The sequence below is a fragment of the Paenibacillus sp. HGF5 genome (assembly GCF_000204455.1).
GTDB lineage: Bacteria > Bacillota > Bacilli > Paenibacillales > Paenibacillaceae > Paenibacillus_AQ > Paenibacillus_AQ lautus_A.
This window is the reverse complement of record NZ_AEXS01000083.1, coordinates 1-57671: the sequence shown is the minus strand read 5'-3', so window position 1 is coordinate 57671 and position 57671 is coordinate 1. Positions and strand designations below refer to the sequence as shown.

Genomic DNA, 57671 nt, shown 5'->3' with positions numbered 1-57671 from the left:
GCTATGCAGGCAACAACATCAAGCGGTATTTGGCCGAGAACTTTAAGGTCGGCGACATGATCAAGCTGCGCAAGAACGGGGAAGTGGTTCAGGTACGCGACATCATGAGCGGCAACGGCCTCATTGCACGGCTCACGCTGGATAACCAGACGATGTACACCGTAACGGAAGGCAGCACCGCCATCACGGGGCGCATCGACAACATAGACGATGTTGCGGCGATCAAGCTGCTGGTGAACGGGAACGAGATTCCGTTTGAAGCGGATGGCACCTTCACTCATAATTATACGTTAACGAACGGCACCAACTATATCGAAGTGAAAGTGATGAAGAATGACATCGAGCAGGATGTGCGTCATTTGGCCGTGTTTGCCAGACCTGGTTTTTCTCCGGAAAAAGAAGTCATTCTCTGGGTGGACCAGGCATCCAATGCGAGAAAGTTCAAAACCAGCGAGGATGTTTTGGCATTTCTGCAAAAAGCCAAGGAAACGGGCGTGACGTCGGTCGCGTTTGACGTGAAGGGCGTTGAAGGCTATGTTTCGTACAAAAAGAACGATTTGACGGGCAGACCTTACGTCAGCGAGATCAAGGCACCCGAAAAGGCGGGGGCAAGTCCGGATCTGGACCTGCTGCAGGAGTTCATTGACCATGGCCATGCCCTGGGATTAGAGATCCATGCGGCGATCAACGTGTTTGCCGAAGGATCGATCGCCCATAACGAGTATGCGGTACTGAACGACCACCTCGACTGGGAAGAACGCGTGTATTTCCCTGAAAACAACGGCGAGATCAAGCGTCTGCGCGAAAGCAAAAAGCAGGGCCTGGTAGCTTTCGTCAACCCGTCCAATGACGAGGTCCGCGATTACCAGCTTAGAACGTTCGAGGAAATCATCAAGAATTACGACGTGGACGGGGTTGTACATGACCGCAGCCGGTATGACAACGAAGGGGCCGATTTCAGCGACGAAACCCGCGTGAAGTTCGAGCAGTTTTTGCAGGCCCGGGGCAAGCAGCTTGTCAATTGGCCAAACGATATCTTCTCCTATGAAAACAATGTAAGGGTATACGGCCCGCTGATTCAGGACTGGTGGGAATTCCGCTCGGGCACGATTCAGAGCTTCTTCGGCGAAGTGAAGGCGCTGGTGGATTCCTATGAAGTCTCAGAAGGCAGAAAGATCGAGGTATCCTCTTATGTAGGATCCTGGTATGAGACGTATTATCTAAACGGCGTCAACTGGGGCAGCAAGAACTTCCGGTTCAATCCCGCACTCGGCATGCCGGACGAGTCGGTGTATACGGAGGAATATTACCAAACCGGATACATCGAGTATTTGGATTTTCTGATGATCGGGGCTTATCAAACGACCAGTCAGGAAATCCAGAAATACATTACGCTTGGGAATATCGTAACGAACGGGGAAATTCCGCTTTATGCAGGCATTGCCATGAACAACGTGCAGGCGCCGGCCGTCCAGCGCGAAGTATTCCAGGCGGGGCTGAAGTCCACGAACGGCCTGATGCTGTTTGATGCATCCCAGGTCAACTGGCCGATCGCGGCTGCCGCTCTCCAAGATAAGGAGTGGGTGAAGGACTACCAGCTCGGCATGAGCTTGCCGGGAAGCCCGGATTCGTTCCTTGAAGGCAATTTCTATAACATCAACCGGATCGAGGGCAACGTTAACGTGATGACGGAAGCCTTCGGATACTCTACGGGCACGAACCGCTTCGGGGTTGAAGTGGTGGTGGATAACACGGGTCACGTGACGCGCGTAGTCAACCGGAACCAAGCGATCAACTGGAGCTGGGGAGCCCCGGAAGAGAATAACAGCGTCATACCTGCGGGAGGTTTTGTCATAACCGCTCTGGATCCGTCAGGCACAAGAACGCTCCGCCAGCTCGTGGCCAATGCTTACAATACGGGCGAGCAGGTTCGTTCGGCCGTATTAAGCGGGCTGATGGACGATGAAGGCAAGGAAACGCGCGCCAGCCAGCTTGCGTTGACAGGGCTGGTCGAAGTTCTCGGACCCGGCCAAGCGGCCGTGAAGGTGAACGGTGCCGATGCGACCCTGTCGGCCAAAGGTGAATTTACAGCGAACGTGCCGCTGCAAACGGGCGCCAATTCGATCACCGTGGACGTATTCGTTGACAACTTCAAAACAAACAGCAAGACGTTTGAGGTCATCAGGACTTCTACGGGAGACGGCGGATCCGATCCGGGAACTCCGGGCGGAGGATCCGGTTCACCGGGTGGAGGAACGCCGCCGCCACCTCCAAAACCGACCGAACCCGAGCGCTTGAACATCAAGAAAGAGACGGCACCGGACGGCAGGACGGTCATCATAGCGGATGCAAACGAGAAGTCTTTGCTCGATGATGTGGCACGGCTTAGCAAGCTGCCGGCGGCTTCACGCTTGCTTACGTATAAGGTAACTGACGCTTCGGATTCCGTCGTTCTTCACTTGCCGGTTCAAGGGCTGAGCGCTGCCGTGAAAGACCTGCCGGGGGGCTCCATCGTGATGGAATCCTCCCAAGGCCGATTGGAAATTCCGCTCCAGTCGCTGACGGAAGCCATGCAGCAGCGAGGGACGGCGGAAAGCTTGCAGATCCGCGTAGGGTTTGCTTCGAAAGAAGAAGAAGACCGGATGAAGGCAGCACTGGAGGATGGAGCCTCCATGCTGGATGCACCGCTTGCCATAACCTTGGCGTGGAAGCAAGGTGACAAGTTGTCGACACTTTCGGCACTGAAAGGACCTTACGCTAAGTTTACGAAGGTTCTATCCCGTGTCGCCAGTCCATCCCAAACGACGGTGCTGCGGATGGATCCGGCATCCGGCAAGCTGGTCTTCGTACCGGCGCTCATTCGCACATCGAACGGTACCTCCCAAGCGGAGTTCAAATGGAGGGAGAGCGGGGTTTATTCCGTTGTCTCCCACGCGAAGACATTTGAGGATTTAAGCAGTCATTGGGCCCGCGAGGACGTATCGCTGCTGGCCTCGAAAAAATTGATTGAAGGACTGAGCGATACGCGTTTTGGTCCGAACGAGCCGATCACGAGAGCGCAGTTCACGGCGATGCTCGTCCGTGCGCTCGGGTTGAAGGATCAGGGAGCCGACACGGGCTTCCAGGACGTGAAGGCAAACGATTGGTTTGCGTCCGCTGTCGCTACGGCTGTGGAGAATGGGCTGATCGAAGGCTTCAGCAATGGCACATTCCGTCCGGACGAGGAGATTACCCGTGAGCAGATGAGTGTCTTGCTGCTTCGGGCGCTGATGCTTGCCGGCAAGGATCTTGAGACAGGAGACTCCGGCTCCATATTGGAAGGGTTCAAGGATCGTGACCGCATCGGATCCTGGTCCGAAGAGGCCGTGTCGGCCATCGTCCATTCAGGTCTGATGGAGGGGCGTTCTTCTGACAAGTTCGTTCCAAAGGCACATTCCACCCGTGCTGAAGGAGCGGTCGTATTAACCAGAATGCTGCAAATGGCAGAATTCATTAATCGTTAAAGCCAAAGACCCGTTCGATCCTATCGAACGGGTCTTTGTTATGTACCAGGGAGTCGCCCATAAAGTAACGACCTATTAAATACGGATAGATTATTATCGATCCGTATCGTTAGTGATTATTTTTTATTCTTAAGTAAACCCATCTAACAATCAACAGTATCAGTAAGGAGGTTGTTACATACCAAGGAGTTGCGTTACCGACGAATCTCCCGAGCAAGAAAACCCCGATAAATAGAAGGATGAAAATAACAACGGTCAGAAACTTAACCAATATGATCGTTAATTTATCCATAAGAAACTCTCCAAATTATAAGTCGTTCAGTATAAGTGAGTTAGAAGAACCAATTCAATCTAATTCCAACAGCCATAAATAATATGATCCAACCCCACAGAATCAATAAACGAAAAGGACGCGGGATAATTAAATACTCCGAATACAGTTTGAGTATAAGCTTCAACCGTTTCCCCCCTGTTTGAGCGTAGACTATAATAGACTTTCTAAATCTAAGTGGGGTATTAGTGCATCGCTGCGGCTATTGACCCAGCCATCAGTTGAATAGCTTCATCATCAGTCGCGGGATATATAACACGGTATCAGATATGAGGGTAACGATGCTTGCCCAGTTTTCTATACGGGATCTTCCAAACCTGAATTTTTTCATATTAAGCACCTCGCTTCAGAATGAGATCAGCATCTTAAAGTAAATAATACGCAGGAATCTGTACAAGGTTCCAATAAATAGGAGGTAAGCGGATGTACGGAATCCTGTTTCGTGCGTTCAGAAGGCATGGCATGCCATGGATATTGGACTAATGCACATTCTGATCATCATTGCCGAAATGCCCTGTCTAAGGGCATCCGTTTACATAAACTGTACCATACCATCACACAAGGAGGTTTATATCGATGAGCTACGACAAATGCTGCTACGGCGGCGGATACGGATCTTCGGTAGGCATTGTTCTGGTATTGTTTATCCTGTTGGTGATTGTATTAAGCACCTTTTGGATTTAAGTCATGGTGAGCATCCTCGTCAATCATAATGCCTTTCGGATTCGCTCCAGCATGTCGCCGGCAAACGCGACGAGTCCATCCGGCGCGGATTCCGTGGGTTTCCCGGCTCCGCCGCTATATTGATGCAAGGCATGCTCGATCATCGGGTGATACTGCGAGGGAAGTGCGCGAAGCCCCCATTCGCCTCCTTCTTTTTTGGAGGACACCACGCCTTCCCTCAGATAGTACAGCACCCGGCAAAGGTTCAGCGTGTAATACACAGGAGAGGCGGTAATATCCTGTACCGCACTCTCTACATCCTCGAGGACGGCTTGGACGTAATAGGAACGGTCCACGGGCGGGAAGACCTCGCGAACGGGTTTGCCGTACAGTGCAATGCCCCGATGATAGATCACGGTATAATGGGCGGCCAGGTCCGCGTCTTGGAATCCGCCGCATAGGTAATCGTCATCGGCCAGATACCTCTCGCGATGGAAGGCGGAGTAGTGGAATTCGAATGGTGGCGGATAAACGAGCTCCCGGAGACTGGACTCCAGGACCAGGCTCAGTTCCAATCCCTGCTGATTGGCCATTCCATCGTGGAGGGCTATGAGTTTGTTGGCAAGCCGCCTCAATTGTTCCCGGGACGGCTGCCTTGCTGCCACGACCAGCAGATCCACGTCGCTTGCTTCCGGGTTGAAACAGCCCATAGCCAAGGAACCATGCAAGTAAACGCCGACCAAATGGCTGCCAAGCTCCTCCGTAAACAAGTCCACCGCTTGATCCAAAACTGATTGCGTGTCCAATCGTACCCCCACCTTCATTTAAACGATATTTTTATCCATTATGGTAGGGTGGTCTTTCCGTTGTCAATGATCATTCCTTCCCCCGTATATGAGGAAAAGGCAGCAGGATGGCGGAAAGAAGCAGGGGAACGGAACGTACATATCGAAGTGAACACGGGACTATGTTTAGAGAAAGGGCGGAGTTATGGGCACTTTTAATGAGAATCAGCCTAGCGCTGTGGAGGTCTACGCGATCCGGAATTCGGATCATATCCGCGACGAAACGTTTCGGGCCTTATTCCAGACGCTGTCCCCTGACCGACAGGAGTATGTGTCCAAGTTCAGAAGGGCGAGCGATTACCAGCGTTCGGTGCTTGGCGATGCCTTGGTCCATCGCATGCTTCGGGATAAGCTGGGACGGGAACGGATGAATATGGAAATCATCAGAAACGCTTACGGCAAACCATTCTTGAAGGATCATGATAACCTGCATTTTAACGTCTCCCATTCCGGGCAGTGGGTCGTGTGCGCCGTCGGCTATGAGCCGCTCGGGATCGACGTCGAGAAAATGGAGAACATCGATATGGATATCGCCAAACGCTATTTCCATAAAACCGAGTTTAACGCGCTGCTCAACTGCCCTCCATCCGAACGGCTTTTCCGCTTCTTTGATTTATGGACGCTAAAAGAAAGCTACATCAAGGCCGTTGGCAAAGGCCTGCATTTGCCGTTGGATTCTTTTGTAATGGAGCGGCAAGGCGGTGAATGGGAGTGGGCACCCGTGGTTGGAGAGAACGGAGGAACCTACTATTTTAAGCAGTATGCGCTGGAAGAAGGGTACAAGCTGTCGGTGTGCAGCATGGACCGCCATTTCCCCGAGCAGATTCAATACGTAACGGCTGATGAGTTATGAACGGGAAGGAAATACCAAAACCAGCTCAGGACGTTGTCCTTGAGCTGGTTTTTGCAGCGGTTCTATAGCGGCGGCGAATCAGACGGGCCGGAGTGCCGGCCATGCCAGCTCGATGCCTTCGCTTACGAGCTTTTGCTGGAAGCTGGCGAGTCTATCTTCGTCGTTCCGAACATCCGTCGGCAGAATGTCATGATCCAGGCAGTGGCTGATGCAGTATCCGGCGGCCTCGCCGATGTTCCATTCTACGGGATGCAGCCGGTAGCAGCCGTTCGTAATGTGGGTGACCCCGATGTTCTTGCTGGCAGCCAGCACATTCTTCATCCGCTTCGGTATTAAGCTGCCCAGCGGAATTTGGAATGGCAGGGAAGAGATATCAATGTAAGGACGCTCACCCGTGCTCGGGTGCAAATCGATCCGGTAACAGCCGATGCCGACGGAATCGTGGAACGTTTCGGCAACGCCGTCAGGGCGCGATTCGGTTGCCACATGCTGCTCCAGGACCGTGAACTCGGCCTGAATTCTTCTGGACTCACGGATGTAAGGGTACATGGCCATTCCGTCTTCCGTTCCAACCACATCGGGACGCAGACGCAGTCCGGGATAACCCTGTCCGCCATCCGGCCGGGGCACCTCGGTTTGAAGCCAGTACAGCAGGGACAAGCTGAGCTGTTTGGCTTGATCAATATGATGGTCGGCCTCTTCCTTCGGCACATCGATAATGGAACCCAGCCAGTAGTCGTTCTGCGGCCAGTTCACAAGCGACACCGAACTGTCGAACGTACCTTCGGCAAAATGCTTCGGGTCCAGGATTTGACGGTATTGATAAAGCGGGAACTTGCCGTTTCCCGGGAAAATCTCATACTCGACCGGCTCATTCGTCGACGGCTTGACGGCGCTCAGTCTTAACAGCTTATCCGGCCAGAAATCGGGTTTATACTCCCGCCAAAAATCATAAAGCGCGGGCTTCTCAATCGTATGGTCTTCACCCTCCAGATAGTCGACGGCAAAACAATACGTAAAGCCCTGCATGTCCTGCGGCAGCGGATCGCCGTCGACGGCATGCGGCTCCCCTGTCTGGGATTTGGACTCCGCACCGGTGACATATTCGATGCCTGCCAGCGGAAGCAGATCCCCTAGCTCGGTGGCATCCACGAAGAACGGGGCGCGGAGGACGATTTGATCCTCGGTTTCAAGATGACGCACGGTTACGCTGTCCACGCGATCCCCTGAAACGTCGGCAGACTCCGCCGCATATTGATACAGGATCGTCAGCCGCCCGCTGTGAATGTACGGGGCCAGCATTTGGTGCAGCACGGCGAGAGCCGTGCGGGGCTCATGGCATAGCCGGCTGACGATGCCGCTGCCGGGATTCAGCTGCACGTTGGATCTGGCCTTTGGCGTCATGGGAAAATTATCGCGATAGTACTGGCGGACGCCTTCGCGGAACTGCCGGTAGCTGCGCGTGCAGCCAAAGGATTCAATCCACGGATGCTCGTCGGGCGGAACCGCCTGGCTGGTCAGCTGTCCCCCGATCCAAGTCGTTTCCTCGGTCATGATGACGGATTTTCCTGATTTGGCGGCGGCAAGCGCAGCGGCTGTTCCTCCTGTCCCGCCGCCGAGAATGACGATATCGGCCTGCATTTCTCGTATCATGGCACAGATTCTCCTTTTGGGATGGTTTCGTAAATGATCAACAATCAGCACAAAAAGTGACTATTCTAATTGTAGATGCTCATCCTCAAGAAAAGTACGGGACACAGGTGACCTTTTTTGGTAATCTGATGCCGTTTTACAAGGCTTATGATCCGGTTTTGTATTTGCTGCGATATTGCCCGGGCGTCATCCCCTCCAGCTTGCGGAAGGACCGGATAAAGTTCTGCGAATTGTTGTAACTCAGCTTCTCTGCAATATCCTTAATGGGCATATCGGTTTCGACAAGCCACTTCTTGGACATCTTGAAGCGGTATTGGGACAGGTATTCGCTGAAGGACATGTTGGTTTCTTTCTTGAACACGCTGCTTAGATAAAAATTGTTGTAATGGAGGCGCGAAGCACATTCCTCAAGCGTAATGTTGCGGTCGAATTCCTTGCGGATCATCTCGATCATCTGCTCGGAGAGATTCTGGTATTGAGAGTCCTGGCGATCCCGGAAAACACTCACCATCGGCCGGATGATCCGCGATTTGAACCAGCTCTCGATATCGGGATTGGTGTAGAGCCGAAGAAGCTCCTCCACGAGGGAGCTGTCCCGGATGTCGAGCTGCTCCAGCATGATCCCGTTCTCCTGCATCACAATCATCAGATCATTCAACAGTCGGATGAGCGAGATTTGATACTCATGCGGCGTCCGGTCCTTGCGAAACACCTCGTCCAGCCACTGCCTCAGAAGCTCCACGGCCCGTTCCTCGTCAGCCAGCTTGATGGCATCGATCAGCTCGTTCTCCACCTGCATCGGGTAGAAATAGACCCGGGTATGCTTGCCGGAGTTCAGGCTGAAATAAGGGACGATGACGCCGGTTCCCAGCTTGATGCGGTGTTTCAGGGCTTCAAGCCCTTCCTGGTAGGCGCGCGACGTTTTGGACAGGTTGTCGTAAGGCAGGCTGATGCCGATGCTGACCTCCAGGTCCAGGAAATTTCGCGTCGTCTTCTGGATTTCCTCCGATAGGGTATACACATAATCGTTGAATGCCTCAGGCGTAATGCCGCCTCGTCCGATGAGCGTAACCTGCGTAAGATCGATAATGACGGAGGGGAGCCGGTGGGAGGAGGGGATCATCTCCTCAATAATATTGTTGACGGCAAACAGCAGCAAATCCCGGTCTTTGCGTTCATAGCGGGTTTCGTCCAGCATGTCGATCTGGAGGGTGAAGACCGCCAGCTGTTCCCATGCGGATACTTGCTCCTTGAAGCCGAACATCTCGATCTGTTCCATCACTTCGGGCGGATTGATCTTGCCCAGGAACAGTTTATGGAGGAAAAAGGTGCGCACCTGCTGGCTCGTCTGCCGAAGCTCGCTGCGGAGCTTGGTATTCGAATTGAACATATCCCGGATATGTTCGTCGATCACTTGCAGCTCGCTCTTTTTGTTCGCTTGGATTTCCGGGAGACGCTCCACGATATTTTCGAAAATGTGACGGATGGGCGTATACATCTTCCGCGTTCCAAGCCATACAATCAGGACGCTGAAACCGATCATCAGCAGGCAGATATACAGCGTGAACCAGCCGATGGAACGGGACTCCTTCGTGATGGCGGACATTTCGGTGAAGGAGGCATACAGCCAGCCGTTAAAATCGGAACGGACGTACGTCACCGACACTTGCCTGTTGTCGATCTTCGTCTCGAACTGCCCCGATTTGCTGTCAAAATGGTCCAGCTCCGCCTCCGCATACCCGGTATCGGTCAGATATAGTCCCAGTTTCCTTTGCTCCGGATGCACAACGATCCGGTAATTGTGGTCCAGCACCATGACCTCCCGGGATTCGGAAGGGCTGTCCATCATGGCGGCAAGACTGCAGCTGGGAATGGTGGCAAGCGCGACGCCCCGGGCGCTGGAAGAGGAGAGCGGCATTTTCTTCACAAGGGCGATCGTATAAGGGCAGGCATAACTGAGCGTATCGCTGGAGCCGAGGGATTCGGTCTCCAGCATCATCCAATTGGAGTTTCCTTGCAGCTCGAGAAGCTTCAGGAGCGTCCCTTTGGAAGCGTATTCATTAAATTCGTACATGCCCCGGTTATTGATCAGCCAGTTGCTTGTCGCATTCGCAAGAATGACGTCCGTTACTTTGGTTTCGGGAGACTGCAGCAGACTCATCTCTTCTCTCAGTTTGTTATACAACTGGAAGTCATAATAGGACAGGGGACGATACAAGGCGCTTTGCAGCATGTTGGAATTGATGACGTAATTCAGTGTATAGTCTACGGTCCTCAGCACCTGTTCAAGATTGCTGTTCGTTTGATTCATGATCTGGATGTTGCTGCTGTTGACATGGTTTTGCACGGAGGTGGATGATTTCATGAACGAGAAGAAGCCGAGGGCCGCAAGAGGAATGATGCTGATGAAGCAGCCGAACAGGACCATTTTAGAATAAAAGCTACTTTTTGGATGCAATAGGTACACCTTCCTGTTTAACAAAGTGTATAATCATTGTATGGGCAACCCCCGTTACATTCAATAATCATTTCAAAATGAATAATCACTGGATTTGATCATCCTGGTTTGTCATGAAAAAAGATGTACATATGATATGATCGTCTCAGTCACTTGGGATCTGCAAGAAACATGGGGGAACGGAGGTAGAACGGATTGATGACCCGTCTGTCAAACTATGTTATGCTTACGCTCGCTATCCTATTGGTATCGGCTGCTTGCATCACCATGGCCCGCTCGTGGGGGGCGGATGGCGGAAATGCGTCTTTTGATCGCAGTACCCGCATTTCGATGATGGCCAACCTGCACACCACCGAGATTCCATCCGATCGGATCGAGAAAGAGATCGAGGAAAAAACGGGCGTTCAGCTGGACATCCAGTGGGTGCCGGACGGCAGTTATGATGAAAAAGTGTTTGCAGCGCTTGCGACAGGAACCTTGCCGCAAGTCCTGTATCTCAAGAATGCCGCATCCCTGTCCTACTTCAGGGATGAGATACGGAGCGGGCTGTTCTGGGAAATCGGCCCGTATCTTGACGGTTATCCGAATTTAAAGCGATTGAAGCCCGAGGTTTTAAGGAATACCGCTATTGACGGGAAGCTATACAGCCTGTATCAGGAGCGTGCCTTGGCCCGCTCGGGCATCATTTACCGGAAGGATTGGGCGGATCGGCTGGGGCTTCCGGCGCCGGAAACGCTTGACGATTTATACGAAATGCTGAAAGGGTTTACATATAACGATCCGGACAACAACGGCATCGATGATACCATCGGCTTGACGGACCGCAACGACTTGATTTACGGGGCTTTCAAGACGATCAGCTCGTATTACGGAACGCCGAATCATTGGGGATGGTACAACGATTCGTTGCAGCCGGAATTCGTCTTTCCGCAGTATATGGAAACGATGAGATTTTTCAAGAAGCTGCATAGCGAAGGACTGGTGAATGAAGATTTTCCGATTACCAGCAAGACGGACCAGCAGGAGCTGTTCATTACGGGGAAAGCCGGGGTCTATATCGGCGCGATGGGGGACGTCCTGTCTCTGCAGTCACGGCTGCTGGCGAATGACCCTGAGGCCGTACTCGATGTTCAGAATCGGGTACGCGGGCCGGAAGGGTTCGGGATATGGGCATCCCAGGGATACGGAACGGTCATCTTGTTTCCGAAGTCCGCGATCGCCACGGAAGAGGAATTGAAGAATGTGCTCTCCTTCTACGATGCGCTAATGAGTCCCGAGCTTGCGAACCTGATGTATTGGGGAATCGAGGGCACCCACTATACCGTACAGGATGGCAAAGCGGTGGCGGTGGATGCTTTTGAGCTGAGGGAGAAGGACGTAAAGCCTTACCAGGCTTTGATGGCCGGAAGCTTCAGCACCATACCGGGCATGCTGGAGCCGGTTAACACGAATAAGGTCAAGGATAAAGCCGAGCGGCTGATTTATGATAATGAAAGCTTCCTCATCTATGATCCTACCGCACCGCTGGAATCTCCGCTGTATAACGAGATCGGCGTCCGATTGAATGAACGCATGCGTGACGCCACCTATCAATTCATGCTGGGAATGATCGATGAGAAGGGGTTCCAGGCGGAGATCGACCGTTGGCTTGAAGAAGGGGGAAGCCAGATTATCGAGGAATATGATGCTTCGTATCGAAGCACGGTGGGACCGTATCTGCATGAGGAATACCGCTAGGGGATGGATTTCCCCGGCGGTTTTTTTGTTGTTACCTTGCCTGGTGATCCCATTGCCTATGTAATCATTAGATTTGATTCCCCCGGCTCCTTATGCCGGGCACGGCCGAACTCCCCATATCCAATCGAAGGATTATATACGCACCGAGCTTCCGTCATCTAAGCTGTTTCTTGTCAGTCCCTAACCCAATTATAACGGAGGTCAGATGATGAAGAAGAAAAAAGCCAGTACCATCCTGGCAATTGTAACCGCTTTATCCGTATTGGCGGGCTGTGGCGGCGGCTCCGCCCCTGCAGCAACCGGCAGCAGCACAAATGGAGGTCAGGCGCAAGGCGAGAAACCAAGCGAACCGGTTGCCATCTCGATCATGGCCAACCTCCACACCCCTGAAGTTCCTTCCGACATGATTGAGAAGCTGCTGGAAGAGAAAACGGGCACCAAGCTTGACATTCAGTGGGTGCCGGACGGCACTTACGACGAAAAGGTCAATGCATCCTTCGCAACCGGAACGCTGCCGCAGGTGACATATCTGAAGAATGCCGCTTCGCTAGTGAATATGCGGGACGCGATCCGCAACGGGCAATTCTGGGAAATCGGGCCGCTGCTGGATCAATACCCGAACCTCAGCAAGCTGAAACCCGATGTGTTAAAAAACACGGCGGTGGACGGCAAAATCTATGCGTTATACCGTGAAGTGCCTTTGTCGCGCCAAGGCATCATTTATCGCAAGGATTGGGCCGACAAGCTTGGGCTCAGCGCTCCGACCAATATTGACGAGTTCTATAATATGCTGAAGCAGTTCAAGGAAAAGGATCCTGACGGCAACGGCCAAGACGACACCATTCCGTTGACGGACCGGAACGATCTGATCTATGGGGCATTCAAAACGATAAGCTCATGGCTCGGGACACCGAATAACTGGGGCGAGAAGGACGGCAAGCTGGCTCCCGAGTTCATGTTCCCCGAATATATGGAGACGATGAAATTCTTCAAGAAACTTCATCAGGAAGGGTTGATCAATCAGGATTTCCCGGTTACCAGCAAAACCGATCAGCAAAATTTGTTTATTACCGGCAAATCGGGCGTTTATATCGGAGCGATGGGGGACGTATCCAGCCTGCATCCCAAGGTCGTCGAAGTGAATCCGGATGCGGAGCTCGATGTTCAGAATAAAATCGAGGGAGGACCGAACGGCTTTGGAATCTGGTCGGTTCCCGGCTACGGCTCGGTGATACTCTTTCCGAAAACAGCCATCAAATCGGAGGAAGAACTGAAAGGAGTGCTTGCCTTCATGGATCAGCTGATGAGCCCTGAGCTCGGCAACCTGATCTATTGGGGAGTGGAAGGACAGCACCACCAGCTGGAGGAAGGCAAGGTCGTTCCTTCGGAGGACACCAAGCTGACCGATCGTGAAGTGAAGCCTTATCAAGCGATGCAGGTGGGCGGGCCGTTAACGATCGAAGGATTCTATGAGCCGAAGCATATGCTTCCTGTTAAAGCGAAGGCCGAGGAAATGATCGTGGAGAACAATGATTATCTCATAGAGGATCCTTCGGCTTCCCTGGACTCCAAGACGTTTAACGAAAAGGGCGTGCAGCTGCAGGAGATGATCAAGGACGGCACGTATCGGTTCATGCTCGGCGATCTCGACGAAGCAGGATTCCAGGCCGTCGTGGACAACTGGCTTAAGAGCGGCGGTCAGCAAATCATCGATGAGTTCAACGTTTCCTACGAATCTTCCAAATAACGAACATGCCAGCATCCCGAACGGCCTGAGACTGCAATGCTGCAGTCTCAGGCAGGCTTCGGGGCAGAAAGGAAGTCTGAGATCATGAGCGAAACCGCAGTGAAGACCGGGATGCGCAAGGACGCCCCCACAATACCGGAGTCCGGTCGAATGAGAAGAATCGTTAAAAACCGGGCGATCTATCTCATGATACTTCCGGGATTTTTATACTTCCTGATCTTTAAATACATCCCGATGTCGGGACTGATCATAGCCTTCCAGGATTATCAGGCTTATCTCGGCGTAACGGGCAGCCCCTGGGTGGGGCTCAAGCATTTTGAGCGGCTGTTTACCGAGCCGATGTTCTTCACGATATTAGGCAACACGCTGCTGCTGTTTTTCTTGAACCTGGCATTTTATTTCCCCGTGCCGATCATTCTTGCCTTAATGCTCAACGAGGTCCGGCGCGAAGTCTTTAAACGCTTTATCCAGACGCTGGTGTACATTCCCCATTTCATGTCGTGGGTCATCATCGTATCCATTTCGTTTGTCATGCTCTCGATGGATCGCGGCATTATCAATGAGCTGCTGGTTATGGCCGGATTCGAAAAAATCAATTTCCTGATGAGCAGCGATTGGTTCAGGCCGATGTATGTCCTGCAGATCATCTGGCGTGAGGCCGGCTGGGGGACCATCATTTATTTGGCCGCCATGGCCGCGATCGATCCGGGTTTATACGAAGCGTCCCGAATTGACGGGGCCAGCCGCTTTCGGCAAATGTGGCATATCACGCTCCCTTCGATTCGAAGCGTGATCGTCGTTTTATTGATTTTGAAAATCGGCGACGTGCTGGAGCTTGGGTTCGAACATATCTATCTCCTCTTAAACTCGATGAATCGGGATGTTGCGGAGATTTTCGATACGTATGTGTACACCGCGGGTCTGAAGCAAGGACAGTTCAGCTTCAGCACGGCGGTCGGGTTCTTTAAATCGCTGATCGGTCTCATTCTGGTGATGCTGGCCAATTGGCTGGCCAAAAAGGCCGGAGAAGAAGGCATCTATTAATTATGAGAAAGGTGGACCGTTATGGTACAAGATAAAACGATATCGAGCCGAATCTTCGATATCGTGAACTACACGCTGCTGTCGATCATCGGCCTCGTTACCATTCTGCCTTTCCTTCACGTCATCGCCGGATCGTTCACGACGGTGACGGAGCTGGCGCAGAAGCAGTTCGTCCTGTTTCCGACCGTATGGTCCCTTGACGCTTACAAGTACGTGTTTTCGACCAATACGGTTTTTCGTTCGCTAGGCGTTTCAGTTGGAGTAACCTTCCTGGGCACTTTGTTCAGCATGCTGTTAACCTGCCTGATGGCCTACGGGCTGTCGCGCAGGGATCTGGATGGCCGAAATTTCATCATGTTCATGGTCTTGTTCACGATGCTCTTCAGCGGGGGGATGATACCGACGTTCCTCGTGGTGAAGGAGATGGGGCTCATCGATACGTATGCGGCCTTGATTGTCCCGACGGCGATCAATGCCTTCAACCTCATCATCATGCGAAACTTTTTTCAGAACCTGCCCGAGGGGCTGGAGGAATCCGCAAAAATCGACGGGGCCGGCGATTGGGGCATCCTGTTCCGAATCGTGATTCCGCTGTCGATGCCTGCCATTGCAACGATATCGCTCTTTTATGCGGTAACCTACTGGAATACGTATATGTCGGCGATTCTGTACCTGAATGACGCGGCCAAGTGGCCTGTGCAGGTCATCCTGCGGCAGATCGTCATTCTTGCCAGCGGCTTGACGGCCGATACGTCCGGCATGGACGAATTCGTCCGGCCGCCGGAGCAGACGGTGAAAATGGCGGTCATCGTCATTGCCACGCTGCCGATACTGTGCGTGTATCCGTTCCTGCAGAAGCATTTTGCGAAGGGCGCGCTGCTGGGATCCATCAAGGGATAGAGGGGGGCGAAGGAGCGTGTTGGAAAAGAAACGGCATGCACCGATCATGGCCGGCAATTATGCGGACCCGTCTGTCATCCGGGTCGGCGAGGATTATTACATGACGCATTCATCCTACAAGTTGACGCCCGGGCTCGTCATCTGGCATTCGCGTGATTTGCTGAATTGGAGCCGGGTCGGGGCCGCACTGCCCCATTACGAGGGGGATGTGTGGGCGCCGGATTTCGTCGCGCATAACGGGAGGTATTATATCTATTATCCGGCAGGGCGGACGAATTGGGTCGTTACGGCATCCAGTCCGGCGGGACCTTGGAGCAAGCCGATCAATCTGGGGATCAAGGGAATTGATCCGGGGCATACGGCAGGACCGGACGGAAAGCGTTATTTGCATATGTCGGGCGGTGATTTTGTAGAGCTTACGGCAGACGGGCTCGCGGTCGCCGGCGAAGTAAGGCATGTGTATAACGGCTGGCGGTATCCGGAGGATTGGGTCGTAGAGGCATACAGCCTGGAAGGGCCGAAGATGACCGTTCGCGACGGATATTATTATCTGACGGTAGCTGTCGGAGGGACGGCAGGACCGCCTACAAGCCATATGGCCGTATCGTCGAGATCCCGAACGCCATGGGGGCCGTGGGAGCATTCGCCTTACAACCCGGTCGTTCATACGGAATCCAGGGAGGAGCCCTGGTGGTCCAAGGGACATGCCTCGCTGATCGACAGTCCTGACGGCCAGTGGTGGATGGTCTACCATGCATATGCGGGCGGATTTCATTCGCTCGGTCGGCAGACGTTGCTCGAACCCATCGAATGGACCTCGGACGGGTGGTTTCATGCTGCGGAAGACCCTGAGAGGCTTGACCGGCATGATAGGCCGCATGACAAAGAAGAAATCAATGTGGTGAATCAAAGCGTTTCATTCAGGGATACCTTTGCCGGATCTGAACTGGGCCTTCATTGGCAGTGCGAAGGCGTGGAGCCTTCCACCCGGTTCCGTCCGGGGAATCATGAGTTGGCAGCCGAAGCAGCACCCGAGGAAGCCAAAGCTTCTCCGCTGCTCTACATGGCGGGCCATAAGCGTTACTCAGCAGAGGTCGAGATTATCGTGGAGGGTCCGGCGGAGGGCCGACTGCTGCTCTATTACAACGATGCGGCATATCTCGGCATGGGAGTCAACGAGCGCGGAGTCCGGCATTTCCGGTCATTCAAGGGATACGGCACGATGCCGAACCATACTCGCAGGGCATTTCTGCGGTTGGTTAACGATGCGCATATCGTTTCGTTCTATTACAGCTTCGAGGGGACGCAGTGGATCCGGTACGACAAGGTCGCGGATGTTTCAGGGTTCCATCATAACACGTTTGGCGGATTTCAGAGTCTCCGCGTCGGATTGGATGCCATCGGTAAAGGCAGGGTGATTTTTCGGAATTTTTCATATAACGTCATAAGCAGCTGAAAGAAGGGGTAGAAATGGCACAGCGGTTAGAGGATATTCTGGCAGGCGGCGACAGGCTGTTTGAAGGCTTCTTCGAATGGCTCGAGGGGCAATACGACGCGGCTTCCGGCGGTTTCTATTATGCCCGCAGTTCACGGGATTCCGAGGCGTTCGTTCCGGACATCGAGTCGACCGCGCAGGCATTGGGCATTATCGAGCGATGCGGGCTTCTGCAAAGACTGTCCGATGGCATCAAGGCGGGGCTCGTGCGGTTTTTTCAGTCCAAACAAGACCCCGCGACGGGTTACTTTTATGATGCCGATCCCAATATGAGAACAGACGATGTGATGGTGGGACGAGCGCTTGGGTACAGCGTGGGAGCACTCCGCAAGTTGGGTGCAGCCCCCTTGCACCCGCTGCCGGGCAATCGGCATATGGCTCCGGCATACTGCCGCTCTCCCGAGGAATACGCGGAGTGGCTGCGCTCGATCAGTCTGGTGAACAGCTGGCGCGGCTGCGATCGTCTGTGTAATTCAGCCCCTTATTTATCCCAAATGCCGCAGGATGAGAGGGAGCCGTTTTTGCGTGAGGCGCTGTCGTATTTTGCGAGTTTACAAGATCCGGCGACGGGGCTGTGGGGCGAAGGCACGCCTTATGTCCGAATATCGGGAACCTTCAAGCTGCTGACGTTCTATAATCGGTTTCAAGCTCCCTTGCCGCGGATATCGGAAATATACCATTCGTTGATGCGTGCGATGCAAAGCGAGAAGGCCGTTGATATGTGTTATATCCGGAACCCGATCAGTCTCCTGACATCGATGAAGCTGCGCATCCCGGAGGAGGATGTTCGGATCATCGCGGAAATCACCTTGCAGAATATGGCGCGTCTCAAACGCGCGGACGGCGGATTTTCACGGGAAATCGATCATTCCCCGCCGGCGCCGAATGTGGCCCAGGTGAAGCCCGGAGAGTATTATCCCGACATGCCGGAGGCGGTTCCGCTGGGCAAAGGAGAGATAGAGGGGGATATGAATGCGGGAACCCAGGCGATTCTGATCCGCTATTCGCTGCGGGAGCTGGGCGGGCTGCAGGAGCGAAAGCTGGGTACGACCGATTCCGCGTTCTCCAATCTTCGGGCAGCTGCAGATATATAGTTGCGGGTTTGAAGGCAAGGACCTTCTCATTAAGAAAGTTCCATCTTCGTGCGGACATTTCAATTTTTTTGGTGATGGCCATAGGAAAATCCATGCTCTTCGCCGAAGAAGTAGAAAGGTCGTTTACGGAAGAATCGATGGCGCGAAAATAAGCCGCTTGGCACAGGAGAGGAGAACGAGGATGGCGGAGATCGGGGTTTGGGAGCAAGCGGAGCCTGGAGTGACGAGGAAGGTATTTAAACCTGGTGCCGGTCTGATGATGATGGAGGTTCACTTTGAAGCAGGAGCGGAAGGGGCACTCCACAGTCATCCCCATGAGCAGATGAGTTATTGCCTGAAGGGAGCCATTGAATTCTATATCAACGGCGAGACAACCCTTGTACGCCAGGGAGACACCATCGTCATTCCCGGTGGAGCGGAGCATGGCGTGAAGGCACTTGAGCCATCCGCTCTTTTGGATACGTTTACACCGTTGAGACTGGATTTGCTTGGACCCGAAGAGAGCAGCAATTGAAAGAAATCGATTCAAAGGACAACGACATCATATGAAGTCGGAAAGGAATGGATAGAATGAAGCTTTGGGAACAGGATACACCAGGATATGCGTCGGTGGAAGAGTCGTTCACGCCCTATATGACACCTTATCTTCTACAAAAAGAAACACCACACGGAGCCGTGCTCGTTCTGCCGGGCGGCGGATATGGACGGCGGGCAGATCATGAGGGCGATCCGGTTGCCCTGTGGCTTAATTCGATCGGCTTATCGGCATTTGTCGTTCATTACCGGGTTGCCCCGTACCGGCATCCTTATCCACTGTATGATGCCCAGCGGGCAATTCGGCTCGTAAGGCATCATGCCAAGGAATGGAACATCGATCCGGAACGCATCGGAATTCTCGGATTCTCCGCCGGCGCACATCTCGCGGCCAGTGCAAGCACCTATTTCGATGAAGGAAATCCGGAGGCCGAAGATCGCGTTGAGCGGCAGGGCTGCCGTCCGAACGCATCCATTCTCTGTTACCCGGTCATTTCATTTAAGGAATACTTCCATGAGGGCTCCATGACCAATTTGTTGGGGGAGGACCCGGCGGAAGACTTAAGAAATGCGATGTCGCTCGAATGGGCGGTAAAACCGGACACCCCGCCTTCCTTTCTGTGGCATACCGCGGATGACGGCGCGGTCCCGGTCGAGAACAGCCTGATGTATGCCGGATCGCTGAGCAAGCAGCAAATCCCGTTCGAATTGCATGTTTTCCCGGAAGGCCGGCATGGCCTTGGCCTTGCGGAAGAAGATGCCAGTGTTTCGCAATGGACGCGCCTGTGCGAGGGTTGGCTGCAGAAGATTGGGTTCCTGTCGCAAGCCGTTGTGCAAGGAAGGTAGAACAAATCATATAACGTGAGAACGCTTGATAAAAAAACAAGCTCATCTGAAGAATCCTTCAGATGAGCTTGTTCGTATAGCCTGAAGATCAGGACCGGCCTCGAATCTCCTGGCGGAGGAACAGGACGTAGGAGATGGCAAAGCAGATCAGCGTGGCTGCGGCCAGCCCGATAATTTGCGGCCAGACGAGCAGCAGGCTTTGGCCGAACGGCAGCGGACTGGCAATGGCTCCATACACCTGCTCCTGCGTGAGCGGACCGAGATTGCGGATGGATGGCATCAGCAGGGTGGTCGTCGCTTCATTGAACAGGGTATACGGCGACAGCCGACTTAGCCACAGCATCAGATTCTGATAGCTCATGACATCTTGGACCGTCGCCGAGGCAGTACTGGGAGCCAGTCCCCGCGACAGCAGCTGCAGGATCATATCAAAGAAAAAGCTGAAGAACAGCCAGACGGCGATGCTCGACAGGGCGGAGGTGGCCGGCTGTCGGAACCTTACGGAGAACGTAATGGACAGATTCAGCCAGAAGCCGACGTAACAGATCGTCACGACCAGAAAACTGATGATCCGTAAAAATTCCTCAAAGGTAGGCGGAATCCCGATAATCAGGGTGCCCAGTGCCATGGTCAACAGCCCGAGCGTGATAAACATGATGCTGATGACGATCAGGGAAGCCGCGAATTTCGCATTGAGCAGATCGTCGCGATGAATCGGCTGGGCCATGATTCGGCTGAGCGTGCCTTTGTTCCGTTCACTGTTGATGGCATCAAAACCCATGCCGATTCCGAGCAACGGACCCAGGAAACCGACAAATCCGATGAAGGTCGGAAGGGTGCCGTCCGAGATGGTGAACAGCTTCAGAATGACAAAATCATGGACGCCGTTCTCCGATTCGAGGGCTTCCCGGATGCTGTTCATAGCGGTATACAGCGAGGCTACGCAGGTTAAGGCAATGATGCCTAGCAGCAGGATGAAGCGCCAGCTGCGGATATGATCCGCTATTTCTTTGCGGACAAGCACGCCGAATGCCGAGGGCATGGAGGGTTGGGCTGATTTTTCTACTGCCGTTGCTCCGGGGACCCGGGTGGGCTTGGCAGATCCCTTTTTCCTGCTTTCGAATAAGGCTTGCAGCCGGCGGCCCATGCCGGTCAGCTTAGCCGGTATGCTTGGCGTCGTTCGTTCTGCCATGCTCCTCACCTCCTGCAAAATAACGGTGGTAGATTTCGTCCAGGCCGTGCTGCTGGCGATTTAGCGAGAACAGCCGAACGCCTGCATTTACGACCGTTCGGGCAATCTCCGGACTGCAATCCCTATCGGCCCGAATCAGAACCTTAATTGGCAGGTCTCTGGTCAGCGTGTCGTTTGATTCAGCCGGACCGCTCACGGCAGGCGGAACTTCGATTTGGTGAACCCCTGGGATGCTGCCGATGGCATCCCGCAGTTCGGGCACAAGCTCATCCACCTCCGCCGTGATCATAATGGGATCATCCGCAAACAGAGTTCGGGACAGACTCCCGACATCGCCTTCGGCGAGGAGTCGTCCCCGTACGAACAAGCCGACGCGGTCGCAAATCTGCTGAACCTGGTGCAGCTGATGGGACGATAACAGCACGGTCAATCCTTGCTCGCGGCTGAGCTTCCGTATCAACCGCAGCAGCTCTTCCATACCTGTCGGATCGATGCCCAGGGTCGGTTCGTCAAGAATGATGATTTCGGGGGATTTCATTAAGACGTCGGCAAGTCCGAGCCGCTGCCGCATCCCGCGGGAATAAGCCCCCGTCTTCTTGTGGGCAACATGCGTGAGCCCTACCTGCTCCAGCAGCTCCAATGCCCTTTCGCGGGCCTGGTTATCCGGAATTCGATTCAACCGCGCGGTTAGCATCAGGTTTTCCATGCCGGTACGGTCCTCGTAAAAGCCGACGTCATCCGGAAGGTACCCAACCCGCCGTTTCACCGGAATCGGCTCTCTTGTCGGATTGATGCCAAGCACGCTTATCGATCCCGAATCCGGTTCGCTCAGCCCCAGCAGCATCAGGATCGTGGTGGATTTGCCCGCACCGTTCGGACCGAGCAGGCCGAAGATCTCGCCCCGCCTAATTTGAAGGGATAAACGGTCCACCGCTCTCGTGTCGTGGTAACTCTTCGTCAGTTCCTGAATGTCAATGACCGTATCCATCAGGGTCATCTCCTTCCGTATTTGCGAATGAGGACATAGATGCCTCCCAGAATGGCTAATATGACAAGCACGCCGATCCAGCCCCATAGCATGGAACCTTTGACGGCTACGCGGAATTGGGCGTCGGAGCTTGCTTCGGCCGCAGCGGCTTTCAGGCTTGTGACATAATCGCCGGCGATGGCTTTGTCGCTTGAAGTGAGCTTGGCTTCTACCGTTGTGGATTTGCCTGCAGGCAGATTCTCGATCGTTTTCGGATTAAAGCTGACCTCCCAGTCCACCGGCGTATCGGCGCTGAGATTAATGTCCGAGAGTGGTGCGGTGCCCGTATTCTTCACCAGAAGCTCAATGGTTTTGCTTCCGCCAGCATTGACATTCGTGCTGAGCAAGCCGCTTGGCGTTGTAAGCTCCAGCCCGTAAGACCCTGTAATGACGGCTTCCAGCGCAAGCTCGGAGGACGTCGATGAATTGGAGGCGCGGATCGGAATGGAGAAGGAGCCTTCCGTCACCTCCGCAGGCGGCTTGACATCGACGGTAATGGATTGGCTTGCGCCTGCTTCGATTTCGACGGAGGATACCTGCTTGCCGCCTGACGTGAATGTAACGTCCCAACCCGCCTGGGCATCGGCGTTCAGGGCATAGTTTTGCTTATTGGCCGTTCGGTTTTGCAGATTCACCGTGTAGGTGAACGTGGAATCGGCGTGCCCTTCCAGATTGGCCTGATCGGTTGTGAGCTCGGTTTGATAGGTTCCTTTTTCCGTGATATCCACGGTTAACTGCAGACTGGCCATCGAGCCCGCGGTTAATTGAAACCGGTAGGAGCCTTTATCTACCTTAAGGGGAACGGTTACCTCCAGGGTCACCGATTCGGATTCGCCGGGCTTCACCGATACCTCCCTCAGCTGCCAGCCTCCACCGTTTAGCTTGGTGCTCCAGCCGCTCGGGAGGCTGTTGATTTGCAGCGGAACCGTAATGACGCTATTCGTATTGTTTTTGACCTCTAGCGGGTAATTGATGACTTCTCCAGGCGGAACGGAAATCGACGTATATGGCGTGTATAACGTGATTTCTCCGGCCGCCAACGCGGTGTTACTTCCGCCGTACAAGCAAGCACCCAGGATGAACAAGAGCATCAGGCTCAGCTGCTTGGCTCGTTGTTTACATGATTTCATGACACTACCCCTCCTAAATTTTTTTGTCACAAAGAGTACGTTGGAACGACCGGGATTGGATTTATCGGAAAGATTAAAATTACCTAAAAAATTCATTAAAGGAACCTGAAAAGCGTCCCGGTTTATTCAAAAGCCAAGGACGGTTTGCTAAAATATTGAATCGAAAATGGCCGTATGCAGGCGAGCCATCCTTCATTTTTGGAGAGGAGATCAGGTTAGGGGGGAGTGGTAGGGATGAACGATCATTCCGCGTTATGGTTGGAGGAGATTGCCGAGGGCTCCGCCGGAGCATTCAGACGCTTCTATGATGCCTATGCCCGTCTGGTGTACCGGTTGGCTTTACAGATGACGAAGGACCCGGCCGAGGCGGAGGATGTATGCCAGGATATCTTCATGGAGGTGCTGCATAAGGCGGATCAGTACGATCCCGCCCGCGGAAGCGTCGAGGCTTGGCTGGCGGTGAGAACAAGGTGCAGGGCGATGGATCGCCTGCGCAAGCGGCAGCGCATCGCTGCGGCCGAATGGAACGGGGAGGCGCTGCCGGAGACGGTATGGAGCGAAGAGCAGGAGTCGGTTGAGCTGGCCGCCTTGCGACGGGTGGAGCTGGAGCAGATAAAGGAGGCGCTGCAAGGCATTCCGCCCCTTCAGCGGATGGCGGTTTACGGAAGCTACGTCGAGCAGCGGTCCCACCGGGAAATGGCGGAATTGTTAAACCGGCCGGTCGGCACCGTCAAATCCTTAATCCGGTACGGGATCCTCAATGTCAGGCGGCGGCTCGATGCGATGAACGGGAAGGAAGGGGGAAGCGCGCAGCATGAAACATTCAAAGCATAACCTTGAGCACCTTGGTCAAGATGACATCGGCTGCACGGCCTATCCCGAGGAGAAGCTTGTTGATTACGTCATGAAGCGTTTGCCGTACGCGGTGAGCAGGAATCTGGAGCTCCATCTCAAGGAATGCGAGGCGTGCTCCGGCACGACAGCGGAATGGGCCGAACTTATGGGAGCAGAAGATCTTGCAGTGCCATTCCATGAATCCGATGTCTTCGGGCAGGAGCTGTTTCGAAGCCGCGATATGGACGGCCAACAGCTCGGATCGACTCAGCCGGCAGGTACGGAGCCGGCCATACGGGGGGCCGTGCAGGATCAAGCTCCGAATGATGGACCCATGCCTCCCGATCGGCTGCGCCGCAGGCTCATGCGAGCGGCTTATATCCGGTCCTTCCGAAGCAAGGTCCGAATCAGGAAGCATGCTGCCTTCCAGGCGATATCCGGAGCGCTGCTCATCCTGTTGATAGCCGGTTTATTCACCTTGAAAGGGAACGACGTCCAGACCCAGGCGGCCTTCGAACATACCGTGAGCCAGCGGATTGCCGATATGCAGAGCGATGATACCGAGCGGTACGTCATACAGCCCGTAGAGCCGTTTTACGGCAGCGGCTCGGTATGGCTCAAACGCGGCTCGGGAGAAATGCTGATCGTTGTGAACGGTCTGCATTCCTTGCAGGAAACAGACTATCAGGTATGGCTGCAGGATGAGGAGCGGCTGTCGAGCGCCGGCTTTATGCTGGTTCAGGGTCCGCAGGGAAAGAGTTATTATTACGGGGTCGGCGCGGAGAACGCGAAACGGATCGTGGTCAGCATGGAACCCAAAGGGGGGAGCCGGAGTCCGACCGGGCCCGAAGCCGTCCTGGTGAATATGGGGCCTTGATGCCCTGTGGTTGAGGTACAAGGAAATGAGATGATCCAAGGAACACCTGGTCTACAATAGTGACTTTATCGAGGGGGTGAGTTTTCGGATGTGGCGTGCAGATGCTTTTCTGGAATCCATGTATAACGAGGCTGAGAAAAATACGAAAGACAGTCAGGCTGCCATGAGCGCCGAAGAGCGCAATCGGTATTTGAAGCAAACGCTTCGGCGATTGATCGGCGAGTTCGAGGCCAACGAAAATCACAAGCCCGTCCTGCTCGAACGGGAATCATGCGACGGTTATATTCGCGAAAGGGTAGAATTATCAGCCGTACCGGGCGTATCCTTTGCGGCTTATATCCTAATCCCGGAAGATCAGCGGAAGCCGATGCCCGCAGCCGTCGCCGTTCATGGCCATGGCTATGGAAGCCGGGAGATTGTAGGGCTGAAGCAGGACGGATCCAGCGATCCGGATCCGCCAGGTATACATCGGCATTTCGCGGTTCAGTTGGTGCGGCGAGGCATGGTGGTGATCGCTCCGGATGTGGCCGGTTTTGGAGATCGCCGCCTAGCCGCCGATCTTGCACGGAACCCGGAAGCCGCGAACTCCTGCCACCGGCTGTCCACCCAGCTGCTGATGCATGGCAAGACGCTCGCCGGTCTCCGCGCAGCCGAAACGCTAAGGGCACTGGACTATCTGGCCGAGCGTCCCGAAGTCCAGCCTGGCGGAATCGGCATCATGGGTTTTTCGGGAGGCGGCCTGATCTCGTTCCTGTGCGCGGCGCTGGATGAACGGATCCGGGCTGCGGTGCTTGCCGGTTATCCCAACACCTTCAAGGACAGCATTATGGCGATGCAGCACTGTATATGCAATTACATTCCGGGTATCCTGAACCATGCCGAGCTGCCGGAATGGATAGGGCTGATCGCTCCCAGACCCTTGTATCTGGAGTCGGGAGCCGATGATCGGATATTTCCGGCTGCGGGTTTTAACTCGGCGGTTGAACAGCTCAGGGAAACCTATCGGCGTGCCGGCGCGGAGGATAGACTTCAAGCCGACCTGTTTCCTGGAGCGCACGAAATTAGCGGCCGTCATTCGTACGATTGGTTGTCCGAACGGTTAAGCAGCCCGGAGAATTGAAGATTTTCCTTGCTGGCCGCTGATCAGCACCAGAAATAGAGTTCGATCTTGCATTGATTGAGGTCTGAACTTGGAAGAGTGGCGCACACACAGGAGATAAAAGCCGAAAAAGATGACTCCCGAGTGACCGGGAGTCATCTTTTTTACATGTCATCAGGGGGCTAAGGCGCTTCCGGTTTACTCCAGGTCATCCTGCCAATCATGGATCAGGAAGTTGGCATCCGTATTCAATATCGCCTTGGCTTGCTCGTTGACGTTGCGGCCCATAGCCTCTTTATTCAGGTGCTTGGTGAAATTCTGCATATGTTTCACGGCCTGATCGCGTCTTCCCTTATCCAGATGATGCTGGACCTGGTTAAGGGCATTGCTCAGCTGGGGAACGAGTGGACCGCGTACATCGCCTGAATCCGTGAATCGCTCGACTAATTGTTTCATGGAATTCACGCTGGTGATGACCCGGAACCGGAGGTTTTTCTGAAGCTTGTTTCCTGATCGGTCCTCGGTCGTAATCGTGGCGGTTTTATCGCCCAAGTTGCCGGCCAAATCAATGTCGATTGGATCCATGGTCACCGGATCGATGGTGTATGCCTTTCCGTCGATGGTGATCTCGGCAAAACGGATGGAAGAGTCCAGAATTTTGAAGCTGAGGGGCGTGTAATCCTCCATGGAATCGCCGTCTTTCAAGCTCTTGCCGTTCACAGATAGAGAGAAGGCCGGAGAGTCGGTTACCTCAAGGGTGATCCCTTGCGAAACATTGCCGGACAGATCCTTGGACCGGATGAAAAGCGAATAATCCTTGCCAGCTTCGATTCCTTGTATCACCGCTGTTTGAATTCCGCGATTGACCTCGAGGACGTCTCCGACCTGCTGCCCATCGCTCCGCAGCGTAATTTGCACTTTTTGAGCATCGATATCGTAAGGACCGTCCCAATACAGCGTCACACTGCCTTCTCCGCGCTTCACCTGCACGTTCTCTACCTCGCCCGGAGCAACATCGTCCTCTTCGGGTATCGTAGGAGGGGCAGGCTCCGTGAATACAGCTGGGTCGCCAAAGGTGAATTTATCGAAGTTGTATAACCAGTCTCCGCCTTTAAAAGACATGAATACGATGTGTTTTCCCGTTACGGGAGTCGTTACGTCCGTCGAGAAAACCTTGAAATTTTGCCAGCCTCCGGTTCCCGAGACGGTTCCGGCAGCAATAACCGGACCGTTAAGGCTGTCCAGTCGGACCTCGATTGTCCCGCCGTTAGTGTCGCTGGCCGCATTGACATGGAATTGGGTTGGGCTTTCGCTGCCGAAATCGATGTAATTGTACATGGCATAAGGATTATTCGGTCCAAACATGCCGGCCAGGTAGGTTTCTCCGCCTCCGGTTTCATTGCCGAAGCCTACTCCGTTCGTATAGTTTTCGGCCTCCAGCTTGCCGTAAGCATCCCTGGCTTTTCCTTTCATGGTTGTAAAGGTGAACCACTCCAGATTAAGGGGATAGTCGCTGCCGTTCGCTCCCTTGAAAACCAGGTATACATCGTGGACCCCCACGGCCAGGGTGTCATCGATATTCGCCATAATATCGACCCAACGATCCCAGCTTCCGAGCGCCGGAACGGGGATGACGCCTGCGGTAGGCCCATCCAGACTGTCCAACCTGACTTCGATCGTTCCGCCCTGATTGCCGCTCGCCACATGGACGGTCACGCCTGCCGCGCCCGATCCAAAGTCGATTCCATCATAAGCCGCATAAGCATTGTGATGGATACCGTCTAAGTACCCAAGCTCGGCATGTTTGCTGAGACCTTCGCTGCTGTCGTAATTTCCAGCTTTAAGCTTGGCATAGGCATCGGTTTCGGTCGGATCGGTCGTCGTGAATTTAATCCAGTTCAAATTGAACAAATAATCGTCATTCGTTTTGCTGAAGACAAGATACACATCATGGACGCCGGTAATGGAGCTCGGCGATCCCTGGTCGTCCTTAAGGAGGGTAACGGCATCGATATAGTTATTCCAGCCGCCCGTTCCCTCTACGTTCAAGGTCCCAACCTTGGGGCCGTCCTTGGAGTCGAGCCGGATCTCGATATGGCCTCCGCCCGTTCCGCTGGACGCCCTGGCAATAAAGCCGATCGCCCCTTCAGATCCGAAATCCACATTTTTGTATGCGGCATAAGAGCCGTGCTGAATTCCTCCCAGTTGGAGCGTGCCTTCAAACGCACCCTCCAGCACGAAACCGGAACCGATATTATAGCGTTCCGCTTCGATTTTATCGAATGGGTTCTTAACGCCATAATGAAAATCTGCTTCCATCGGCTTGATGACGTTCAGAGCTTGAACGGCAGCAGCCGAGGACCAGGACTCATAGGTTCCGGACAGCAGCTGTCCCGTCCAGTTTCCATCCACGATCTGTTCCGGATTGCGGTGGCTCCAGGCCATTTCGACATTGAATGCAAGCCATTCGTCGAATTCAGCGCTGAACTCCGGGTGCTGCCCGGTCTCATCGAGTGCTTTTTGCAGGTGGGCCAAATTGCGCATCAGGATCGTTTTGCCACCCTTCAGATCCCCGTTGGGACCTTCATAGTTCAACACGCCGTTTGCATCCACCAGACGGCTCTTGGTAAACTCTGCGGCTTTGACCGCATCGTCGAGGTAAACCGGATTTCCGGTCGCTTTATACAATCCGACGGCCGCTCCGATGTATGTACCCTGGTTGTAGTGAGTGGCGTCCGGAACCGCACCGCGTTCGAGCTCGATCCGGTCGAATACTTTTCCGTTTCCGTCCGTCAGCATCGTTTTGCCCCATCTGAATATTTGGGTTGCCGCGTTTAGATAATGCTCATCCTTCGTAATATCGTAAAGATACAATGCTGCTTGAGCCGCCGGGAAATTGATGCATGCGTTCTTGGTGTTGTGGTCGCTGTTCAGCCACCAAATGCCGCCGCTTGCGAACTCTTCGTCCCACTGCGTATCGTACACGAAATCGAAATGAAACCTCGCTGCTTCCAAGTATCTTGGGTTCCCGGTGATTTGGTAGGCTCTGGCGCTGCCCATCGCCCACCACAAGATATCGTCATTGAACGGATTATTCGTCCAGTCTTCGCCGTACTTGGCTACGGTGCCGTCATAAACATCGTCGATCTGCGTTTTGAGTTCAGCCTTCAAAGCAGGGTCGGAGGTATGCTGGTACGCATCCATGACCAATTCCCACAGCTCTGCCTCCACCCAGAAGTCCTGGTGCTTGTCGCGTTTGGTGTCCTTCCAGAACATCTTGGCGTTAGGGTCCCAGAATGTTTCGTTATAAGCTTTCATCGCCGTATCCCCATCCGATGCGGTATAGGCATAGGCTTTGGATGATCCGATCCCCGGCATGGAGCCAAGCAAGAATGCGAGAACCAGAGGCACCGACAATAACCTGAACCATTTGCCTGATCTTCGTGACATAAATATTCCTCCTTCATTTTCAATTCGAAGCCGATCCGGGCAGAATCGAGATCGGCTTCATGAGTGGTTAACGTTTCCCGGCTATTTGCCGGTGGTTATCACGTTATTGATTTTTTCAGCCATCACATCCAGTTCGGTGATCGGCGCTTTGCCCATCAGTATGTTTTTCCAAGAGGCCTCTATGAACGGGTACGCTTTGCCCGCCCACGTCGACAGGAAACGAACCGGCTGCGTATTCGGGGATTTCAGAATATGGTCGAGGCCTTCGCCCACTTCCGGATGGCCCGCCGCTTTCAGCGCATCGTAATAAGCTGCGGAAGATGCTTGATAAGCCGCAGGAGCGACCGGGGTCGATGGGAGGACCTCTTCATACATTTTGGAGTCCAGGTACTTGAGCACTTTCCATACCGCTTCCGGATTTTTGAGCGTTGCAGGGCTGGACCAGCCTACGGCGTCATAAATTTCGGTCTGGCTGTTCACCACCGGCATCGGCGCGTAGCCCCATTCCAATTCCTTGGGAGCCGTGCGGATCAGATCGTCCGCTACCCACTGTCCTTGCAGGGTCATCGGAACTTTGCCTTGTTTGAACGAGCTCATGGCATTCGTTAAATCAAAGGTAGGGGGATTCATGTAGCCGTTTGCAATCGCGGACTTATACTTTTCGACGCCTTCCCTGAACGGGTCGCTGATTTCGACCTTCGTCGGGTTGATTATGGCGTCGGCAAAGGGAGCGCCGCCCGCGGAAACCGAATAGAGTGAGACGTGGAAGGGATCAAGGGGGGCATAATAACCGAATTGCTGCACGCCGCCTTGATTGCTCGAAAGCTTCTCCATCGCCGCAAAAAATTCGTCATAGGTCCAGCCGATTTTCGGTTCCGGAAGGCCTGCCTCCTGGAAGGACTTTTTATTGTAAAAAATGCCGTACGTGTTCAAGAGACCCGGTAAGCCAACCAATTTGCCCTCATAGTACCAGCTGTCCACCACGCCTTCGTAAAAGCCCTCCATGAACGCTTTGTCCTGGGTGGCAAGCTCCGTCCAGTCGTAGAGAAGTCCCTTGCCGGCATTATCGAGCAGCATGTCGTTGCCGGTCATGAAGATGTCCGGCGCTTTCTTGGCTGTGATCATTCCGTTGATCTTGACGCCGTAATTATCCAATGGCGTAGGGATGAGTTTTACTTTGATGTCGGGGTTTTCCTCTTCGAATTTTTTCATGGATGCCATGATTTTTTCGTTCATGGCCGCCGACTCCCAAGTAATCATCGTGACTTCGACGGGTTTGCTGGATCCCGCGTTATCCTGTCCGGACGGCGCGTTCCCGGAGTCTGCCGAACCGGAGCCTCCGCCGCCGTTCCCGCCGCATGCGGCCAGCAGACTTGAGAAGAACAATAAAGCGATGATTGCGCTGGCCCACCCTTTTGCACCCTGTCTCATTGAAAGACCTCCCCAAAGGTAAATTTAATGAACTGAACATCACCTGTTATCGCTTGGAGCCAACCCGGTCTGCATCACCTCCCATCCGTGAGGACGACTTACTTCAAGCCTGCGGAATTCATGGAGCCGAGCCCCTGCATAAAAAATTTCTGGCCAAAGAAGAAGAGCAGCAGCATCGGCAGGATATAAATCAGATCCGCGGCCATGAACAAATTCCAGGCGGTCGCATAGGTGCCTGTATAGGTAGCCATTGCCAGAGACAGCGTCCATTTGCTTGGGTCGATAATATAGAGCAGGGGTTCCAAATATTGATTCCATGCGCCTTGGAACGCAAAGATCACCATGGTCATGATCACCGGCATCGACATGGGCACCAATACTTTAAGCAGCACATAAAGGTCCGAAGCCCCGTCGATTTTGGCCGCCTCGTCAAACGAAACGGAAATCGTTCTTAAATACTGGACGAACAGGAACGAGAACGTGGCGTTTCCAAAAAAAGCGGGCACGATGATAGGCAGCCACGAATCGTACCATCCGATGCTGGTGTACAGATTAAACATGGGAATCATGCCTACGAATCCGGGAAGCATGAGGCTTCCTATAAATAGCGAGAACCACAGCTTCCGGCCCGGGAACTTCAGCCGTGCGAGCCCGTACCCGACCAGCACCGAGCTGATAATCTGCCCGATCGTGCAGGTGATGGCAATGAACAGGGAGTTCCCGAATGTTTGCCAAAAGTTGATTTCCTTCGTTCCGGTCACAAAATTGGACCAATGAAATTCCCGCGGAAACCATTCAGGCGGAATTTTGAACACGTCATTGTTGCTCTTCAGCGCAATGGTGACCATCCAGAAGAGGGGGAACAGCATCGCTATGGCGCCGATGGCCAGGATGATAAATCGAAAGGCGTCAATCCAATTGAATCTTGCTCTCCGCTTCACGCGTATGTCCGCTGGATTCAGGTTTCCTCTTAGTTCCGGCCGTACTTCCGCTTGCATCGCTTCTTACCCCCTTATTTGTCGCTTTCGTAATAAACGAACCGGTTGGAGTACCGGTAAGAAATCACGGTAAAAATCATGATGATAACGAAGAGAACCCATACCTCCGCGATGGCATAACCAAACATTCTTCCGTTGAAGGCATCGGTATAGATTTTATAATTCAGCAAGGAAGTGGAGAAATTCGGTCCGCCTCCGGTCAGCACCTGAACCTGGTTAAACGCCTGGAATGCGCCGATGATGCCGAGTATAAGCTGCAGAAACAGGATGGGCGTGATCATCGGAAGCGTAATATTGATCGACATTCGCCATCGGGAGGCGCCGTCGACTTCGGCGGCTTCATACATGTCCTGCGGAACGGACTGCAGCCCGCTCAGAAAGATGATGACGCTGGAACCGACCTGCCATAAACCGATCAACACGATCGATGGAAGCGCTGTCGTTTCGCTCGTCAGCCATGTGCCCGGCGCCAGCCCGAACTCCCTTAGCAGGGAATTCGCCAGCCCGTATTGCGGCTCATATATGAACTGCCACAACGTGAGCGTAGCGATGGAGGGAACGACGACCGGAAGATAAAAGATGGTGCGAAACCATTTGATGCCGGTCAGGTTTTTGTTCAGCATCATCGCCAACAACAAACCTAGGATCAGCGATAACGGAACACTCAGGATTACGAAATAAAACGTCGCGCGGATCGATGGCCAGAAAGCCGGATCCTCCGTGAACAGGTATCTAAAGTTCTCGAAGCCGATAAAACGGGGGGTGTCGTACCCGCTCCATTCCGTCAAGGCATAATACATGGACGAAAGCAGGGGATATCCGACAAAAACACTGAAGCCGATAATGGACGGCAAAATGAACAGATAGCCGATGACCCAGCCGCGTAGCTTTCTATTGGTTCCCATGATGATCCCGATGACCTCCTAGGCGTTCATTCGCTTTGACCCGAATGCCGTTATAGTCCATGATCAGCTCGCAGAACATCATATTTGCCCAAGAAAACCATGGGCGGGTATAACGGGCAGGGTCGTCGACCAGAAATCCTTCATGCATCATGCCGGTGCCGGCATCGGTATCCGCCATTAACCGAAGCAGACGAAGCTTCTCCTCTTGATCGGTGGTCGTCAAGCCCTGAATAGCCAGCGCTATCGGCCATATATACCGGTCCGGCGTATGGGGGCTCCCGATGCCGGCGGCGGCGGTGCCTTGGTAATAATACGGATTGGCATGGCTCAGCACGAACCTGCGGGTATTTTGATAGACCGGGTCATCGGCGCTTGCATAACCCAAATAGGGGATGGACAGCAGGCTTGGGACGTTAGCGTCATCCATAAGCAGGTGGTTTCCCATTCCGTCCGTCTCATAGGCGTAAATTCTTCCGTATTCGGGATGGTCGAGCACCCCGTACATCTCGATGCCATGCCGGATTTCATCCGCCAGTTTCGCCGCTTCCGCCTCCATCTCGGGATCTCGCAGGACGTCTCGGCAAATTTCCGCCAGATAACCGAGCACGACGACGGCGAACATATTCGACGGAATCAGATAACCATAGGCGCAGGCGTCGTCGCTCGGACGGAAGCCGGACCAGGTCATTCCGGTATAAGCCACTTCCGTGCCTTTACCGCCGCGGGGCAGCGTGTCGCTTGGAGGACAGTTAAAGCGTTCGAAGTAATACGGCGATTTCGATTCATGATGCTGTTCGGTTCGCCAGAGGGCAAGAATCGCCTTGGCAGCTGAATGGAATGTGTGATCGAGGTGAGAGGTTCTGCCGGTTTCTTTCCACAACAGGTAAGCAAGCTGGAGGGGGTAACACAATGAATCGACCTCATATTTGCGCTCCCAAAGCCAGGGGTTCATGGCGGTGCGATCGTTCTGATGGCCTTGACCGGAAGGCGAATCATTAAACGCGTTGGCGTACGGATCCAGCAGGATGAATGCCGACTGCCTCCGTACGAGCCCTTCGATCAGATCGGCCAGTCTGGGGTCTTGGCCTGCCGGAACGAGGAACGGCCGGATTTGCGCCGCCGAATCCCTCAGCCACATGGCCGGAATATCGCCGGTAATAACAAAGGTAGTGCCGTCTGGCTGTCTTCGGATGGTCGATCCCAGCGTGTTGTCCAGCATGCTCCTGAACATATGCCCAAGTTTCGGATCATCCGGGGTGCCTTCGGATACCGTGCGGTGCAAATCATGCAAAACAGCAAAATAGTCCAACGTAAACATGTTAGCTCTTCTCCCTTCCATAGTTCCGGGTGTCGATCGTTGCTGTCATGCCCATATATAAAACGCTTACATTCAATATAATTACATACCAATTTAATGTCAATATATTATATTTAATAAATTTTATGCTATTATATTATTTTGTTGTACTGCACGAGTTGATGGTGGTTCTTTGGGTCGTTTGCTTAGCATTGAAGTGGGATCTCTTTGGTTTCAAGATGTGAATTTTACAGGCCTTTATATTTATATCATGTTATATTGATATGGGGCGTACCTCTGGATTTTCGTGTTTCGGATCGTTTATGTTTGTCAGCCGGATCCATTAGATCCGCAGAAACTCGATTGGCCCAGGAGTGCAAATGGCGTTGAAATTTACGGGAAAGGGATAGCGCATTTAACGTTTTTACGCATCAGTTTCCCCCGTACAGGCACTTCTGGGCCGCTGCCTACATACAATGAGAAGACCGAGAAACCGAGCGCGATAAGGGCCGGTTGCATTGTAACTTCGCAGGAGGTGTCCTAAAGTGCCTGGATTGTTTACCGCAATTGCTTTGTTCATTAAAGAGTTGACCCTGCTCGTTTCGTATGTGAAAAACAACGCGTTTCCCCAGCCTCTGACCGAGGAGGAGGAAGCTAAACATCTGCAGCGAATGGCCGAAGGCGATCCTCAGTCGCGGAATAAACTGATTGAGCATAATCTTCGGCTGGTCGCGCACATCGTCAAAAAGTTCGATAACACCGGCGAGGATCTGGAAGATCTCATATCCATCGGCACCATCGGTCTGATCAAAGCCATTGAAAGCTTTCGGCCCAACAAGGGGACGAAGCTGGCGACTTTTGCTGCCCGTTGTATAGAAAACGAAATATTGATGCACTTGCGTTCGCTTAAGAAAACGCGCAAGGACGTATCCCTGCATGATCCGATCGGAACGGACAAAGAGGGGAATGAGATTACTCTAATAGATATCCTCGGGACGGAAGCGGATGACATTGTGGATGCCGTGCAGCTGAAAATCGAAAAGAGCAAAATTTATCGAAATCTGGACATATTGGACGACCGCGAGAAGGAAGTTGTCATAGGACGGTTTGGATTGGAAGCCGGGGGAGAAGAACGGACGCAGCGGGAAATCGCCAAAGAACTGGGAATTTCGCGCAGCTACGTGTCGCGCATTGAGAAGCGGGCACTGATGAAGCTGTATCATGAGTTTTATAAGCAGAAACGATAAGAAGTGGCTGTTTTCACATCAAAAGGATTGAAGAGGATTGTCTATATAAAGAAAGATGAAGCCACTTCCACATGATGGAAGTGGCTTTATCTTAGTTGTTTCGGGTTAGAAAAAACGATGTTCGGCTAGGGGTTTCGGAAATTAGGTGTGCTCAGTCAATACTATCATGATGCACGGTGTTATGTAGGGTTCGGCGCGCTCTGCTTGAAGAGTGAACGCAGATCCAGGTGCGCATGACGCTCGGATTTGAGCTGCTGCCATTGCAGCACGCGGCGGATCGCCATCGGGGCGATGATGCTGCCGATCATGCCGAGCAGATCGGATTGAAGCGCTCTTTGAGCGATGATATACCCGCAAGAACCGCCGATAAATTCGATGGACATGTAGCGCTTGATGTTGGATAACGAGACGACATAAATCACGAATTCATTCTTCTTTTTCATAATGGGCATGGTATACTCCCCGCTCCCTCATGTCTTTTAACACCCCAGCCAAAGGTGTTTCTTCCTGTGTTAGATCCGCGTTTTTTTACATGCCATTTTATGTATTTTTATAGGCCATTATGCTTCCGGTGCGGGTGAATACAAGCCTTGTTACGACAAAAACCAACCGTCTTGTCCAAAGAATGACGGTTGGTTATAAACTCCTACTCCGGTTTCTTTTGTCCCGGATCTGCTTGCATGCTCTCGTCTTCGCCGGGATACTCCCGCTCGATGCCCATGTGCAGCTGGCGATCCTCATAATCGAACCGATTCGGAGGCCGCTGATCCTTGCGCCAAGGCGTGCTCTTGCCGAGGGAATCGCTGCGAAGATCGGAACCGTAGGGTCCCTCGGGAAATTCCTCTGCCACCAGATCGTTCCGTTGGGACTCGACGGTAGACAAATCCGTAGACTCCGCTCGTTTTTCTTTCTCAAACCCGTTCATGCTAAAGACCTCCCGAAAAGGTACTTAACGTACCCTTTCAGTGTACCCTGTATTAGAGGAATCATTCCGATATGTGCGTGGCACCGAGTGCAAACTAAATATTACAGACCTGCAGCGCCGAATACGCTGTTGAAGGCTTGGCGCGATTTGGCAGCCAGCTCCTCTGGAGTACCCGTCGGTGTGGAAGGCGTCAAAATTTCTTGCGTTACCGGGCCCTTATAGCCGATATCGTTCAGGGCCTGAAGGAAGCCTGGCAAATCAATCACGCCCTCACCCGGGTAAAGGCGGTCATTATCGAGTACGTCCCGAATTGGAATGTCCTTGGCATCGTTGATGTGGACATGAACAATCTGGTCTGCGCGCAGCTGCCGGATATCGTCGGTTGTCATCTCGTTGGTGTACCAGTGATAGGCATCATACAGCAGCCCGACATTCGGCTCCCCGATGGCATCGATCCAATCCAACGTCTCTTGTACCGTCCATATGAACGGGTTCTTCCATTGGGTGCGCAGATGGTGCGGACCGACGAACTCCAGGCCCAATCGGATTCCGTATGCTCCCAGAATGCTGGCGCAGGCCCGCAGCCTGGAAGTGGCCAGCGCCATGAAATGGGCTGCAGGCGCGTCCGTGGAAGGAAGAATGTATGTACAGCAGCGAGTGCAGCCAAGCGCCTTGGCGGCGGCCGCGGCGGCCGGCAGCTTCTCGAGTCCGCTTAGGAACTGCTCGTTCGACCCTCTCCAGTCCACCGGGAGACCGATCGCCCCGATTTCCAGTTGGCGGGATTGCAGCATTTCGGCAGCCGCTTCCGCGCCAAGCCGGTCCACAAGACCTTTGGCATCGATATCGACGCATTGGAATTCATATTTGGCCGCAAGCTCGATAAACTGTAAATCGCTTTCAAGTTTTCCGAGCCCTGCGCCTGTTAAACCTTGCAGCATATTCATCGTCTCCATTCGCTATATGATGTCGTATTGCTAGAAGCGGGTGCTTGTTTATATCAACCCGTTTGGCATTTCATAGTTTCTATTATGATATGTTCGACTCTATAAATCTATGATCGCTTTTTATTTTTTTGAAGAAAGATAACGATGGTGGCCGCAGTTGATTCGTTATTTTGAGAGGATTTTGTAATAAACCGGCATGAATTCCTGCCGTTTCGAAGGGGATGAAGCACGTTATGCCGAAATAACCATGTCGATGAACTTTCACTTTACACGCGAAAAGGAGATTTAACACAGAATGAATACTATTGAGCAGCGTAAGAAAGAGCTTGGCAACTTGCGTCCGGAACCAACGATCGACGAGCAGGCTTTGAATGTTTTTTGGGAGGGGGCGCTAAAGTCGCATGGGGACAGACCGCTTCGCATGGTTAGTAAACCGGAAATTACGCCATATCCCCATATGGAGGTATCTCGGGTAACCTATCATGGATATGATGATACTCCTATCAACGCTTGGTATATAGCGCCGGCTAATCATTCATCGAAAGCAGAGACTAGGCCGTGTATCGTAACCTTCCCGGGTTATACCGGAGACCGCGGATTTCCTGAACGGTATGCTCATTGGCTGATGCTGGGGTATTCGGTATTTGCCGTTGACGTCAGGGGTCAGGGCGGGGAGACGGGGAATTTGCTGCCGCTGGACAGCGGCGTGGTTAAAGGCTGGGTGTCGCAGGGGATTACGGATATCCATCGCTCCTATTACATGGCCATTGCCATGGATGCCGTGAGAGCCGTGGATGCGGCATCACGGCAGCCGGGAGTAGACCCTGCAAAAATCGCCGTGGTGGGCGGGAGCCAGGGCGGCGGCCTGTCGATGCTGGCAGGGGCGCTGAATCCCAAGGTTGCGGCCATCGTAGCCGACATTCCCAACATGTGCAGGATGGATTACGGCATTTTGTATTCGGTCAGCTCGCTGAACGAAATCGCCCAATACATAAAGCGGTACCCGGAGCAGCTGGATCAGATTTTGGCACATCTCGCGCATTTTGACATGCTGAATCTCGCGCCGAGAATCCAGGCCCCGATCATGGTGTCCGTCGGATGGAAGGATACGGTTTGCATGCCCGAGACTATCTATGCGGCTTACAACCGGATTGAGGCGGCAAAAGAAATCAGGGATTATCCGTTCTCCGGCCATGAAGTCAGTGAGTACCAGAAGCGGGAGGGTGTCTTGTTCCTGGAACGGGTATTTAACCGGAGATAGACAAATGAACGGAACGTGAAGATGGGAAGATGGGGCTTTTGTTCCGGTCAAGCAAGTGTAAAGGTGTGAAAAAGAGATTGCGCACGAACGGTATAACACAGGTTTTAGTGTTATATATATGTAATATAAATTAACATAAAACTAAATATTGTTAACTTTTTTAACGTAAATGTATTGACAATCCTCTGTGTTTGCCTATAATTAAACCCAAGGACACAACGAACTCGATAAACACCCTATACCTACCCCAGTCAATGTAATAATAATTTACACAAAGGGATGTTGAGCCATGATGACAGCAGGCGAACTCAAACAGGATCTTTTGAGGGTTTACAACGCGATAAATAAGAAAATATTTAACGTGGGTGTAAAGCAGCAAAAAGTCGATTTCGTTGGCAACAAAATCATCATTGTGTCGAGGAATAGTAGAGTCCCCGTCCTAAAACTGCTGGATGAGAATTACCCCCTCTCTACCCGGCAGTTGGACCACCTTTTATTCCAGGTGTTCAAGCAGGAGATTAAAACCAGCCTGGAAGAGAAGTTTCCGTTTAAAATCATCTCCATTCTTAAAGATTATGATGCAGAGACCGAGTTTTCCGGTACCATCGTATTCTTGGAGAAGGAGATAGAAACATATCTGAACGACATGCCGGAACTCGGGTAGAGAGCGGGCCGATCGTCAGTTTGGTACCAAGGTACACGTTGGTGTGCGGCTTGGGGCTGGACTGGCGATTTTTTGTTACATCCGCTTTTGAAAATAAATGTGTGTTGTTACTGAAAAGAACATGAAACTCAAAGAAGAGGAGGAAGGGCCATGACTCACAAAATCGAAATTTCGGGCGTCAGCAAATGGTTTCGCAGAAACGGGGAAGAGATTCCGGCCATGCGGGAGACGAGTCTGGCGATCGAGGAGGGGCGTTTTGTCAGCATAATCGGTCCCAGCGGTTGCGGCAAATCCACCCTGTTCAACATTATCGCCGGCCTGATGCCTCCTTCCACGGGCAAAGTGATGGCCGACGGAAAGGATATCGTCGGAACGACCGGTTATGTGGGCTATATGCTGCAAAAGGACATGCTTCTGCCATGGCGCACCATCCTCGATAACATCATTCTGGGCATGGAGGTTCGGGGAGTTCCCTACAAGGAAGCCGTGGAGAGGGCGCTGCCCTTGATGGAAAAATACGGTCTGAAGGGCTTTGACAAGCATTATCCGAAGGAACTCTCGGGAGGGATGAAACAGCGTGCCGCGCTGCTGCGGACGCTGCTCTACGACAGGGACATCATTTTGCTGGACGAGCCGTTCGGTGCGCTTGATGCACAGACCCGGTTGACCATGCAGAACTGGCTGCTGCAGATCTGGGAGGACTTTGGCAAAACGGTGCTGTTTGTCACCCACGACATCGATGAAGCGATTTACCTGTCGGATGACATCTACGTGTTCTCGTCCAGGCCCGGCCGGATCAAGTCCAAAATCACCGTGACGATGGAGCGTCCGCGCAAAACGGAAGACATGACGTCGCCGGCATTCATGGAGCTGAAGCATCATCTCATGGACCTGCTGTCGGCTGGGCATGAGGAAGAGCAAATATCGTAAAGCGAGAACGAAAGGAGAGTGAGCCTGATGGAAACTGCACGCAAAGAGGCTTTTATCGTACATGCCGTGACACCCTCGGATTCTGCCGCGGGTTCGTCCAAACGGCCGGAGGTAGTGCCGTACATATTGGATGAAGAGGGACTGGAGCGCCGCAGGAGCCAACGGATCGTTTGGGGAAGGGCCGCTGTAGCCGTGCTTGTTTTTCTGGTATGGGAAGTGTTCACGCGAATCGGCCTGCTGGACTCCTATTATTGGAGCAGCCCCAGCGCGATCCTTCGCACAACCTGGACCCAAATCACCGAGGGGACCTTGTTAAGGGATATTACGTACACGTCCGGCTCAACCATACTCGGGTTTGTGTTCGGCACCTTCCTCGGTGCACTGCTCGGACTATCATTCTGGTGGTCGAAATCGTATGCAGGGATCAGCGAGCCGTACCTAATCATACTGAATGCATTGCCCAAACTCGCCTTAGCGCCCGTACTCGTCATTCTGCTCGGAATCGGATTCTTCTCGAAGGTGGCTCTGGCGTTCTCCATGACGGTTGTCGTGTCGGCCCTGTCGGCATACAGCGGCGTGAAGAGCGTGGACCCGGATATGGAAAAGCTGATGTACTCCCTGGGCGCCAAGCGGCATCAGGTCTTTACCAAGGTCGTTGTACCGTGGTCCATGCCCTGGATCATCAGCAGTTTACGGATTAATATCGCCCTTGCGCTGGCAGGTGCCATCGTGGGCGAGTTCATCGCCTCAAGCCAGGGCGTCGGCCGGATGATTATGTATGCAGGAACGATATTGGATATCAACCTCGTGTGGGTGGGCGTCGTCGTCCTGTCGCTGCTGTCTATGGTGATGTACTGGGGCGTCGTCGTCCTGGAGAAGTGGTTATCCAAGGGCTTGACCAAGCAATAGCACTAGACACATCCACCAAAAACGAACTATTTCTATTAAAAAGGGGAATTCATATGAACAAAAAAATGAGGAAACGTTCACTGCTGTTCGCACTGGTCATGGTCACCGCCCTGCTTGGCGCCTGCGGCAACGAGAAAAGCAACGGCAGCACCGTCTCCGCATCCGGCGACGGGAAGCTCAAGAAAATCGTGATCGCCGAGCCGCTCCACTCCACGGGCTATCTTCCCCTGTACGTCGCACAGCGCGAGGGCTATTTCGAGAAAAGAGGGCTGGACGTCGAGGTTATCCAAGCGGCAGGGGGAGCGCACGTAACCGCCGTGGTCAGCGGTGATGCCTGGGGCGTTATCGGCGGGACGGAGTCCAATGCCTTGGCCAACAACAACAATTCCGACCCGATCATCTCGGTCGTCAATGTCGTCAATCGGGCGAACGTGTATTTAATGGCTAAGAAAGGCACCGCGCCTGCGAGCGATTCCCCCGAAGACCTGAAGGCATTTTTGCAAGGGAAAAAGATTAACGCCGGCCGCCATGGAGGGACACCGAATCTCTTAACCCGCTATCTTCTGATTCAGCTGGGGCTCGATCCGGAGAAGGATGTGCAGCTGCTGGAGCCGGCCGACGGCTCCACGGTGGTGACGATGGTTCAACAGGGCGCAGCCGATATCGCCAATGGAGCCGAACCGCAAATCAGCGACGGAATTTCGAAGAACGTGTGGGAGGAGCCGTTTTACAAATTTCATGATCTCGGGGATTTCTCGTATTCGGTACTCAGTGTGAAGAAGTCTACCATCGAGAAGGATCCGGAAGCCGTGCAAAGCTTTACCGATGCCATCATCGAAGCACTTGAAGTCGTCCAGTCGGATAAGGAGCTGGCCAAGAAGAATCTGAAAGCCGAATTCCCCACATTATCCGAGGATGCGATACAAGCTGCGCTGGACCGTGCCTATGCGGACAATCTGTGGAGCTTGGACGGGATGATTTCGGAAGAAGCGTTGAAGCATGATATGGATGTCATGATAGAGACCGGAATTTTTAAAGGGGATTATACCTATGATGCCCTGGTGGATATGCAGTTTGTGAACCAATCCAAGAAGTAAGCGTAAGAAGATTCCAAATATACGGGCTTGAAGGGGAGAGTGTCACGATGAAATCTTTGAATCAACTGATGCTGGGAAGCAAAGCGGCGGTGATCGTGGTGGATGTGCAAAACGATTATTGCCATCCGGAGGGGGCATTGCCTAGAGCAGGCTGCGATGTTAGCGGGGTGGCGGAGATGATGCCGCAGCTGCATAAGCTGCTTCATTCCGCCAGGGAGCTGAATGTGCCGATTATCTTCATCCAAACGCTGCATGAGAGCGCGACGGATTCCGAGGCTTGGGCGACCAGGTCCTCCGGACGCTCGGCTCATGTGTGCCGGAGGGGAAGCTGGGGAGCGGAATTTTACGAGATCACGCCCGAGGCGGACGATATCATTGTCAATAAACACCGGTACAGCGCATTTGTGAATACTAGGCTGGATTCGGTATTAAAGACGCTGAAGATCGAGACCTTGATCATGACGGGGGTCAGCACCAATGTGTGCGTGGAATCGACGGCCCGGGACGGCTTCATGCTGGATTATCATATCGTGCTTGCGTCGGATGCCTGCGCGTCGTATTCGCAAACGGCCCATGACATGACACTCGAGAATATCGAGGGTTATTTCGGGAAAGTTAGTGAGGTGGCGCGGCTTATCGATATTTGGATGGATAAAAAAGCCGAGGAACCAGTGCGGCCGAAATCGGCGGCGCAGCCGGCCATCGGTTAGCTTGCAAGGTACGCAGGTTCAAGCAGGGTGGAGCTCTCCGCATGGGGAGCTTTTTCTCTGAGCGGCACCGAAATTCATGAATAAAGCGGGTGAGTCCTGCATGAACAGCAAATCAAGGATGATCGTTCAATACACCATATGTTTAGGAGCATTTCTGTCCAATCTGTCGGCCGGCATGTTCAACATCGCGCTTGTAGATATCGCAAGAACATTTGATTCCGCCATCCCCGCGGCACAGTGGATCGTGACCGCATATTTGCTTGTCATCTCCATCCTGCTCCCGGTCATGGGTAAGCTTGGGGACATGCTGGGCAGGCGGAGGATCCACAATATCGGCTATTTCGTGTTTATGGCCGGTGCGCTATGCTGCGCATTGTCTCCTTCATTAAACGGGCTGATATCTTCCCGCATTCTTCAAGGCATCGGAGCGGCCATGTATCAAGCCACGAATATGGCACTCATCATCTCCGTGTTTCCGAAGGAACAACGCGGCAAAGCGCTGGGTTTAATCAGCACCTTCGTGGCTGCGGGCTCCATGATCGGTCCGAGCCTTGGCGGCATATTGATTCAATGGTTTTCGTGGCGGAGCAACTTTTGGCTGCTAACAGCGATCTCGCTGGTTGCATGGATATTCGCGCAGCGTTTCATTCCGAAGGACGAGCCGGATCAAGGCGTGAGCCGGCTGGACGTGCCCGGGGCTGCCTTTTTTGCGATATCCTTGACCGGACTGGTCACGGCCGTGAATTTGGGGGCTCAGTGGGGATGGGGCTCCTGGCAGGTTACGCTGCTGTTCATGATGTTCGGAGCCGGAGCCATCGCATTCATCGGGTGGTGCCTGTCTTCGCGCTGGGAGCGAAAAGGTAAGGGCCATCTTCCGTTTATGAAGCTGGATCTGTTTCGGGATGCAGGCGTTAGCGTCGGGATCCTCATTACCATCATCACCTACATGGCCGCTTTCTCCGCGCAGCTTGTGCTGCCCGTGTTTTTGCTCAGCGAGCTGGGCATCGAACCTGCGACGGCAGGGCTGATCATGATGGGGTACCCGTTGTCGCTGATCATATTCTCTCCCTTAAGCGGAAGCTTGTCGGACAAGCTGGGGACATTCCCGTTATTGTCTGCCGGCTTGCTGGCCATGACGGCGGCGCTAATCGTGCTGGGCTTTGTATCACCTGCGTATCCGATCTTCTTCCTGATCCTGCTTATCGTCCTGCTCGGCGGTTCCATGGGCTTGATCACGCCGCCGAACAATTCCCTGGTGATGGGCAGGACGTCCAAAACAGACCTCGGACTGATCAGCAGCATTTTGGCGCTGTCGCGAAATCTGGGGATGATGTTTGGCACGGCGGCGGGAGGTGCCATGCTGGCGCTTCCGGGTCAAGCGGCAGGGGGGCTTATCGGATTTCGCATGATATTTGTGCTGAATACGGCCCTGGTTGTCATCGTTTATGTCACGATGCTCATATCGTTTCGCTTCGCCAGGCATAAGGAGACGTTATCTTCGTAAAGGCAGAAAGAAAAAAGGGTATCCCGCAGTCTGTTCAAGACCTGCAGGATACCCTTTTCCATTCCCGTTTGGCTTATGCGCGGTCCAGTATCGTCTGGAGCGTCGTGCGGTCCAAGCCTTTCACGAGCTTGATCAGAAGCTCTTTGGCTGCCTCGTAGTCGTCCGTATGGATGATGGACGAAGAGGTGTGGATGTATCGGGAGCAAATGCCGATGATGGTGGACGGAACGCCGATGCCGCTTAAATGCACTTGGCCAGCGTCCGTGCCGCCCGGCGACACAAAGTATTGGTATTTGATTTTGTTTGTCTCTGCCGTATCCTGAACGTACTCGACCATGCCGCGATGGGTCAGCATCGTCGGATCGAAGATGCGAAGCAGCGCGCCTTGACCCAATTGGCCGAACTGGCTCTTGTCGCCCATCATGTCGTTCGCTGCGCTGGCGTCCAGACCGAAGAAAATATCCGGCTGAATCAGGTTTGCCGAAGTACGGGCTCCGCGAAGGCCCAGCTCCTCCTGCACGGTCGCACCGGCGTATACCGTGTTGGGAAGCTTCTCGCCATGGAGCGCCTGGACCAGCTCGATGGCAAGGCCTACGCCGTAGCGGTTATCCCATGCCTTGGCCATGATTTTTTTCGGATTGGCGAGCGGCGTGAATTCGCAGATCGGAACGACTTGCAGGCCGGGACGAATGCCGAACGACTCCGCTTCGGCCTTGTTGTCGGCGCCGATATCGATATACATCGTTTTGATGTCGACCGGTTTGCTTCGCTGCGCTTCATCCAGCAGATGCGTAGGAATGGAGCCGACAACCCCGACGACCGGGCCGTTGTCCGTGATGATCTGCAGGCGCTGGGCAAGCACGGCTTGGCTCCACCAGCCGCCGAGCGGCTGGAAACGAACCATGCCCGCTTCGGTAATGCCGGTTACCATGAAGCCGACTTCATCCATGTGCCCGGCCACCATGACTTTCGGACCTTCATCGTTACCGCGAAGGACGGCGAACAAACTGCCCAGCCGATCCTGCACGAACTCATCTGTATATGGAGAGAGGGCATCCTTCACCCAAGAACGGAGTTCCCTCTCAAAGCCCGGTGCAGCAGGGAATTCCGTTAATGTGCGGAATAATTCCAGTGTTGATTCATTCATGACGAAATCGCTCCTTTAGAAAAGGTATGTAAGAGTTTTTCCTTTTCTAGTATGCCCCCATATATCCGAAAAGTCTACAAAGCCGGCTTCGTCAGGCTGCATTATATAAATGTAACTGGAACAAGCACCCCCTATCCTGGACGGGAATACGATATAGAAAAACATGTGGATGTTTGTTGTCAGCGGGAAGGGGCAGAATATGAACCGCCATGGGATTGATGGATACGACTATCATGCCGAAGTCCGAGAACTTCTGCTCATTATGGTCTTGTTCATCCTACTCGTCATTTTATTGAAATACATTCTTGTATAACGCCCGGCTCCAAACGAATCAAGTCAGCGAGTTTGAATTTCAGCTTTCAGGATGCTCCTGGAAGCTGATTTTCGCGTTGACGTCACTATGACCGGACAAGCCATGATGCTAGGCGAGAAGGATGATTTTCCAAACATAAAGGGAGATCATTCAAAGCATAATGATATGTGAGTGATATCCATAGCGGCTTTTCAGTGTTTGTTCAAGGGATTCCATACTTAACCAATTGCGGAGGTGTATTGAAATGTCAGGCTCCAACCAAAAGCCTAAGTCTGATATCACCACAATGAGCTCGGCGGAATATCAGACGATTGCCAAAAAGCATGAGCCTCCCCGCGCCGTGCTTAAAAATTGCTTGCGCGCTTTTTTGGTGGGAGGCCTCATCTGTTTGATCGGCCAATGCATTCAGCGTTTTTTTATGTCCGTATTCGATATGAGCACCACCGAAGCGAGCAATCCTACGGTCGCCGTATTGATCATCCTCTCCGTCATTCTGACGAGCTTCGGCGTATATGACAAAATCGCGCAATGGGCCGGAGCGGGCAGCGCCGTGCCGGTCACGGGGTTTGCCAACTCCATGTGTTCCGCTGCGCTTGAACATCGTGCAGAGGGATTGGTCCTCGGGGTCGGAGCCAGCATGTTTAAGCTGGCGGGCTCCGTGATCGTATTTGGTACCGTGGCTGCGTTCATTATCGGTATCATTTACGCTATTTTCGGCATCGAGGGGAGGTAACGCGATCATGAAGGTGATCGGTCAAACATGGCAGTTCGAGAACAAACCCGTCATCATCGGCACGGGAACGATCGTTGGGCCTGAAGAAGGGGAAGGTCCGCTGGCTAACGATTTCGACTATGTCTACGACAATATCGAGATCAACGAAAAAACATGGGAAAAGGCGGAACGGAAGCTGCTGGAGGACGCGTCGAGAAAAGCCGTCGAAAAGGCGGGCATCAAGGAAGACCAGCTGCAGTTTTTCGTGGGCGGGGATTTGATGAACCAGATCATCAGCAGTTCGTTTGCCGCCAGACAGATGGGCGTGCCGTATATCGGCGTGTTCGGTGCTTGCTCCACATCGATGGAGAGCCTTGCGGTCGCCTCCATGCTCGTCGATTCGGGTGGAGCCCAGTATGTCATGGCTGGTACGGCCAGCCATAACTGTACCGTCGAGAAGCAGTTCCGGTATCCGACGGAATACGGATCGCAGAAACCGCCTTATGCGCAATATACGATCACGGGAGCAGGCTGCTCCGTCGTTTCGGACAAGGGAGACGGACCTGCCGTGACGTATGCCACCATCGGCAAGGTGGTCGATCTGGGTATCAAGGATCCGTTCAACATGGGGGCGGCGATGGCTCCGGCGGCGGCCGACACGATCACGAAGCACTTTAAGGACACGGGCCGGCAGGCAAAGGATTATGATCTGATCGTCACGGGCGACCTGGCCTCGGTCGGGCTTCCCATTGCGAAGGACCTCCTACAGCAGAATGATGTCATCATGGACGGCACGGTATTTGCCGATTGCGGCTTAATGATCTACGACATGGAAAAACAGAAATACGTCAATGCAGGGGGCAGCGGCTGCGGCTGCTCGGCGGTTGTCACCTACGGCCATATTTTGAAACGGATGCGCAAAGGCGAATTGAAAAAAGTGCTGGTCGTTGCTACCGGCGCCTTGCTGTCGCCCCTTTCTTACCAGCAGGGTGAGAGCATTCCGTGTATCGCTCACGCCGTAGCCTTAGAGATGGGAGGATAACATGATGCAGTTTTTATGGGCGTTTATTATTGGCGGATTGATTTGCGTCATTGGGCAAATCATGATGGACGTTATTAAACTGACGCCGGCGCATACGATGAGTACGCTGGTGGTTGCAGGGGCCATCGCGGACGGCTTCGGATTATACGAGCCGCTGGTGAAATTCGCGGGAGCGGGAGCCTCCGTGCCGATCACGAGCTTTGGCAACTCGCTTGTGCACGGTGCGTTGACGGAGCTGGGGAGGGACGGCTGGATCGGGGTCGTGACGGGGATATTCGAAGTAACCAGCGCGGGGATATCCTCGGCGATCATTTTCTCCTTCCTGGCAGCGCTGTTCGTTCGCCCGAAGGGATAACATCTTGAACATCCAGAAGCAAAAGATCTCGGCTTTATGCCGGGGTCTTTTTTTTCTGCCTAAAAGGCCTGTAAGAAGGAGAACAACCAAAATATCTCTACGAATGTACTCCGGGACTTCGATCATGTACAATAGTACTAAATTAAGTATTTATTCCCTTACAGGAGGTTAGTCATACATGCCCGTAAGCCAAGAATCCATGAAAATCATTACCTCGGTACGAACCAATCTGGAGTCGTGCCTGCTAGGCAAAGAATTTGAGATCCAATTGCTCCTTACGGCGCTGCTCGCTGGCGGACATGTACTGATCGAAGATGTGCCCGGCACGGGAAAGACCCAGCTGATCAAAGCACTAGCGAAATCCATGCAGGGGGATTACCGCCGCATTCAATGCAACCCGGATATCCTCCCGAGTGATATAACAGGCGTTTCCGTATTCCACCCTCGAGATGAAATGTTTTACTTCCGGCCAGGTCCGGTCATGACCAATATTTTGCTGGCGGACGAAATCAACCGGGCCACAACCAAAACGCAGTCGGCCCTGCTGGAAGTGATGGAGGAGCGCAGCGTAACGGTGGACGGGGCTACCCACGAACTCCCGCATCCTTTCATGCTGTGCGCGACCCAGAACCCGATTGATTTTGAAGGCACCTATATGCTTCCGGAAGCGCAGCTGGACCGGTTCATGCTGAAGCTGAGCCTGGGTTACCCTGATGCCGCCACGGAGAAGCAGCTGATGTACCGTTCGCGCGACGGGCAACTGTCGGACAAGCTTCAGCCCGTGACGCATATGGATAAAATTTCATCCATTCAGCGCGAGATTCGCGAGGTATTCATCGGTGAGCCTGTTGCCGATTACCTGCTGAATATCACCCGCTCGACCCGTGAGCACCCTTCCGTTATGCTGGGCGCAAGTCCACGGGCCACCCTGTCCTTCATGAATGCGGTTAAAGCCTATGCCTTCCTGCAAGAGCGGGATTACGTTCTGCCAGATGACGTGAAGACGCTTGCTCCCTACGTACTTTCGCACCGGATCATGCTGCGTCCGGAAGCCAGGCTCGACAATGCGAGTCCGGAGTCGGTGCTTGAGTTTATACTCCGTCAGGTTAAAGTGCCTGTTCAGATGGGGAGATAGGCATGCGCCGCGCAGTTTCGTTATTTTTGAATGGCATGCAGCCGTCCAGACTGGCAGCGGTATTGGCGGTATGGTGCCTGTGTCTTTTGTATGTTCTATTCCAGGGAGGGAAAACCTCGCTCATGCTCTTCTCCATGGTCAGCCTTCTGACGGTCTATCTGATCGGCGCGGGTTTTGGCGGGGTCAATCGCGTCAAAGCGCACCGGGTCGTCCTTGGGGGAACGGAGCGCGGTGGAGAACAGCTTCATGCCGGCGAGCAGGTGCGCGTTAAGCTCGAGGTCCATGTCCCGGGGTTGCTGCCGATGCCCTATATGATCGTGCGTGAAGTGCTGCAGAGGCATAACGGCGACTCCTGGTCCTTTGAAGACAGCGTCATTCCGAATCTCCGGGGGGCAGGCAAGCTTGTATTCCAGACTCCTCCGCTCGAACGCGGGCGATATGTTTTTTCCAAGACGGAATGCATAAGCGAAGATATCTTCGGATTGATGGAGCATAAGGGACGCATCGAGGTTCAAACGGATTTCCGCGTTCTGCCGAGAACCATTTATATTCCGAAGTGGCAGCGGAACATACGGAACTCCAGATTGGGCGGGACGCAAACCACGGTGTCGGCTTCAAGGCGGGAAACCACGCAGATTAACGGCGTCCGCGATTATGTATATGGAGACCGGATCTCCCGGATTCACTGGAATGCAACGGCGAAGACCGGCTCTTGGAAATCGAAGGAATTCGAGCATGAGTCCTTCCCCCGAACGATGATCGTTCTGGATTGCGCCGCCGACGGATACGACAATGCCCAGCAATTCGAGCTTGCCGTATCGGCAGCCGCTTCGCTGATCGAATACGGGGCCAAGGAGCATGCGGGGACGGGGCTGTTCACGGCTGCCCAGGAAGCCCAGATGTTCGCTCCGGCCGATCACGCCGGGGAACGGATGCGCATGATTCAGCATCTGGTTGACGTGGATTATAACCGGAAGAGCAAGCTGATTGCGTCCCTTGAGAAATCCTATCGCCATTTCCCAAAAGGAGCCTTGTTCCTGCTGATCAGCCCGATGAGCGGCAAAGAGGCTTCAGAGATCATGCGCTGGGTGGAGACCAGGGGGATGAACCCTTGCTTCTTGCAAATCGCTCCTTCCAATGAAACGACAAAACGCGATGAATCGATTTCGCTCCTGCAATCCCGGGGGATCTCAAGTTATTCGGTTGCTTCCCTCGACGAGCTTCCGGCTGCGCTGGGAGGTGGTGCATGATGAAGTTATGGCTGGACAAACTATCGACGACCTTCTTCAGCACGTTAACGATGCTGTGGATCTGGATTATGGGGATGCAGTGGGTATCCTTCACGGAAACGATATGGCTGTCGGAAACGACCGCGATCGTTATCGCGGCTTTAACCATTACGGCGGTTACCGAAGCGCTGCTGCCGATCAAGCGGGGTTACCGAGTGGTGCTCCAGTTTCTATTGATCCTGTATTGCGTATACAGTTTGCTGAAAACTTCCGGCAATCCGGTTCCTGTCTTCGGAGCGGAAGGTTTCCTGACCGAGGAACTCCTGTATCTCTTTCCTTATTTATGGTTTGCTATCGCTGCTTGGGCCATGTTCCTCTTTCTTGCCCGCTGGGCCAAAACCAAGGGACGCGTGCTTCTGGTAGTCGGGATCCACGTCATCAGTTTTGCCATTTTGGATTCCTTCACGAAAATCGTGCTGTGGGATGAGATTGCTTGGGTTGTCGGGGCCGGAATGGGCTGGCTCGTATCCAGCCATTTCAACCGGTTCCGTAGACGCTTTCCTCAAGGATGGGTCAATCTATCGAAGTATCCGTTTAAGATTATTGCCAATATTCTGGTCATTTTTTCATTGATTATCGTGGCCGGCGTGAACATGCCCCACGTGAAGCCGACGCTGACCGATCCTTATACGGCCTGGAGAGAGTGGAACGGGGTGCCGTTATCCGGCGTCGGCACATCGGGGACCGGAACCCTTATCGAGTCGGCGTCCGAAAGCATGTCCGGTTACGGAAGAGAGGATAACGATCTTGGCGGCGGTTTTAATTTTGATTATTCGCCGGTGATGTCGATCACCTCGGAAGAACGCAGCTATTGGCGCGGCGAAACCAGAGCCGTATACTCGGGCACGGGCTGGGCTGACGGAGCCAGCAGCCGTCGATCCGGGACGGGAGTCGACATCGGTGACCCCTTGCCGGAGGAAGCCGGCACATCCGTACCTACCAAAAAGCTGGAACAATCGGTAACGATGCTGAGCGACACGGTGTATCCGGTATTGTTCGGGGCCTACAGCGTTCGTCAGCTGGATAGCCTGGATGAGGACATCGATCCGGACCGTCTCAGCTGGGTGAACGAAGGCGCGGAGATGCATCTGGACGACGTTCGCGATGCGGACTATCCGAAGAGTTATACCATAACGTCCGAAGTTCCCGTCATCCCGATCGATGAACTGAGCGCCAGAACGTATGATGAGCTGTACACCGGCTCGTTCGACGAAGCTTATGTCCAGATGCCGAGAAATTTCCCGGACCGCGTATCGGATCTGGCCGAAGAAATTACGGCGGACGGTAACACGCCGTATGAGAAGGTCATGCTTTTGCAACAATATTTAACGAGCAACTATACCTATACCAACACCCCTGACCTTACGCTCAAAAAGAGCGACGATTTCGTAGATGCCTTTTTGTTTGAAATCATGGAAGGGTATTGCGATTACTTCTCTACGTCCATGGTGATGATGACTCGGTCGCTGGATATTCCTGCACGCTGGGTCAAGGGTTACGCCCCCGGCAGGATGACGGCTTCGGAATACGTTCCGGTCAACGGCCAAACCTCGATCGAGCCTGATAACTATACCGTCACGAACGCCGACGCTCATTCCTGGGTTGAAGTATACTTCGGCGAGTACGGCTGGGTTCCGATCGAAGCGACTCCGGGATTCAGCATGCCGATTCTAACGGCCGACGCCGAGGCTGAGCCCGTCATCGAGGAGGAAGTCGAAGAGGAAGAGAAGGCCGAGGACGAGGTAACTCCTGCCCAAACTTCTGATAATCCATCATCCGGATGGGTTAAAGTCATAGTAACGGCAGCGGTGGTTGTCATCGTGCTGTGGATTCTGTATATCTTGTGGAGAATGCGCATCAGCCTGCGCTTCGCCGGGGCACGGATTCGGGCAGGCAAGCCGCTGACGGCAGCGGATAAGGTGATTGCCGAGACGGAACGCTGGATCCGTTCCGTGCAGCGCAAGGGATTGGTAAGGCAGGAACATGAAACCCTCCGTGAATCGGTTCGCCGCTGGGCACATGCACATCCTGAGCTGGAAGCAGAGCTGAGGCCGCTGCTGCAGCAGTTCGAGGCTGCCCGTTACAGCCCTGCGGAAGTGAAGGAAGAGCAGTGGCGCTCGGTCCAACATGATGCCGAGAAGCTGAAGAAGTCCGTCAAGAAGGTCCGCGTTGTGCCGGACAAACGTCTATCAACGTAATCCAAGAAGACAGACCGCGTCATCAGTGGTTGTTCTTGCGATATCAGGATAGCTTGATATGAATACGTTCTGATATCGGTCATTTCAAGACCGCCCGGTCCGCTTCGACGGCTGCCGGGTGGTCTTTTTGCTGGTAAAGATTGCAATCCGGAAAGAAGGAAGGCACCGGCCGTGATTATTTTTACTAAGGAACCGGAATATGGTATAGTTTTTCGTATGAAATTGAGGTGACGAATTTGTTTGAAATGTTAATTCCAAAGCTCCGTGTCAACACGGTTTTTGATATTAACCTGGAGGAATTATATGAGCAGGGGTATCGTGGAATCATTACCGATTTGGACAATACCCTTGTTGGGGCCAAGGCGCCGCTGGCCACGCCGGAATTGGTCGTTTGGTTCAAAAGAGTGAAGGAGATCGGTTTCCAGCTCATCATCGTCTCGAATAATCAGCTCGAGCGCGTATCTAAATTCGCGACGCCGCTGGACATCCAGTATGTGCATGAAGCCCGCAAGCCAAGCAATACTCCGTTTCGCAAAGCGATGAAAATGATGGAGCTTACTCCGGAGAAAACGGTTGTTGTCGGCGACCAGATGCTGACCGACGTATACGGCGGGAATCGGCTCGGCTTGTATACGGTTCTGGTTATGCCAATCGCCATCAACGATGAAGGATGGTTTACCCGCCTTGTCAATCGTCGGGTGGAACGCATCGCCTTGACCCGTTTGCGCAAAAAAGGATTATGGATGGAGGAGGAACCGAAATCATGACGTTGCCTACAGGCGGAGATGACATCAAGAAGTGCAGCGGCTGCGGCATACAGCTTCAGAGCGCTGCACAGGACAAGCCGGGCTATTTGCCGGAGAAGGCTTGGGACCGCGACCCGGTGATTTGCCAGCGCTGTTTCCGTATCAAGAATTACAACGAGGCTTCTTCGGTCGCCGTAGACCAGGATGAATTTTTACGGCTGCTCGGACAGATCGGCGGCAAGAATGCGCTGGTCATTCACATCGTGGATCTTTTCGATTTTGAAGGAAGCCTGATTTCAGGGCTGCAGCGGTTTGTCGGCAACAATCCGGTGATTCTGGCGGTTAACAAAACCGATCTTCTGCCGAAGGTGACCAATTGGAACAAGGTTCTGAATTGGGTGCAGAAGCAGTGCAAGGAGCATGGCCTGAGAACGGAAGAGATCGTGCTCTGCAGCGCGAAGAAGAACCAAGGCTTTGAGCGGCTGCTGGAGACGGTTGCGCATTACAGGGGCGACCGGGACGTCTACGTGGTCGGCGCCACGAACGTGGGGAAATCCAGCTTGATCAATCGCCTGATCCGCGACTACAGCGATCTGGACCAGGAGCTGACCGTTTCCCGTTATCCCGGAACGACGCTCGATATGGTCAATATTCCGCTGGATGACGGCCGGTATATTATTGATACGCCGGGCATTGTGTACCCATGGCGCTACAGCGAACTCGTGAGCCGTGAGGATCTGGGGACGGTCATGCCGGAGAATCCGCTGAAGCCGATGGTATACCAGCTGAACGAAGGGCAGACCCTCTTCTTCGGCGGTTTCGCCCGCTTTGATTTTCTGCAAGGGGAGCATCAATCCTTTACTTGTTTCATCAGCGGCCGGCTCGGCATTCATCGGACCAAGCTGGAACGGGCGGATTCGCTATTTGCGGAGCATGCCGGGGAGCTGCTGTCCCCGCCGACCAAGGAACGGCTTGAAGAGCTTCCGGAATGGACGAGACACGAAATCCGTATTCCTAAAGGTGCGCGTCAAGACGTGTTTATCTCGGGAATCGGCTGGATCAAGATCAACGGTGAGCATGGAGCGCTTGTAGCGGTTCATGTACCTAAAGGAATCAAAGTCCTGTCGCGTCCATCCCTGATATAAGTGATATATCCCCATGGTAACCGTCCGGCTATCATGGGAGAGGCAGAGGAGAAATGAAAGTGAATCCAATGAACGAGCGTGATTATTTGCTCCTTGGCGTAATGGGGGATCCGATCGGCCACTCGAAATCGCCGGCCATGCATGATGCGGCGATTAACGCCCTGGGTTTGTCAGGAGCGTACGTCCCCCTTCATATTCGTCCGCAGGGCTTGGGCGACGCCATCCAGGCCGTCAAAGCACTGGGATTTCGAGGGGTGAACGTAACGATCCCGCACAAGGTGGAAGTCATGAAGTATTTGGACGTCGTCGATGAAGGGGCGCAGCGCATCGGTGCCGTGAACACCATCGTCAATGACAACGGCAAATTGACGGGTTACAATACGGACGGCATCGGATATGTTCGTTCATTAAAAGATGAAGCCTGTCCCGACCTGAAGGGAAAGCGCATCGTTGTCATCGGTGCGGGCGGCGCCGCAAGAGGCATCATCTATGCCCTCATCGGCGAAGGGCCCGAGAAGATATCCATTGTAAATCGGACGTCCGCCAAAGCATTGGCGCTTGCCGAGGAGTGGAGCTCGCTTGCGGACTTGAGAGGGTACGGAGAGGAAGATGCCGGAGAGGCGTTGTCGGATGCCGATGTAATCATTAACACGACCTCGGTGGGCATGTTTCCCCGGATTTCGGAGCTTCCCATTCCGCCGGAGTCCATACGTGAAGGGATCGTTGTCAGCGATTTGATCTACAATCCGTTGAAGACCGAGCTGCTGCGGCAAGGGGAGCTTCGGCGATGCACCATACACGGCGGGCTTGGAATGTTCATTAATCAAGGCGCCTATGCATTCGAATATTGGACGGGTCTGACGGCACCCGTGCAGGCCATGAAGGAAGCCGTTCTGACCAGCTTCCAATCCGAGGCTTAATATCTTTGTTTATTGATTAATGCTTATGCAAAAGCTACAATATAGCTTTCGACAAGCGCCAGGTTTTAATAATTGAATGTTTAAGGAGTAATGACCAAGCATGTTAACAGGAAAGCAAAAACGACATTTACGCTCGCTCGCCCATCATCTGGATCCGCTGTTCCAGGTAGGCAAGGGAGGCAGCAACGAGCATCTGATCCGTCATATCTCCGAGGCGATCGAGAAGCGGGAACTCATGAAGGTATCCGTGCTCAACAACTGTCTTGAAGACCCGCGCGAAATCGCCCAGGAGCTTGCTGAAGGAGCCGGAGCCGAGCTGGTGCAGGTTATCGGCAAGACGATCGTGCTTTATAAAGAATCGAAAGACCACAAAACCATCGAGCTGCCGTAAGGGAGCCGGACGGCTCCAACTTAGCGGATATTAATAACTCTCTTATTAGGGGAGGTGAACCCGGATGAAGGTAGGGATAATGGGCGGAACCTTCGATCCCATTCATATCGGGCATATGCTCGCAGCGGAATGCGCGCGGGACGCTTACGATCTGGAAGAGGTGTGGTTTATGCCAAGCCACATCCCGCCGCACAAGGAAGATGCCGGCGTAACGGGCCTGATGAGGCTGGAGATGACGGCTGAAGCCGTAGCCGACCATCCGTCTTTTCGTACGTTGGATTGGGAATTGAAACGCGGCGGCGTCTCCTACACGGTAGATACGGTCAGAGAGCTGCGCGATGCGTACCCCGAGCATGACTTCTACTTCATTATCGGTGCGGATATGGTTGCGTATCTTCCCAAGTGGAACCGGATCGGCGAACTGGCGGAAATGCTGACTTTTATCGGGCTTAACCGTCCCGGAACCAAACTATCGGTGGATGATCTGCCTGATTTTCTGCAAAAGGCGGTTGTCACGGCTGAGATGCCGCTGATCGAAATCTCCTCCACCATCATTCGGAGCCGAGCGGCATCAGGTTCGTCCATCCGTTATATGGTGCCGGACCGAGTATACGATTATATTGTTAGGAGCGGTATTTATGGATTACAGCCGTGATGAACTCATAGAAGCCGTATCCTCCCAGATGCCGGCCAAGCGCTGGGAGCACACCAAAGGCGTCATGGAAACCGCGGTCATCCTTGCCGGCAGGTTCGGAGCCGACCCGGTTAAGGCCGAATTGGCCGCTATCCTGCATGACGTGGCCAAATACTGGCCCGTGCAAAAGCTTCATCAGATGATGGTGGAGCATAAGCTCTCCGACGAGCTGCTCCATTACGACAAACAGCTTTGGCATGCTGAAGTCGGGGCATTCGTAGCGGAGCACGAATATGGCGTAACGGATGCCGAAGTGCTTGACGCCATCCGGTACCATACGTCGGGGCGCATCGGCATGACGCTCCTTGACAAGGTGGTCTGCCTGGCGGATTATATGGAACCGGGGCGGGATTTCCCCGGCGTGAATAATATTCGCGAACTGGCCAACCATAGCCTTGAAGAGGCGCTTGCAGCCGGTTTTGATTCGACGATTGGATATCTGCTCTCGCGCAGACAAATCATTTTTCCGTTGACGGTGCTAGCCCGCAACGATCTAATTAAGCAATTGGAGGCGAATTCATGACGTTGAAACCGAATGAATTGTTAAATGTGGCCGTAGCTGCCGCTGAAGATAAAAAAGCGATGGATATCGTGGTCCTGGATCTCAGAGGGATTTCCCTGATCGCCGACTATTTTGTCATTTGCCACGGTAACTCGGATACCCAGGTTCAAGCGATCGCAACCGAGGTCCGCAAACGGGCTCATGACGAGGGCGTGGCATTGCGCGGACTGGAAGGAATGGACGCTGCCCGTTGGGTGCTGATGGACCTTGGCGACGTGATCGTTCATATTTTCCACCGCGATGAGCGGGAATACTACAACATCGAGCGTCTGTGGTCGGATGCCAAAGTGGTGGAGAACGTATGAGTCTGATTGCCGGCACATTAACGAAACTCGTTGTATCCAGGGAAGTGTCCCCTTACGGTTATTTTCTGGATGGCGGAGATCGGGATGTGCTTCTTCACTATTCGGAGCTTACGGGTAAAATCGAGCCGGGGGATACGATAGAGGTCTTTATATTCTTCGATACGGAAGACCGCCTGGCCGCAACGATGAAGAAGCCGTACCTAACACTGGGCGAAACGGCGAAGCTTGAAGTGGCCGACGTCCATCCGCGCCTCGGCTGTTTCCTCGAGATGGGACTTGGCAGGCAGCTGTTGCTTCCGATCCGGGAATTGCCGGAGCTGCGGGAGCTTCACCCGCAAGTGGGAGACCACGTGTTTGTGATCATGGAGCATGATAAGCAAGGCCGGCTGCGAGCGAAACTCGCCGGAGAACAAGAGCTTGCTCCGCTTGCGTTCCATGCGCCGGATTCGTGGAGGGGCCAATGGTTCACTGCCCTGGTGTATAAACCGCTCCAGATGGGCACGTTTGTCATCATCGACGGCGGCGTGGTCGGCTTCGGCGCGATCGGCATGATCCATTCCTCGGAACGGACGCGTATGCTGCG

At 53.5% G+C, this 57671-nt stretch carries 51 protein-coding genes (1 of these 51 running past the window's edge); 36 read left to right on the top strand and 15 right to left on the bottom strand.

The window, feature by feature from the left end; translation table 11 throughout:
* Positions 1-3503, top strand: the 3' portion of a protein-coding gene (locus tag HMPREF9412_RS13795) for an S-layer homology domain-containing protein (protein ID WP_036672201.1). It extends 1147 nt beyond the left edge of the window; only the last 3503 of its 4650 coding nucleotides appear in the window; its start codon lies beyond the left edge, outside the window; it ends in the stop codon at positions 3501-3503.
* A gap of 907 nt (positions 3504-4410) precedes the next feature.
* The gene (locus HMPREF9412_RS32550) at positions 4411-4518 is read left to right on the top strand and encodes a YjcZ family sporulation protein (protein ID WP_139083963.1); all 108 of its coding nucleotides are present in this window, start codon (positions 4411-4413) and stop codon (positions 4516-4518) included.
* A 23-nt stretch (positions 4519-4541) separates the two neighbouring features.
* Here the strand turns inward: HMPREF9412_RS32550 and HMPREF9412_RS13785 are convergent, their stop codons facing one another.
* Positions 4542-5303, bottom strand: coding sequence for an aminoglycoside adenylyltransferase domain-containing protein (locus HMPREF9412_RS13785; protein ID WP_009592171.1), 762 nt, complete (start codon positions 5301-5303; stop codon positions 4542-4544).
* Positions 5304-5487: 184 nt separating this feature from the next.
* Here HMPREF9412_RS13785 and HMPREF9412_RS13780 point away from each other — a divergent pair, with 184 nt between their 5' ends.
* On the top strand, positions 5488-6195 hold the full coding sequence (locus tag HMPREF9412_RS13780; RefSeq protein ID WP_009592176.1) for a 4'-phosphopantetheinyl transferase family protein: 708 nt from the start codon (positions 5488-5490) through the stop codon (positions 6193-6195).
* A gap of 78 nt (positions 6196-6273) precedes the next feature.
* Here the strand turns inward: HMPREF9412_RS13780 and HMPREF9412_RS13775 are convergent, their stop codons facing one another.
* A complete protein-coding gene (locus HMPREF9412_RS13775; RefSeq protein WP_009592161.1) occupies positions 6274-7848 on the bottom strand; it encodes an FAD-dependent oxidoreductase in 1575 nt (524 codons plus the stop codon).
* A gap of 145 nt (positions 7849-7993) precedes the next feature.
* Complete coding sequence (locus HMPREF9412_RS13770; protein ID WP_139083960.1) at positions 7994-10306, bottom strand: AraC family transcriptional regulator; 2313 nt, start codon at positions 10304-10306, stop codon at positions 7994-7996.
* A gap of 198 nt (positions 10307-10504) precedes the next feature.
* Here HMPREF9412_RS13770 and HMPREF9412_RS13765 point away from each other — a divergent pair, with 198 nt between their 5' ends.
* The 8 genes from HMPREF9412_RS13765 to HMPREF9412_RS13730 all read left to right on the top strand — a co-directional run bounded on the left by HMPREF9412_RS13765 (position 10505) and on the right by HMPREF9412_RS13730 (position 19703).
* Positions 10505-12043: an extracellular solute-binding protein gene (locus HMPREF9412_RS13765; RefSeq protein ID WP_036672198.1), complete on the top strand. Its 1539-nt coding sequence runs from the start codon at positions 10505-10507 to the stop codon at positions 12041-12043.
* 208 nt (positions 12044-12251) lie between these two features.
* Positions 12252-13790 carry an extracellular solute-binding protein gene (locus tag HMPREF9412_RS13760; protein ID WP_036672196.1) on the top strand — a complete coding sequence of 513 codons (1539 nt, stop codon included), beginning with the start codon at positions 12252-12254 and terminating at the stop codon, positions 13788-13790.
* Positions 13791-13940: 150 nt separating this feature from the next.
* Positions 13941-14834, top strand: a complete 894-nt coding sequence (locus HMPREF9412_RS13755) for an ABC transporter permease (RefSeq protein ID WP_397358998.1) — start codon at positions 13941-13943, stop codon at positions 14832-14834.
* 21 nt (positions 14835-14855) lie between these two features.
* Positions 14856-15734, top strand: coding sequence for a carbohydrate ABC transporter permease (locus HMPREF9412_RS13750; protein ID WP_009592190.1), 879 nt, complete (start codon positions 14856-14858; stop codon positions 15732-15734).
* 46 nt (positions 15735-15780) lie between these two features.
* Positions 15781-17190 carry a family 43 glycosylhydrolase gene (locus HMPREF9412_RS13745; protein ID WP_441295370.1) on the top strand — a complete coding sequence of 470 codons (1410 nt, stop codon included), beginning with the start codon at positions 15781-15783 and terminating at the stop codon, positions 17188-17190.
* Between the two features lie 14 nt (positions 17191-17204).
* The gene (locus tag HMPREF9412_RS13740) at positions 17205-18323 is read left to right on the top strand and encodes a hypothetical protein (RefSeq protein WP_009592191.1); all 1119 of its coding nucleotides are present in this window, start codon (positions 17205-17207) and stop codon (positions 18321-18323) included.
* Positions 18324-18504: 181 nt separating this feature from the next.
* Positions 18505-18837, top strand: coding sequence for a cupin domain-containing protein (locus tag HMPREF9412_RS13735; RefSeq protein WP_009592192.1), 333 nt, complete (start codon positions 18505-18507; stop codon positions 18835-18837).
* 56 nt (positions 18838-18893) lie between these two features.
* Positions 18894-19703, top strand: coding sequence for an alpha/beta hydrolase (locus tag HMPREF9412_RS13730; protein ID WP_009592204.1), 810 nt, complete (start codon positions 18894-18896; stop codon positions 19701-19703).
* Between the two features lie 88 nt (positions 19704-19791).
* On the opposite strand, the gene HMPREF9412_RS13725 is transcribed toward HMPREF9412_RS13730, so the two are convergent.
* The 3 genes from HMPREF9412_RS13725 to HMPREF9412_RS13715 are packed head-to-tail and all read right to left on the bottom strand — an operon-like array spanning position 19792 to position 23052.
* Positions 19792-20895 carry an ABC transporter permease gene (locus HMPREF9412_RS13725; protein WP_009592174.1) on the bottom strand — a complete coding sequence of 368 codons (1104 nt, stop codon included), beginning with the start codon at positions 20893-20895 and terminating at the stop codon, positions 19792-19794.
* On the bottom strand, positions 20861-21883 hold the full coding sequence (locus HMPREF9412_RS13720; RefSeq protein ID WP_009592166.1) for an ABC transporter ATP-binding protein: 1023 nt from the start codon (positions 21881-21883) through the stop codon (positions 20861-20863). Before HMPREF9412_RS13720 ends, HMPREF9412_RS13725 begins: the two co-directional genes overlap by 35 nt.
* Positions 21884-21888: 5 nt before the next feature.
* On the bottom strand, positions 21889-23052 hold the full coding sequence (locus HMPREF9412_RS13715; RefSeq protein ID WP_009592144.1) for an NEW3 domain-containing protein: 1164 nt from the start codon (positions 23050-23052) through the stop codon (positions 21889-21891).
* 234 nt (positions 23053-23286) lie between these two features.
* Between HMPREF9412_RS13715 and HMPREF9412_RS13710 the strand changes: the two genes are divergently transcribed.
* The 3 genes from HMPREF9412_RS13710 (at position 23287) to HMPREF9412_RS13700 (ending at position 25883) form a co-directional block, all read left to right on the top strand.
* Entirely contained in the window at positions 23287-23886 is a 600-nt protein-coding gene (locus tag HMPREF9412_RS13710) for an RNA polymerase sigma factor (protein ID WP_009592177.1), read from the top strand.
* Entirely contained in the window at positions 23867-24763 is an 897-nt protein-coding gene (locus HMPREF9412_RS13705) for an anti-sigma factor (protein WP_036672189.1), read from the top strand. The genes HMPREF9412_RS13710 and HMPREF9412_RS13705 overlap by 20 nt, the downstream gene beginning before the upstream one ends.
* Positions 24764-24851: 88 nt before the next feature.
* Positions 24852-25883 (top strand): dienelactone hydrolase family protein, encoded by a 1032-nt coding sequence (locus tag HMPREF9412_RS13700; protein WP_009592188.1) that lies wholly within the window; start codon positions 24852-24854, stop codon positions 25881-25883.
* Between the two features lie 177 nt (positions 25884-26060).
* Here HMPREF9412_RS13700 and HMPREF9412_RS13695 read toward each other — a convergent pair whose 3' ends face one another.
* The 5 genes from HMPREF9412_RS13695 to HMPREF9412_RS13675 form a co-directional block, all read right to left on the bottom strand.
* The gene (locus HMPREF9412_RS13695) at positions 26061-29312 is read right to left on the bottom strand and encodes a carbohydrate-binding protein (protein ID WP_009592198.1); all 3252 of its coding nucleotides are present in this window, start codon (positions 29310-29312) and stop codon (positions 26061-26063) included.
* Between the two features lie 81 nt (positions 29313-29393).
* Entirely contained in the window at positions 29394-30743 is a 1350-nt protein-coding gene (locus HMPREF9412_RS13690) for an ABC transporter substrate-binding protein (RefSeq protein WP_009592184.1), read from the bottom strand.
* Between the two features lie 98 nt (positions 30744-30841).
* The gene (locus tag HMPREF9412_RS13685; RefSeq protein ID WP_009592205.1) at positions 30842-31741 is read right to left on the bottom strand and encodes a carbohydrate ABC transporter permease; all 900 of its coding nucleotides are present in this window, start codon (positions 31739-31741) and stop codon (positions 30842-30844) included.
* Positions 31742-31755: 14 nt separating this feature from the next.
* Entirely contained in the window at positions 31756-32646 is an 891-nt protein-coding gene (locus HMPREF9412_RS13680; RefSeq protein ID WP_009592178.1) for a carbohydrate ABC transporter permease, read from the bottom strand.
* Entirely contained in the window at positions 32633-33964 is a 1332-nt protein-coding gene (locus HMPREF9412_RS13675; RefSeq protein WP_009592180.1) for a glycoside hydrolase family 125 protein, read from the bottom strand. Before HMPREF9412_RS13675 ends, HMPREF9412_RS13680 begins: the two co-directional genes overlap by 14 nt.
* Positions 33965-34488: 524 nt before the next feature.
* Between HMPREF9412_RS13675 and sigK the strand changes: the two genes are divergently transcribed.
* Positions 34489-35190, top strand: coding sequence for an RNA polymerase sporulation sigma factor SigK (sigK, locus tag HMPREF9412_RS13670; RefSeq protein ID WP_006208952.1), 702 nt, complete (start codon positions 34489-34491; stop codon positions 35188-35190).
* Between the two features lie 179 nt (positions 35191-35369).
* Here the strand turns inward: sigK and HMPREF9412_RS13665 are convergent, their stop codons facing one another.
* The 3 genes from HMPREF9412_RS13665 to HMPREF9412_RS13655 all read right to left on the bottom strand — a co-directional run bounded on the left by HMPREF9412_RS13665 (position 35370) and on the right by HMPREF9412_RS13655 (position 37053).
* The gene (locus HMPREF9412_RS13665) at positions 35370-35642 is read right to left on the bottom strand and encodes a hypothetical protein (RefSeq protein WP_009592169.1); all 273 of its coding nucleotides are present in this window, start codon (positions 35640-35642) and stop codon (positions 35370-35372) included.
* Between the two features lie 194 nt (positions 35643-35836).
* Positions 35837-36115, bottom strand: coding sequence for a hypothetical protein (locus HMPREF9412_RS13660; protein WP_009592141.1), 279 nt, complete (start codon positions 36113-36115; stop codon positions 35837-35839).
* Positions 36116-36216: 101 nt separating this feature from the next.
* Positions 36217-37053 (bottom strand): sugar phosphate isomerase/epimerase family protein, encoded by an 837-nt coding sequence (locus HMPREF9412_RS13655; RefSeq protein ID WP_009592194.1) that lies wholly within the window; start codon positions 37051-37053, stop codon positions 36217-36219.
* Between the two features lie 301 nt (positions 37054-37354).
* On the opposite strand from HMPREF9412_RS13655, the gene HMPREF9412_RS13650 reads away from it, so the two are divergent.
* The 7 genes from HMPREF9412_RS13650 to HMPREF9412_RS13620 all read left to right on the top strand — a co-directional run bounded on the left by HMPREF9412_RS13650 (position 37355) and on the right by HMPREF9412_RS13620 (position 44134).
* The gene (locus HMPREF9412_RS13650) at positions 37355-38320 is read left to right on the top strand and encodes an acetylxylan esterase (RefSeq protein WP_009592158.1); all 966 of its coding nucleotides are present in this window, start codon (positions 37355-37357) and stop codon (positions 38318-38320) included.
* 289 nt (positions 38321-38609) lie between these two features.
* Complete coding sequence (locus HMPREF9412_RS13645) at positions 38610-38984, top strand: DUF2294 domain-containing protein (RefSeq protein WP_009592183.1); 375 nt, start codon at positions 38610-38612, stop codon at positions 38982-38984.
* Between the two features lie 150 nt (positions 38985-39134).
* Positions 39135-39914 carry an ABC transporter ATP-binding protein gene (locus tag HMPREF9412_RS13640; protein ID WP_009592193.1) on the top strand — a complete coding sequence of 260 codons (780 nt, stop codon included), beginning with the start codon at positions 39135-39137 and terminating at the stop codon, positions 39912-39914.
* A 27-nt stretch (positions 39915-39941) separates the two neighbouring features.
* Complete coding sequence (locus HMPREF9412_RS13635; protein ID WP_009592201.1) at positions 39942-40823, top strand: ABC transporter permease; 882 nt, start codon at positions 39942-39944, stop codon at positions 40821-40823.
* A 53-nt stretch (positions 40824-40876) separates the two neighbouring features.
* The gene (locus HMPREF9412_RS13630) at positions 40877-41920 is read left to right on the top strand and encodes an ABC transporter substrate-binding protein (protein ID WP_009592197.1); all 1044 of its coding nucleotides are present in this window, start codon (positions 40877-40879) and stop codon (positions 41918-41920) included.
* Positions 41921-41967: 47 nt separating this feature from the next.
* Positions 41968-42630 carry a cysteine hydrolase family protein gene (locus tag HMPREF9412_RS13625; protein WP_009592147.1) on the top strand — a complete coding sequence of 221 codons (663 nt, stop codon included), beginning with the start codon at positions 41968-41970 and terminating at the stop codon, positions 42628-42630.
* Between the two features lie 100 nt (positions 42631-42730).
* On the top strand, positions 42731-44134 hold the full coding sequence (locus HMPREF9412_RS13620; RefSeq protein ID WP_009592196.1) for an MFS transporter: 1404 nt from the start codon (positions 42731-42733) through the stop codon (positions 44132-44134).
* 73 nt (positions 44135-44207) lie between these two features.
* Here the strand turns inward: HMPREF9412_RS13620 and HMPREF9412_RS13615 are convergent, their stop codons facing one another.
* A complete protein-coding gene (locus HMPREF9412_RS13615; RefSeq protein ID WP_009592187.1) occupies positions 44208-45281 on the bottom strand; it encodes a M42 family metallopeptidase in 1074 nt (357 codons plus the stop codon).
* Between the two features lie 557 nt (positions 45282-45838).
* On the opposite strand from HMPREF9412_RS13615, the gene spoVAC reads away from it, so the two are divergent.
* From spoVAC to HMPREF9412_RS13545, 14 genes are all read left to right on the top strand, one after another.
* The gene (gene spoVAC / locus HMPREF9412_RS13610; protein ID WP_015734151.1) at positions 45839-46327 is read left to right on the top strand and encodes a stage V sporulation protein AC; all 489 of its coding nucleotides are present in this window, start codon (positions 45839-45841) and stop codon (positions 46325-46327) included.
* 7 nt (positions 46328-46334) lie between these two features.
* Positions 46335-47348, top strand: a complete 1014-nt coding sequence (gene spoVAD / locus HMPREF9412_RS13605; protein WP_009592199.1) for a stage V sporulation protein AD — start codon at positions 46335-46337, stop codon at positions 47346-47348.
* A 4-nt stretch (positions 47349-47352) separates the two neighbouring features.
* Positions 47353-47703, top strand: a complete 351-nt coding sequence (gene spoVAE / locus HMPREF9412_RS13600) for a stage V sporulation protein AE (protein WP_015734153.1) — start codon at positions 47353-47355, stop codon at positions 47701-47703.
* 178 nt (positions 47704-47881) lie between these two features.
* Positions 47882-48838 (top strand): AAA family ATPase, encoded by a 957-nt coding sequence (locus tag HMPREF9412_RS13595; RefSeq protein WP_009592163.1) that lies wholly within the window; start codon positions 47882-47884, stop codon positions 48836-48838.
* Positions 48839-48840: 2 nt separating this feature from the next.
* Entirely contained in the window at positions 48841-50088 is a 1248-nt protein-coding gene (locus HMPREF9412_RS13590) for a DUF58 domain-containing protein (RefSeq protein WP_009592159.1), read from the top strand.
* Positions 50085-52325: a DUF4129 domain-containing transglutaminase family protein gene (locus HMPREF9412_RS13585; protein ID WP_009592208.1), complete on the top strand. Its 2241-nt coding sequence runs from the start codon at positions 50085-50087 to the stop codon at positions 52323-52325. Before HMPREF9412_RS13590 ends, HMPREF9412_RS13585 begins: the two co-directional genes overlap by 4 nt.
* Positions 52326-52561: 236 nt before the next feature.
* Positions 52562-53092, top strand: a complete 531-nt coding sequence (locus HMPREF9412_RS13580; protein WP_009592142.1) for a YqeG family HAD IIIA-type phosphatase — start codon at positions 52562-52564, stop codon at positions 53090-53092.
* Positions 53089-54216, top strand: a complete 1128-nt coding sequence (gene yqeH, locus HMPREF9412_RS13575; RefSeq protein ID WP_009592182.1) for a ribosome biogenesis GTPase YqeH — start codon at positions 53089-53091, stop codon at positions 54214-54216. The genes HMPREF9412_RS13580 and yqeH overlap by 4 nt, the downstream gene beginning before the upstream one ends.
* A gap of 53 nt (positions 54217-54269) precedes the next feature.
* Positions 54270-55136: a shikimate dehydrogenase gene (locus HMPREF9412_RS13570; RefSeq protein WP_036672184.1), complete on the top strand. Its 867-nt coding sequence runs from the start codon at positions 54270-54272 to the stop codon at positions 55134-55136.
* Between the two features lie 100 nt (positions 55137-55236).
* Positions 55237-55527, top strand: a complete 291-nt coding sequence (yhbY, locus tag HMPREF9412_RS13565; RefSeq protein ID WP_009592173.1) for a ribosome assembly RNA-binding protein YhbY — start codon at positions 55237-55239, stop codon at positions 55525-55527.
* A 64-nt stretch (positions 55528-55591) separates the two neighbouring features.
* Positions 55592-56182: a nicotinate-nucleotide adenylyltransferase gene (locus HMPREF9412_RS13560; RefSeq protein WP_009592186.1), complete on the top strand. Its 591-nt coding sequence runs from the start codon at positions 55592-55594 to the stop codon at positions 56180-56182.
* Complete coding sequence (yqeK, locus tag HMPREF9412_RS13555; RefSeq protein ID WP_009592200.1) at positions 56166-56744, top strand: bis(5'-nucleosyl)-tetraphosphatase (symmetrical) YqeK; 579 nt, start codon at positions 56166-56168, stop codon at positions 56742-56744. The genes HMPREF9412_RS13560 and yqeK overlap by 17 nt, the downstream gene beginning before the upstream one ends.
* A complete protein-coding gene (rsfS, locus tag HMPREF9412_RS13550; protein ID WP_009592160.1) occupies positions 56741-57088 on the top strand; it encodes a ribosome silencing factor in 348 nt (115 codons plus the stop codon). The genes yqeK and rsfS overlap by 4 nt, the downstream gene beginning before the upstream one ends.
* On the top strand, positions 57085-57671 hold a 587-nt coding region (locus HMPREF9412_RS13545; RefSeq protein WP_009592189.1), incomplete at its 3' end, for a S1-like domain-containing RNA-binding protein. The genes rsfS and HMPREF9412_RS13545, both read left to right, overlap by 4 nt.

Coding starts and splice junctions, on each gene's coding strand:
- HMPREF9412_RS32550 (WP_139083963.1), top strand. CDS start 4,411: ATGAGCTACGACAAATGCTGCTACGGCGGCGGATACGGATCTTCGGTA.
- HMPREF9412_RS13780 (WP_009592176.1), top strand. CDS start 5,488: ATGGGCACTTTTAATGAGAATCAGCCTAGCGCTGTGGAGGTCTACGCG.
- HMPREF9412_RS13775 (WP_009592161.1), bottom strand. CDS start 7,848: ATGATACGAGAAATGCAGGCCGATATCGTCATTCTCGGCGGCGGGACA.
- HMPREF9412_RS13765 (WP_036672198.1), top strand. CDS start 10,505: ATGACCCGTCTGTCAAACTATGTTATGCTTACGCTCGCTATCCTATTG.
- HMPREF9412_RS13760 (WP_036672196.1), top strand. CDS start 12,252: ATGAAGAAGAAAAAAGCCAGTACCATCCTGGCAATTGTAACCGCTTTA.
- HMPREF9412_RS13755 (WP_397358998.1), top strand. CDS start 13,941: ATGAGAAGAATCGTTAAAAACCGGGCGATCTATCTCATGATACTTCCG.
- HMPREF9412_RS13750 (WP_009592190.1), top strand. CDS start 14,856: ATGGTACAAGATAAAACGATATCGAGCCGAATCTTCGATATCGTGAAC.
- HMPREF9412_RS13745 (WP_441295370.1), top strand. CDS start 15,781: ATGGCCGGCAATTATGCGGACCCGTCTGTCATCCGGGTCGGCGAGGAT.
- HMPREF9412_RS13740 (WP_009592191.1), top strand. CDS start 17,205: ATGGCACAGCGGTTAGAGGATATTCTGGCAGGCGGCGACAGGCTGTTT.
- HMPREF9412_RS13735 (WP_009592192.1), top strand. CDS start 18,505: ATGGCGGAGATCGGGGTTTGGGAGCAAGCGGAGCCTGGAGTGACGAGG.
- HMPREF9412_RS13730 (WP_009592204.1), top strand. CDS start 18,894: ATGAAGCTTTGGGAACAGGATACACCAGGATATGCGTCGGTGGAAGAG.
- HMPREF9412_RS13725 (WP_009592174.1), bottom strand. CDS start 20,895: ATGGCAGAACGAACGACGCCAAGCATACCGGCTAAGCTGACCGGCATG.
- HMPREF9412_RS13720 (WP_009592166.1), bottom strand. CDS start 21,883: ATGGATACGGTCATTGACATTCAGGAACTGACGAAGAGTTACCACGAC.
- HMPREF9412_RS13715 (WP_009592144.1), bottom strand. CDS start 23,052: ATGAAATCATGTAAACAACGAGCCAAGCAGCTGAGCCTGATGCTCTTG.
- HMPREF9412_RS13710 (WP_009592177.1), top strand. CDS start 23,287: ATGAACGATCATTCCGCGTTATGGTTGGAGGAGATTGCCGAGGGCTCC.
- HMPREF9412_RS13705 (WP_036672189.1), top strand. CDS start 23,867: ATGAAACATTCAAAGCATAACCTTGAGCACCTTGGTCAAGATGACATC.
- HMPREF9412_RS13700 (WP_009592188.1), top strand. CDS start 24,852: ATGTGGCGTGCAGATGCTTTTCTGGAATCCATGTATAACGAGGCTGAG.
- HMPREF9412_RS13695 (WP_009592198.1), bottom strand. CDS start 29,312: ATGTCACGAAGATCAGGCAAATGGTTCAGGTTATTGTCGGTGCCTCTG.
- HMPREF9412_RS13690 (WP_009592184.1), bottom strand. CDS start 30,743: ATGAGACAGGGTGCAAAAGGGTGGGCCAGCGCAATCATCGCTTTATTG.
- HMPREF9412_RS13685 (WP_009592205.1), bottom strand. CDS start 31,741: ATGCAAGCGGAAGTACGGCCGGAACTAAGAGGAAACCTGAATCCAGCG.
- HMPREF9412_RS13680 (WP_009592178.1), bottom strand. CDS start 32,646: ATGGGAACCAATAGAAAGCTACGCGGCTGGGTCATCGGCTATCTGTTC.
- HMPREF9412_RS13675 (WP_009592180.1), bottom strand. CDS start 33,964: ATGTTTACGTTGGACTATTTTGCTGTTTTGCATGATTTGCACCGCACG.
- HMPREF9412_RS13665 (WP_009592169.1), bottom strand. CDS start 35,642: ATGCCCATTATGAAAAAGAAGAATGAATTCGTGATTTATGTCGTCTCG.
- HMPREF9412_RS13660 (WP_009592141.1), bottom strand. CDS start 36,115: ATGAACGGGTTTGAGAAAGAAAAACGAGCGGAGTCTACGGATTTGTCT.
- HMPREF9412_RS13655 (WP_009592194.1), bottom strand. CDS start 37,053: ATGCTGCAAGGTTTAACAGGCGCAGGGCTCGGAAAACTTGAAAGCGAT.
- HMPREF9412_RS13650 (WP_009592158.1), top strand. CDS start 37,355: ATGAATACTATTGAGCAGCGTAAGAAAGAGCTTGGCAACTTGCGTCCG.
- HMPREF9412_RS13645 (WP_009592183.1), top strand. CDS start 38,610: ATGATGACAGCAGGCGAACTCAAACAGGATCTTTTGAGGGTTTACAAC.
- HMPREF9412_RS13640 (WP_009592193.1), top strand. CDS start 39,135: ATGACTCACAAAATCGAAATTTCGGGCGTCAGCAAATGGTTTCGCAGA.
- HMPREF9412_RS13635 (WP_009592201.1), top strand. CDS start 39,942: ATGGAAACTGCACGCAAAGAGGCTTTTATCGTACATGCCGTGACACCC.
- HMPREF9412_RS13630 (WP_009592197.1), top strand. CDS start 40,877: ATGAACAAAAAAATGAGGAAACGTTCACTGCTGTTCGCACTGGTCATG.
- HMPREF9412_RS13625 (WP_009592147.1), top strand. CDS start 41,968: ATGAAATCTTTGAATCAACTGATGCTGGGAAGCAAAGCGGCGGTGATC.
- HMPREF9412_RS13620 (WP_009592196.1), top strand. CDS start 42,731: ATGAACAGCAAATCAAGGATGATCGTTCAATACACCATATGTTTAGGA.
- HMPREF9412_RS13615 (WP_009592187.1), bottom strand. CDS start 45,281: ATGAATGAATCAACACTGGAATTATTCCGCACATTAACGGAATTCCCT.
- spoVAC (WP_015734151.1), top strand. CDS start 45,839: ATGTCAGGCTCCAACCAAAAGCCTAAGTCTGATATCACCACAATGAGC.
- spoVAD (WP_009592199.1), top strand. CDS start 46,335: ATGAAGGTGATCGGTCAAACATGGCAGTTCGAGAACAAACCCGTCATC.
- spoVAE (WP_015734153.1), top strand. CDS start 47,353: ATGCAGTTTTTATGGGCGTTTATTATTGGCGGATTGATTTGCGTCATT.
- HMPREF9412_RS13595 (WP_009592163.1), top strand. CDS start 47,882: ATGCCCGTAAGCCAAGAATCCATGAAAATCATTACCTCGGTACGAACC.
- HMPREF9412_RS13590 (WP_009592159.1), top strand. CDS start 48,841: ATGCGCCGCGCAGTTTCGTTATTTTTGAATGGCATGCAGCCGTCCAGA.
- HMPREF9412_RS13585 (WP_009592208.1), top strand. CDS start 50,085: ATGATGAAGTTATGGCTGGACAAACTATCGACGACCTTCTTCAGCACG.
- yqeH (WP_009592182.1), top strand. CDS start 53,089: ATGACGTTGCCTACAGGCGGAGATGACATCAAGAAGTGCAGCGGCTGC.
- HMPREF9412_RS13570 (WP_036672184.1), top strand. CDS start 54,270: ATGAAAGTGAATCCAATGAACGAGCGTGATTATTTGCTCCTTGGCGTA.
- yhbY (WP_009592173.1), top strand. CDS start 55,237: ATGTTAACAGGAAAGCAAAAACGACATTTACGCTCGCTCGCCCATCAT.
- HMPREF9412_RS13560 (WP_009592186.1), top strand. CDS start 55,592: ATGAAGGTAGGGATAATGGGCGGAACCTTCGATCCCATTCATATCGGG.
- yqeK (WP_009592200.1), top strand. CDS start 56,166: ATGGATTACAGCCGTGATGAACTCATAGAAGCCGTATCCTCCCAGATG.
- rsfS (WP_009592160.1), top strand. CDS start 56,741: ATGACGTTGAAACCGAATGAATTGTTAAATGTGGCCGTAGCTGCCGCT.